Origin of the sequence: Streptomyces sp. NPDC007863 (genome assembly GCF_040633895.1) — a bacterium.
In the GTDB taxonomy this organism is placed as follows: Bacteria; Actinomycetota; Actinomycetes; order Streptomycetales; family Streptomycetaceae; genus Streptomyces.
Genome location: NZ_JBEYEI010000006.1, coordinates 229,663 through 285,135, shown reverse-complemented (window position 1 = coordinate 285,135; position 55,473 = coordinate 229,663). Strand labels below are relative to the sequence as shown.

The following is a 55,473-nucleotide window of genomic DNA, read 5'->3' as shown; positions in this document are numbered from 1 at the left end:
CGGTCGAGGTCTACCTCGGCCTGGTGGATCGCGGCGATGGCTTGCCTCCTTTGGCCGTTCACCGCTAGCGCCCGTGCCCGCACGATGCCGACGAGAGACCGCTCACGCGAGCTCGCGTGGGTGTACCTCTCCCGTTCCACTGAGCTAGTGGCGAGTTCCAGTCCTGCCTTGGAGTGCCCCAGGTCTATGGCCTGGTGCGCCATCGCCCGCAGGATGTGACCGGTGAGAGCGGTGTCGTCGGCCTCTGCGGCGAGCTTGAGCGAGAGACTGAAATAGCGGCGCGCGAGTTCGTGCTGGGAAGCATCGAAACTCATCCAGCCGGCCACGTAGACGGCTTCGGACGCGGCCGAGTACAGCGACTGACGGGTTCGTTCGCTGCCAAAGGAGCCTCCGACGTACCGGGCCACGTCGTCGACGATGTACTGGCAGAGGGCTGTTCGTCCGTCGACACCGCCGTGCCGCTGGTCGCGTCGGGCGAAGAACTCGGTCATCTCGCGAACGGCCCGCACCTCGGTCTCACCGACCGCGTGGGTGGCTCCCGTTGAGCGGGCGCGAGCCCGCTGAGGAGCCCCGTCCCACCAGGAATCCTGAGGGAGGGCCAGGCCTCCGACAGAGTAGGCGGCGCCCGCGAGGAGTCGGCGACGTCCGCGGTCCATGTTGTCCCTCCCCAAATCGACCAGATTCGTCAGAGTGTCCGTGTCCCACTCGGCGCCGGTGGCCAGGTCAGGGGACGTACCTCCCAGACCGAGTTCCGCGAGGGTCACAGGGCGCCCCAACCGCCGTGACAGCGTTTCACGCAGGATCGCCGCGGCCTGACCGCGAGGACGAGTGCCAGCCACCCACATGGCGATGTGTGACCGCTTGACGGTGAAGACCTCCTCGGCCCCGGTCTCCGCTGCCACACGGACCATCGCGGCGGCCACCGCCGTCTGTGACCAGCCTGTTTCTGCGATCGTCGCAGCCAGCTCGACATTCCTGTGCGCCATGCTGCGCCCCTCTTCGCAAGAGAACAATCTTTGACGGGTTTGACGGCATCGAGGCCCGGGCGGGGATATCCGCTCGTCGCGAATCACGGTTCGCTGAGGGAACACGAAACCACCAACGGGCGGAGAGGGAAGGGTTACGGGTGACTTTCAGCCACGTGAGTGAAGGGGACGGGCAAGCTGTCTCGGTATCACGCCTGACGTCCACGTCTGAGCCGGGTGAACGGAGGGAGGTGTGCGTTCCGTGTGCCGCGTCTTCAAAATCTGCTGCCTCCATCCGTTCGACCGATGAGGGCTTTTTGGTGAGGGAGACAGTCCCACCCGTCTTGAGGGATCTGGTGATCGAACCAGCGGCTTCTCGATCTACGGGGCGCCCCGCTTACTCTCAGACCCTCCCGCGTGAGCCGCGCAGTGCGGTGGTGGCGCGGCGATTGGTCCGCGCGGGGTTGACTCTGTGGGGCTTGGAATCCCTGATCGATGACGCGACGCTCATCATCACCGAGTTGATTGGTCACGCGATCGACCACGGCCGACTCGTGTCGATCCGTGTGGTCGTTTGCAGACCCTCCGAGAAGGTGGTTCGGGTGGGAGTGGTCGACCGTTCAAAGGCCGTTCCGAAGCTCAAGGCGGATCCTGACGGCGACCATCCCCGAGGGCTGGGACTGCTTCTCGTGGACGCTCTGGCGGACCGATGGGGAACCGAGCCGTATCGATGGGGCAAGCAGGTCTGGGCTGAGTTGCGGGAGGGGGAAACCCCGTGAGGGAGGGGGATTGCATGGTGCGTGAACCGTGGGAGCTCCTCTTCCTGGCGGAACCACGGGAGATCGCCGGACTTCGCCGAGTCGTGCGGCTTCATCTGAAGCTGTGGGGGCTTTCTCGGCAGCGCGAGGCGGTTCAGCTCTGCGTGAGCGAGCTGGTCACTCAAGTGATCCGACACGCGGGGGCGGGGACGCCCACCACGCTCCGTCTGGCGATGAAGGGCACGTGCGTGCGGGTCGAGGTGGCCTCACCGGAAAGTCGCGTGCCGCCGACACGCCCCACCGGCGTGCCGGAGGAGGAGGGGGAGAGGTCCTTGGCCGTGCTCGGTGGGATGGCCGAGCGGCACGGTGTCCTGGTTGATGCCGGCCGAGAGATCAGATGGTGTGAGGTCGCCACCGACCTCGCAACGCCCCACGGCCATAGTGGCGGGTCGCGCGTCACGAGGGCGGAAACCTTGATCGTGCTCTACGGCGCCGTCGCCCTTCCGCATGCCGTCAACGCGAGTCGCCTCACCGTCGTCAAGGTCAAGGGCGCGGTGATCGAGGCGATGGTGGACCTCATGCGATGGGCGGACGCCCACGGGTACGACGCGGACGACATCCTCGACGTGGCCCAAGCGCGGTTTGAGGCAGGGCTATGACGTCCCGCCAGGCAAGGTGACAAGAGGTTGGCTGGTCCGTATCCATGCTGGAGTGCCGTGATCTAGATTCTGGTCATGGGGATTCGAGACTTGCTCGCCGAGGTCGCGAGCACTTATGACCGAGCGGCTGGTTCCACGCGCGAGGTCAAGGGTCAGCAGGTGCTGCGGGGGGTCGCGAGCCGTACTGACCTTGTTCTGCCACCTGGTTTTAGGGCCGAGGGGCATGGAGGGCAGACTACTCCGGCGGCGACGCCCTGGATCGGGGTGTTCGATAAAGAGGGAATGCAAGACCCCAAGAAGGGGCTGTATTTGGCCTATATCTTCAGTGCTGACCTGAAGAACGTGACCCTGACTTTGCAGCAGGGCATTACCTGGCTGGAAGAGCCCCTGGGGAAGGGGCGCGCTCGTGAGGAGCACCTTCGCCACCATGCGGCGAGACTTCGGCGGGCTGTGAAGCGCCAGGAGAATGTTGGCTGGGTTGATGAGCCGGACCTGAGGGATTCGGCGACCAGGCCAAGGGCGTACGAGGCTGCTAGCGTGATCGCCAAGATATACGACACGGATAAGCTGCCTGGTGACATCGCGCTATTGGAGGACCTTTATCTTGGGGTCCAGTCCCTGCGCAGGGCTGAGGAGTTCGATCGCGTCTGGTGGGCTAGCGGCGAGAATGACGCCTTTCAGTTGGCCTATGCCCTCAAATCGCATGCGTCGCAGGGTGACGCTTCTCCTCGCGACTTCGATCCGCTCGCTGACTTCCGCCCGAAGGACAGCGGTGATTACACGGCGGAGATCAAAGCTCGACAGCAGGTCAAGCAACGGTCTCATGAGAAGCTCGTTGACGACTTCGGAAGATATGTCGCGGGGCGAGGGTACACCCCGATAACACTGCGGCAGCATCCGAAGGACCTGATCCTGAGGCAACAGGAGCCGTCCGAAGGGCAGGCGGATGAGTGGCTCGTCGAAGCGAAGATCGTTCGCCATGGGAATCCGACGGTGGCCGTACGCGAAGCCCTCGGTCAGCTCTTCGAGTACCGGCACTTCCTCTACCTGAAGCAGTCAGCCCCCTTTCTCCTGGGCCTCTTCTCCGAGGAAATCGGTGTCTACGCCTCATACCTGGAGGAGCACGGAGTCGCCTCGGTTTGGCGGTCCGATGACGGGTGGGACGGGTCCGCCCGGGCGCGGGGTTGGGGAATGACGACGAGCTAGCGCCGCTTCGGACCACGTCACTCCGCCCCGTGGCACTCCCCGTAAGCCCGGTCCGCGCCGCACCAGCAAGCCTGTGTGCGCAGTGGCGGCCAGGGGGTGGCTCGGGAGCGGGCGGCGAGGGTGGTGGCGTATTGGGGGAGGAGGGCGGGCTGGGAGGGGTGGGTGGCTTCGGAGGCGGCGAAGGCTTCGTAGGAGGGGACGGTGGCGCGGACGATGCCGAGGTTGGGGGTGCCGGCCGTGGCCAGTTCGCGGAGGGAGGCCTCGATGTCCGTCAGGTGGGCGCGGTAGGTGGGGTATTCCGTTTCGAGCTCCGGGTAGGCCGTGAGGAGTTCCGTGAGCTCCTGGGCCGGCCAGTGGAGGACCGCTACCGGGAAGGGGCGGGAGAGTGCCGTGCGGTAGGTGCCCAGTTCGGAGCGGAGGCGGGCGATCTCGGCCTGGAGTTCGGTGGGGTCGGAGGAGCCCAGGGACCAGAGGCGCTTCGGGTCGTGGAGTTCGTCCAGGGGGATCCTCCCCTGGTGGAGGCGGTCCGCGCGGGTGTCCCAGTCGTCGTGGGGGCGGGCCAGCATGCGGCGGATGCGGTGGCGGGTGGTGAGGAGGGAGTGGGTGGGGTGCGGGAGTTCCGCCTCCCCGGGGGCGGCCAGCAGGGTCGCCGCTTCCGTGAGGGTCTCCTCCGCCGCCTCCAGCTCGTCGTGGGCCTCCAGGGTCTCCGCCGCGATCTCCCAGGGGGGTGCGTCCGTCGGGCGGGCGCGGCGTACGCCTTCGATGATCGCGCGCGCTTCGGCTTCGTGGCCGTACTCCCACAGGTTCGACGCCTTCAGGGCGCGGATCAGGTGGGGGTCCGCCGGGCTGCCGGACAGGAGGGCGTCGTAGAGGGCGGTCGCGCCCGGACGGTCGTCCGCGAGCTCCAGGTGGGCGGCGGCCCGGAGCAGAAGCGGTTCACGGTCGCCGGGGTACTGCTCGGCGGTGCGCAGCAGACGCTCGGCTTCGGCGGTGTGGGCGGCAGGCGTGTCGGGGCGCATGACGTCCACCGTACTGCTGTACGGCTCTGGAGAGTTGGTGCCGCAGCCCTTATCGTGCCCGGCGTGCGGGACAGGGGAGGCAGGGGACGGGAGCGGGTGCCGGTCGTCGTCCAGGCGCGGTCCGGGCGCTCGGGGCTGGCCCGTGTGCTCTGGTGCGGGGCCGAGACCGTCGTCACCTGCGGTGTTCTTATTCTGCTGCTCGTCGTGCACCAGTTGTGGTGGACCAATCAGCAGGCGCGCGCCGAGGCCGGTGAGCAGGTGGCCGTGCTGGAGCGGGAGTGGGACATCTCTCCTCCGGAGGGCGCTTCCTCCGCTTCCGCGCCTTCTCCTTCCGGGGCGGGGGGCGGGGGTGGTGGGTCGTCCGCCTCTCCGTCGGCTTCTCCCTCGCGTGCTCCCTCGCCCTCCGGTGGGACCGTCGGGGCCTCGCGTCCTGGACCTTCGCCCGCCCGTACGCCCTCCGGTTCCGCCTTCGCCGTGCTGCGGATTCCGCGGATCGGGCTGACCGTGCCCGTCGCCCACGGGATCTCCAAGAGCAAGGTGCTCGACAAGGGGTACGTGGGGCACTATCCGGGCACCGCCGCGCCCGGGGAGGCCGGGAACGTGGCGCTGGCCGGGCACCGGAACACGCACGGCGAGCCGTTCCGGTACGTGAACCGGCTGCGCAAGGGGGACGAGATCACGCTGCGGACGCGGGAGGGGACGTACACCTATCTCGTCGACCGGATCCTGCCGGTGACCTCGCCGCGCGACACCGGCGTCATCCAGCCGGTGCCGCGGTCGATCGTCAAGCCCTCGTACGGGTACGCGAAGGCCGGCTCCTACCTCACCCTCACCACCTGCACGCCCGAGTTCACCTCCCGCTACCGGCTCATCGTCTGGGCGACCCTGCGACGATGAGCGCGGCGCCGGCCAGGGCCAGGACCGCCGAGGCCACGAGGGCCGCGTCCGGGGTGGCCGCCGAGAGGGCCATCATCAGCGACACGCCGGCCGCGGAGCCGATGTAGCGGGCGGTGTTGTTCGCGCCCGAGCCCATCGCCGCCCGCTCCGGCGGGACGGAGTCGACGGCGAGGCGGGGGAGCGCGGCGTTCAGGAGGCCGCTGCCCGCGCCCGCCACCACCAGGCCGGCGACCAGGCGCGGCCAGGGCAGGACCGGGGACTCCGTGGTGCCGAGGAGGAGCAGGACGCCCGCCGCCGAAAGCCCGAAGCCGAAGGCCAGTTGGTACGGGGCCGAGAGCCGGCCCGCGAGCCGGCGGGCCTGCAGCGCGACCACGAACGCCGAACCCGACCAGAGGGCGAAGAGGGCCGCCGCCGTCAGCGCCGACAGACCGGCCCCGCGCTGGAACAGCGCCGGCATCACGCTGAACATGCCGATCACCGCCAGGCCGGTGAAGAGCGCCCCCACCGTCGACGCCCGGAACGCCGGCCTCCGCCACATCCCCGGGTCGATCATCGGGGCCGTCACGCGCCGCTCCACCAGCAGGAACAGCGCCGTCAGCGCCACCGCCGCCAGGAGCAGCAGGCCGGGGGCCGGGCGCAGCCAGCCGTCCCGGCCCAGCGTCAGGGCCGTCAGCAGGGTGCCGAGCGCCAGCGCCAGGGTCGTCGCGCCCACCAGGTCCGGGCGGCGGCGGTTTCCCTGGGGGCCGCTCGCCGCGGGCGCCGTGAGGGCACGGGCGCCGAGCGCCGCCGTCGCCAGGGCCGCCGCGCCGAGCACCGCGTACGCCGACCGCCAGTCCACCAGGGCGAGCGCCCCCGCGAGCAGCGGGCCGAGCGCGATCCCGCCGCTCACCGACGCGCCCCAGACGCCGGTGGCCCGGATCCGGTCGCGGCCCGAGGGATACGCGTCTGCCAGCAGGCCCAGGCTGCCCGCCAGGACCGCCGCGCTCGCCGCGCCCTGCGCGATCCGCGCCGCCGTGAAGAGCACCGTCGAGCCCGCCAAGGCGCCGAGCGCCGTCGTCACGCCCAGCGCCAGGGTCCCGAGCAGGAACACCCGCCGCCTGCCGTGCGCGTCGGCCAGCGCGCCCGCGACCAGGAGCAGGACGGCGAGGCCGAGCGGGGTGCCGTTGAGCAGCCACGCCTGCGCCGAGGCCGGCGTCCCGAACGCCTCCGCCATCTCCGGGAGCGTCGCCATCGGCGCCGTGTAGTTCATGAGCGCGACGCCGGTGGCGAGGGCGGTGACGGCGAGCGTGGCGGGGGAGGGGGCGGGGGAGGGGGCGGTGGGTGGTGTGGTGGTGGGGGTCGTGGGCGTGGTGCGTGAGTCGGCTGTACTCATGGGGCCTCCGCCCGGTCGTCGTGCGCTTCGGTCGGCTAGGGGGAACATGTCAGTTCAGTCATTGAACTCAGACCATACTCCGGTCGGTTCGTTCAATGAACCCCCTTTGTTACGCTGGTTCCCATGGCCCTCGGCAAGGACTACGCCCAGCAGCAGTGCTCCATCGCCCGCGCCCTGGAGATCGTCGGCGAGCGCTGGACGCTCCTCATCGTGCGCGACGCCTTCTACGGTGTCCGCCGTTACAGCGATTTCCTCGCCCACCTCGGCGCCCCCCGCGCCGTCCTCGCCGCCCGGCTCCAGGCGCTCGTCGAAGCCGGCGTCCTCGACCGCCGCCGCTACCAGGAGTCCCCGCCCCGCGACGAGTACGTCCTCACCGGGCGCGGCCTCGCCCTCTGGCCCGTCCTGTGGGCCCTCGGCGCCTGGGGGAGGGCGGAGGTGCCCGGCACCCTGCCCATGCGCGACTTCCACCACGCCGACTGCGGTACGGAACTGGGCGCGTCCGGCGAGTGCCCCGCCTGCCGCGTCCCGGTCGCGCCCGCCGACGTGGAGATGCGGCCCGGTGCCGGGCTCGACCCCGACCCCGCCGAGCCCGTCGCCCGGGCGCTCCTCGCGCCGCGCCGGCTGCTCACGCCGCTGGAGCCGGCGGCACATCAGGAACGCCGGGAACCTTCCCGTACGACCGTTCGTCCTACGTGACGGACAGTGAAGTTCAGGGAACGGGGGGCGTGATGAGCGGGAGTCTGGTCCTGCGGCGAGTCGCGCCCCTCGTCCTGCTCCCGATCCTGCTCGTGATCTCCTTCGCGGGGCTCGTCCTCGCGGACGGCTCCGTCGGCTCCGCCGTCGTCCTCGCCGTCTCCGCCGTCGCCTGCGCCTTCCTCGGAGTCCGTACGGCTCCGGCCGTGCCGCCCACGCGCATACGCACCGCGCTGCGCGACCGGGCCCGCCGTACGGCCTTCCTCCCGCAGCGCGACCCCGACGCCGCGGGCCGCCGCCGGCCCCGGGCGCCGGGGCTCCCCCTCCCGACGACCGCGTAGGCGCTCCCGCACCCCATCCGTACAGGCACGTACGCCGTACCCGTACGCGGCTCCCGCACGCCGTAGCCGTACCCGTACCCGTACCCGTACCCGTGCGCCGGACCGCTGCGCCGCACCCGTGCGCCGTAGCCGCGTCCACCCCCGCGAGACGCCTTCGCGCGGTCCGTCATGCCGAGAAGCACCACTCCGTCCCCGGCACGACGAACCCCGGAGGGTTCCCTTGTCCTTCTTCCCGTCCCCGCTCCTCGACGCCTTCTCCGCGCTCGTCGACCGGCTCGCCGCGCTGCTCCAGCCGTTCGCCGCGGACGCCTCGACCGCCCTCGCCGTCGTCCTCTTCACCGTGCTCGTCCGGCTCGCCGTCCACCCCCTCTCCCGCGCCGCCGTGCGGGGGCAGCAGGCCCGGGTGCGGCTCGCGCCCCGGATCGCCGCGCTCCAGGAGAAGCACAAGCGCCGGCCGGAGCGGCTCCAGCGGGCGATCCTGGACCTGCACGCCGAGGAGAAGGTCTCGCCGTTCGCGGGGATCCTGCCGAGCCTGCTCCAGGCGCCCGCCTTCCTCCTCCTGTACGCGCTCTTCTCCTCCGGCGACCGGATGGGCGGGCACGGGCTCTTCGCCGCGCCGCTCGACGGCCGCTGGACCGGGGCCCTCGGCGACGGCGGACCCTTCGGGCCGGCCGGGCTCGTCTACCTCGCCCTCTTCGCGGTGGCCCTCGCCGTCGCCGCGTACCAGTACCTCAGGACCCGCCGGGAGGCGCGGCAGGCCCGGGCCCTGGCCCGGTCCACGGCCCCGGCGCAGGGGCCCGCGGCGGCCGTGGGGCGGATCCTGCCGCTGCTCTCCTTCGGGACGGTCGTGACCGTCGCGTTCGTGCCGCTCGCCGTCGCGCTCTACCTCGTCACCAGCACCACCTGGGCCGTCGTCGAGCGCGCGCTACTCATGCGTAAGGGTCCGCAGGCTGAACGGGGTCTTGCGGGCTGAACGCGAGTCTTGGAGGATCGGACGATCCTCCGATGGCCGCACTCCATCGGCCGGGGCACCGAAGGGCCTCCCCCCGGGCCCACCTCGACCACAGGGAGAAGACCATGAAGCTGCTGCGAGTCGGCCCGCCGGGCGCCGAGCGTCCCGCCCTCCTCGACGGGGACGGGACCCTCCGTGACCTGTCCGCCTTCACCGAAGACGTCGACGGCAGTCTGCTCTCCGACACCGCCACGCTCGACCGGATCCGCGCCGCCGCCGAGGCCGGCGTGCTGCCCGCCTTCGGCGGCTCCGGCGACTCCACCGGGCTGCGCGTCGGCCCGCCGGTCGGCCGGATCGGCAAGGTCGTGTGCATCGGGCTGAACTACCACGGCCACGCCGCCGAGACCGGCCAGGCCACCCCGGCCGAGCCGGTCGTCTTCCTCAAGGCCGCCGACACCGTCGTCGGCCCGGACGACACCGTGCTCGTGCCGCGCGGCTCGGTGAAGACCGACTGGGAGGTCGAGCTGGCGATCGTCATCGGCCGGACCGCCCGCTACCTGGAGACCGACGAGGAGGCCCTGGCGCACGTCGCCGGGTACGCGCTCGCGCACGACGTCTCCGAGCGCGAGTTCCAGATCGAGCGCGGCGGCACGTGGGACAAGGGCAAGAACTGCGAGACCTTCAACCCGCTCGGGCCCTGGCTGGTCACCGCCGACGAGGTGCCCGACCCGCAGGACCTCACCCTGCGCCTCTGGGTCAACGGCGAGCTGAAGCAGGACGGCCACACCTCGGACCAGATCTTCCCGGTCGCAGAGGTCGTGCGGTACGTGAGCCGGTTCATGACCCTCTACCCCGGTGACGTCATCAACACCGGCACGCCCGCCGGTGTCGCCATGGGGCAGCCGGAGCCCAAGCCGTACCTCCGTCCCGGCGACGTCGTCGAGCTGGAGATCGAGGGCCTGGGCCGCCAGCGGCAGGAACTGAAGAGCGCCTGACGGGCCGCGCTTCCCGACGGTCCGTCACGCAGCCGGCGCCGTCGGGCCGCGCGGTCGGCGATTCTGGCGGAACCCCGCGTGGGATGCCGCCATTTTCGTCTCTTTTTATGCATATTGCCGCGTATGGAACCCGTGAAGACCGACCGCGTCCCTCGCCGCAGAGCCCGTCTCGCCCTCTCCGCCGCGACGGCGGTCCTCGCCGCCGGCGCCCTCGTCGGCGGGCTCGCCGTCACCGGCGTCGCCGATCCGCTCCCCGGCGGCCTCGGCCCCTGCAAGCCCGGTAAGTGCCCGCCCACGTACCCCGACATCAACAACGGCGACGTCGTGTGGCGCGACAACGCCATCAACGTCTACGTCGGCGGCGACTTCCTCGTCCGGGAGGCCGCCGCAGAGGCCGAGGGCAAGGTCGTCGTCCTCGGCAACGTCGACCAGGCCAAGCGCGCGGACGTCTCCCAGGTCTACAACGTCGGCATCGCGGGCGTCGGCTCGCGCGTCGTGCCCGACGACGACGAACCCTTCCTCAACGTCGGCGGGAACATCACCGTCGCCGGCGGCCAGCGCCTCCTCACCGAGGAGGGCACGATCAGCGGCGAGACGCTGTACGCGGGCACCGTCACCGGCACCGTGGTCCCGACGCCCGTCAAGAGCGCCTCCGCCGTCACCCCGTACCTCGCGCTGCGCGACCAGCTGACCGACGCCAGCCAGTGCTACGCGTACGTCGACGGGGCCTCCCGCACCGCCACCGGAACGGCCGTCAACAACGGCTCCGAGACCGTCTTCACCGGCGACGGCACCTCCGCGCTCCAGGTCTTCACCGTCGACTTCGACCTGGAGACGGCGGGTGGAGGGCAGCAGGGCATCGTCTTCGCGAACATCCCCGCGAACGCGACGGTCCTCGTCAACGTCCTCGGCGACGACCGCACCATCGACACCTACATCAACGGCCTGCCGGGGCTCCGCGACCGGCTGCTGTGGAACTTCCCCGACGCGACCCGGGTGAAGTTCGAGGGCACCGCGCAGTTCGCGGGAAGCGTCCTCGTCGGCAACCAGGCCAGCACGGCGACGATCACCATGCCGGGCATGAACGGCCGGTTCTTCACGACCGGCAACCTGACCCACGCCTCCGAACCGGGCGGGGGCGGCGGCCAGGAGATCCACAACTACCCGTTCGACGGCGACCTGCCGTCCTGCGACGAGGACCCCACGCCCACCGAGCCGACCCCGACGGAGCCGACCCCCACGGAGACCACGCCCACGCCGACCGAGCCCACCCCGACCGAGCCCACCCCGACCGAGCCGACGCCCACGGAGCCGACGCCGACCGAGCCGACCCCGACGGAACCCACTCCCACCGAGCCCACGCCCACCGAGCCCACGCCCACCGACCCCACGCCCACCGAGCCCACGCCCAGCCCGACCGACTCCGCCGACGGCGGCACGACGGACGGCGGAACGACGGACGGCGGCGGGTCCGACGGTGGCTACGGTGACGACACCGGCGGCCACCACGGCTCCGGCCCCGGCGGCGGCGGGGAACTCCCCGAGACCGGAGCCGGCACCGGGAAGGTCGTCATGGGGGTGACGGCGGCCGGCCTCGCCCTCGGCGGCGGCCTCCTCGTCGCCGTCAGCCGCCGGCGCCGTCGGTCGAACGGCGCAGCCTGACGGTGACGCCCTCGCGGGCCGACCGCCGCGCCGCCTCCAGGACGTCCAGGGCGTCGGCGGCCTCGTGCGCGGTGACCGGGTTCGGCCCGGTGCCGCGTACGGCGGCGGCGACGGCCGCGTAGTACGCCGGGTAGTCCCCCGGCACCGACTCGACCGGCGTCCCGCCGCCGGTCAGCGGGGACTCCCCGGAGCCGATCCGGCCCCACAGCGCCTCGGGCTCCTCGCCCCAGCCGGTGCCGGGGCCGGGCCGCAGCCCCTCGCGCAGCGCCGCCTCCTGCGGGTCGAGGCCGTACGTCACGAAGCCGGCGCGCTGCCCGAGCACCCGGAAGCGCGGGCCGAGCTGGGCGGTGGTGGCGCTCACGTACAGGTGGGAGCGGACGCCGTTCGCGTGGGTGAGCGCGAGGAAGGTGTCGTCGTCGGCCTCGGCGCCCGGGCGGCGCACGTCCGCCTCCGCGTACACGGAGACGGCCGGGCCGAAGAGGACCAGGGCCTGGTCGACGACGTGGCTGCCGAGGTCGTAGAGCAGACCGCCGACCTCCTCCGGGGCGCCGGACTCGCGCCAGCCGCCCTTGAGGCGCGGCCGCCACCGCTCGAAGCGGGACTCGAAGCGCTGGACCTCGCCGAGCTCGCCCTCGTCCAGGAGACGGCGGAGGGTGAGGAAGTCGCTGTCCCAGCGCCGGTTCTGGAAGACGGAGAGCAGCAGGCCGCGCTCCTCGGCGAGCGCGGCGAGGGCGCGGGCCTCGGCGGCGGTCGGGGCGAGCGGCTTGTCGACGACGACGGGCAGGCCGGCCCTCAGGGCGGCCTCGGCGAGCGGGACGTGGGTCTTGTTGGGGGAGGCGACCACGACGAGGTCCAGCTCGGGGGCCCCGTCCGCCCAGAGCTCCTCGGGCCGGGCGAGCACCTCGACGCCGGGGTACGCGGCCCGCGCCTCGGCGGCGCGCCCGGGGTCGCCGGTGGTGACGGCGGCGAGGGTCAGGCCGGGGGTGGCGGCGACGAGCGGGGCGTGGAAGACGGAGCCCGCGACGCCGTAGCCGACGAGGCCGACGCGGAGGGGGAGGGGGGTGGTCGTCATGGTCGCCACTTAAGCAACACTGTTGCCGAAGTGCAAACAGGGGGGAGAATGGGCGGGTGACGGTGATGAGGACGGACCCCGGCGGCGGCGCCAACCTGACGGCGCTGCGCGGCCACAACGCGGCGCTCGTCCTGGACCTGCTGCGGACGGCGGGGGAGGAGGGCATCAGCCGCCTGGAACTGGCCGCCCGCACCGGCCTCACCCCGCAGGCCGTCAGCAAGATCACCGCCCGGCTGCGCGCGGAGGGTCTGGCGGCGGAGGCCGGCCACCGTGCCTCGACCGGCGGCAAGCCCCGTACGGTCCTCCGCCTGGTCCCCGGGGCCGCGCACGCGATCGGCGTCCACCTCGACCGCGACGAACTGACCGTCGTCCTCACGGACCTCACCGGCACCCCGCTCGCCGTCCGCCGCCACCCGGTCACCCTGTCCGACGGCCCGCCCCGGGTCCTGGAGACCCTGGTCCAGGCCGTGCGAGCCCTCCTGGCGGAGGTGGCCCCACCGGTGCCGGAGGCGGCTCCGCCCATACCGGAAGCGGCCCCCCCCGTACCGGAGGCGGCCCCGCCCCTACCGGGCGCGGCTCCGCCCCGGCTCCGTGTGCTCGGGCTCGGGGTGGCGATGCCCGGGCCGTTGGAGCACCGGAGCGGGGTGGCGGGGCGGGTCACCGGGGCGGCGGTGTGGGACGGGTCCCCGGTGCGGGAGGCGCTGGAGGGGCGGCTCGGCCTGCCGGTCGTGCTCGACAAGGACACGAACGCCGCCGCCCTCGACCTCGCCGTCCGGCCCGGCGCGCCGCGCTCGTTCGCGTACGTCCACCTCGGTACGGGGCTCGGCGCCGGGCTCGTCGTGGGCGGGGTGCCGCTGCGGGGCGAGCGGACCGGGGCGGGCGAGCTCGGGCACCAGACCGTCCAGCTCGACGGGCCCCGCTGCGACTGCGGGGCGCACGGCTGCCTGGAGGTGCTGTGCCTGGCGGCGGTGGCGCGGGGCGAGCTGCCCGAGGCCGCCCGGATCCTCGGCGCCGGCGCGGCCAACCTGGTCCGGCTCCTCGACATCGACCGGGTCCTGCTCGGCGGCCGGGTGGTGCTCGGGGCGCCGGACGTCTTCGCGGACGGCGTCGCCGCCGTCCTCGCCGACCGGCGGCTCCCGACCCCGGTCGAGGTGACGGCCGTCCCGCACGCCGTGGCGCGCGGCGCCGCCCAGCTGGTCCTCGCCCCCGTCTTCGGCCTGGCCCCGCCGGCGCACCCGCGGTCCTACTCGTCGGAAGAGCGGACCATACGCTGATCGGGCGGATCCGGAACTCCCCGGCGGTGTCGCCGGGGAGTTCCGGGCCCGCCCTGTGGCAGCGTCGCGGGCGAGACGTACGTCCGCGAGCAGCAAAGGCAACCGCACATGGCATCCGCCCCCCGGCCCCTGCGCAGCGCCCGTGCCCTCGCCGCCGCGGCCGTCGCGCTGACGGGCACCCTGCTCCCCGCCCCCGCCGCCCCCGCCGCCTCCGCGGCCCCCGCTCCCGCGCCCGTCTGCGGCGCCGACTCCGGTTCCGGCTTCCCGCTCGAAACCCGGATCCAGGACGACGGCTCCGCCGACTACCCCGCCGGCGGGGCCTTCCGGAGCTGGGAACTGGAGGTGCGCAACACCACCGGGCGGGCCTGCACGCAGGTCCATCCGGTGCTCGTCCTCACCGACGAGAAGCGGGTGCTGCGGCCCGAGCAGATCCGGCTGGAGTTCTACGACGCGGACGGCGCCCGCTGGCGGCCCGTCGCCTTCGAGGCGACCGAGGAGGCGGAGAGCGTCGGCGCGTTCACCGGGGCCGAGGGCGCCGACAGCCCCGCCGGCACCGGAAACCCCACTCCCGCCGGTACCGGAACCCCCACTCCCACCGGCACCGGCACCGGAACCCCCGCCCCCGCCTCCGACTTCGACGGATTCGCCGTCCCCGCCCGCCGTACCGTCACCGTCCCCGTCCGGCTCGCCTTCCGCGCGGACGCCGTGCCCGACGAGGTCGTCGTCAACGCCGCGCTCGTCCAGCGCCGGGGCGCCGACGGCGACTGGGTCGGACGCTCCGACGACTACCGCCTCACGATCGGGCCGCCCGTCCCCGGCACCGCCCCCACCCCCGGCGTGCCGACCGGGCCCGCCGAGCCCCCGGCGTCCCCGTCCGCCGCCCCCACCCCCGTACCCGACCGGTCCCCCCTCCCGCCGCCGTCCTCCACCGACGCGGCCCCCGTCTCGCCGTCCCGGCCCGAACTCGCCCGCACGGGACGGGAGGAGGCCGCCCGCCTGGCTCCCTGGGCGGCGGCCCTCGCCCTCGCCGGCGCCCTCCTCGTCCGCGCCGGGCGCCGCCTGAGCGGCCGCTGACGCGCCGAACCGGCAGGTCACCCTCCGTACACCTTCCCGTTCACCCCCGTCTGCGACGATCGCCGGATGAACCACCACCACGCCCCCAGCGCCCCCGGCGCCCCCGTCCGTTCCGGTGTCCCGGAGCACGGCCGGGTGCCCAAGTACTACGCCGTGAAGGCGCGACTCGCCCTGCTCGTCGACGAGTTGGGGGAGGGGGGCGCGCTGCCGACCGAGCGCGACCTCGCCGTGCGCTACGAGGTGTCCCGGGAGACCGTCCGGCAGGCCCTGCGCGAGCTGCTCCTGGAGGGCAGGCTGCGCCGGCGGGGGCGGGGCACGGTCGTCGCCGGGCCCAAGCTCGAACAGCCGCTCTCCCTCGCGAGTTACACCGAGGGCGTCCGCCGCCAGGGCCGCCGCCCGGGCCGCAGCATCGTCTCCCTCGACCGCTTCCCCTGCACCGAGGCGCTCGCCCCCGAGGTCGGCGTGGCGCCCGGCGAGCCCGTCTGGCACATGGAGCGGGTGCTGCTCGCCGACGACGAGCGGGTCGGCCTGGAGAGCACGTACGTCTCCGAGGCCCGCGTCCCCGGCCTCGACACCGACTTCGACCCGGACTCCTCCTTCTACGGCTACCTCCGCGACCGGCTCGGCATCTCCTTCGGCGACGCCGACGAGCGGATCGAGACCGTGCTCGCCACCCCGCGCGAGGCCCTCCTCATCGGCACCCCGCCCGCCCTCCCGATGCTGCTCCTGCACCGCCTCTCCCGCGACGAGGACGGCCGCCCCCTGGAGCGGGTCCGCACCCTCTACCGGGGCGACCGCTTCAGCTTCACCACCCACCTCGGCCGCCAGGACTGAACGGACGGCACCCGATCTCCACCCCCTTCTGCATCACGAGAAGGTAACGGGTCTAGTCCAAGCTTGTCGGGCCGTTCACCGTCCCGTCGCCCACGCGACCGGCGCGGGCCACCCGCCGCCCCGACCGTGGACGGCATGAAGGTGATCGTCGTAGGAGCAGGCGTCGTGGGCACCATGCACGCCTGGCAGGCAGTGGAACGCGGCCACGAGGTCGTACACATCGAGCGCGAGGCCGAGGCGCGCGGAGCCTCCCTGAGGAACTTCGGCCAGATCTGGGTCAGCGGACGGGCGGGCGGCGAGGAGCTCGACACCGCCCTGCGCGCCCGCGAGCTGTGGGAGGGGATCGGCGCCCGCGTCCCCGGCCTCGGCTTCCGGGCCATCGGCTCCCTCACCCCCGTCCGGGGCGAGCTCGAACTGGCCGTCGCCGAGGCGGCCGTGGCCCGCCCGGACGCCCCCGCCCGCGGCTACAAGCTGCTCACCCCCGAGGAGGCGCGGGCGGTCAACCCGGCCCTGCGCGGCGCCTTCGACGCCGCCCTGTGGTGCGAGCGGGACGCCGCCGTCGAACCGCGCACCGCGCAGCTCGCCCTCCGCGAGGCCCTCCTCGCCACCGGCCGCTACACCTTCCTCCCGAACCGCGAGGTCCGCGAGGTCGTCGGCGAGCACGCCGTCCGCGACGACCACGGCGACCTGCACAGCGGCGACGCCGTCGTCCTGTGCACCGGCGCCTGGCTCTCCGGCCTCGTCCGCGAGGTCGCGGGGCCGGTACCCGTCCGCCGCGTCCGCCTCCAGATGATGCAGACCGCCCCCCTCGGCGAGCCGCTGACCACCTCCGTCGCCGACGCGGACTCCTTCCGCTACTACCCGGCCTACGCCTCCGAGGCCCTCGACGCGCTGGGCGCCGGCCAGGCACAGGACCCGACCGCCGCCGCCCACAAGATGCAGCTGCTCATGGTGCAGCGCCTCGACGGCGGGCTGACCATCGGCGACACCCACGAGTACGAGCACCCCTTCGCCTTCGACACCGTCGAGGACCCCTACGAGCACCTCGTCCGCGTCGTCGAGTCCCTGCTCGGCCGCCCGCTGCCGGCGATCCGCCGCCGCTGGGCCGGGGTGTACGCGCAGTGCGTGGACACCACCCGGGTCGTCCACCGCCAGCGGGTACGGGACGGGGTCTGGCTCGTGACCGGACCCGGCGGCCGCGGCATGACCTGCTCGCCCGCCATCGCCGAGACGACCGCGAACGAACTGGGCTGGTGACACACATGACCACGCAGAACACCCTCGACCTGATCGTCCTCGACATGGCCGGCACCACCGTCGCCGACGACGGCCTCGTCGAGCGCGCCTTCACGGCCGCCGCCGAACGCCTCGGCGAGGACCCGGCCACGATGATCGACCACGTCCGCGCCACCATGGGCGAGTCCAAGATCTCCGTCTTCCGCCACCTCCTCGGCGGCGACGAGACCCGCGCCCGGCAGGCCAACGCGGCCTTCGAGGAGGCGTACGGGGAGCTGGTCTCCGAGGGCCTGATCGCCCCGGTCCCCGGCGCCGCCGAGACCGTCGCGGAACTCCGCGGGCAGGGCCGTACCGTCGTCCTCACCACCGGCTTCGCCCGCGTCACCCAGGACGCCATCCTCGACGCGCTCGGCTGGCGGGACCTCGCCGACCTCACCCTCTGCCCGGCCGACGCCGGCGGCCGCGGCCGCCCGTACCCGGACATGGTCCTCGCCGCCTTCCTCCGCACCGGAGCCGTCGACGACGTGCGCCGGACCGTGGTCGCCGGCGACACCTCGTACGACATGCTCACCGGCGCCCGCTCCGGCGCCGGGATCGTCGCCGGCGTCCTCACCGGCGCCCACGGCGAGCCCGCCCTCACGGAGCACGGCGCCACCCACGTCCTCGCCTCCGTCGCCGATCTCCCCGCCGCGATACGGGAGTACGAGTCGTGACCAGCGGCATCCGCTTCGACGGCGTCTCCGTCGCCTACGGGGACACCACCGTCCTCGACGCGCTCACCCTCACCGTCGAACCCGGCGAGGTGATGGCCCTCCTCGGCCCCTCCGGCTCCGGCAAGACCACCGCCCTGCGGACCGTCGCCGGCTTCGTCCAGCCCTCCGCCGGCCGCGTGTACATCGGCGACCGGGACGTCACCGGCCTGCCGCCGTACAAGCGGGGCATCGGGATGGTCGTCCAGCAGTACGCCCTCTTCCCGCACCTGCGCGTCGACGAGAACGTCGCCTTCGGGCTCAAGGCCCGCAAGCACCCCAAGGCCGAGATCCCCGGCCGGGTCGCCGAGGCCCTGGAGATGACCGGGATGGGCGCCTACGCCAAGCGCCACCCCCGCGAGCTCTCCGGCGGACAGCAGCAGCGCGTCGCCATCGCCCGCGCCCTCGCCATCCGCCCCGACGTCCTCCTCCTCGACGAGCCGCTCTCCGCGCTCGACGCGCAGCTCCGCTCCGGGATGCTCGCCGAGCTGGCCCGGCTCCACCGCGAACTCCCCGACGTCTCCATCCTGTACGTCACCCACGACCAGGTCGAGGCGCTCACCCTCGCCGACCGGATCGCCGTCATGGACAAGGCACGGCTCCAGGACTGCGGCACCCCGCAGGAGCTGTACCGGCGGCCCCGCACCGCGTTCACCGCCTCCTTCGTCGGCAACGCCAACCTGCTGCCGGTCCGGGTCGGCTCCGACGGCGTCGAGTTCGCCGGCGCCGCCCTGAAGGTCCCGGTCGGCGACGCGGCCCCCGGCGCCTCCGCCACCCTCTGCGTCCGCCCCCACCTCATCGGCCTCGGCGAGGGCCCCAACGCCCTGCGCGGCCGGATCGCCGAGGTCCAGTGGCGGGGCGCCACCCACCGGCTGTACGTCGACGTCGACGGGCACCGCGTGAAGGCCGACGTGCGGGAGCTGCGGGACACGCCGCCGCTGGGCCAGGAGATCACCCTGCACTTCGCGCCGGAGGACGCGGTGCTGCTGGCGGCCGGGGTGAACGATGGCTAGCGCCTCGACCGCCCCGGCCTCCGCGCCGCCCGCCGTCGCGGAGGCCCGCCGCCCCCGGAGCCGTACCGTCCCCACCTGGGTCTGGGCCCTGCCGCCCATCGCCGTCCTCGGGGTGGTCTTCCTCTACCCGCTGGGGCTCGTCGTCCAGGAGTCGCTCGCGCCCGGCGCGTACGCCGACGTCTTCGCCTCCGCCTCGTTCCGGGACGCGCTGGTCACCACCGTGTGGCTCGCGGTCGGCGCCACCGTCGGCTGCCTCGTCCTCGGCTTCGTCCTCGCGCTGATCGTCGCCTTCGTGCCCTTCCCCGGGGCGAAGGCGGTCTCCCGCTTCATCGACGTCTTCCTCTCCTTCCCCTCCTTCCTCATCACCCTCGCCCTGCTCTTCGTGTACGGCACGGTCGGCATGGCCAACGGACTGTGGACGGGCGCCACGGGAGCCGCCGAGGGGCCGTTCCACTTCCTCACCACGCCGTGGGGCGTGCTCCTCGCCGAGATCACGTACTTCACGCCCTTCGTGATGCGGCCGCTGCTCGCCGCCTTCTCCCAGCTGGACACCGCCCAGCTGGAGGTGGCGTCCTCGCTCGGCGCCCGGCCCGCGCGGATCGTGCGGAAGGTGATCCTCCCCGAGGCGCTGCCCGCGCTCGCGGCCGGCGGCAGCCTCGTCCTCGTCATGTGCCTCAACGAGTTCGGCATCGTCCTCTTCACCGGCGCCAAGGGCGTCACGACCCTCCCGATGCTCGTCTACTCCAAGGCCATCCTCGAATCCGACTACGCCGCCGCCTGCGTCGTCGCCGTCGTCAACGTCGCGATCTCCGTCGGCCTCTACGCCGTCTACCGGGTGGTGAGCAAGCGTGCTGGTGCATAGCCGTACCGGACGGTGGGCGTCCTGGCTCGCCTTCGCGGTCCTCTTCGTACCGCTCTTCGCCGTCCCCCTCCTCGTCATCGTCGCCGCCTCCCTCTCCACCCACTGGTCCGGCGCCTTCCCCTCCGGGCCGACCACCGAGCACTACGCGGCCGCCGTCCGCGGCGAGTCCCTCCAGGCCCTGACGACCAGCCTCGTCACCGCCGTCGCCGCGAGCCTCCTCGCCCTCGCCCTCGGCACCTGGGCCGCGCTCACCGCCGCCGCCCTGCGCGGCAGGGGCCGCCGGATCCTCGACGCGCTGTTCGTGCTGCCGCTCGCCGTGCCGTCGGTGGTGGTCGGCCTCGCCGTCCTGGTGGCCTTCTCCCGGCCGCCGCTGCTCCTCAACGGCACCCGCTGGATCGTGATCCTGGCCCACACGGTCCTGGTCACGGCCTTCGCCCACCAGTCGGTCTCGGCGGCCATCCGCCGCCTCGACCCCCTGTACGAGCAGGCGGCGGCCGGACTCGGCGCCCGCCCCTCGTACGTCCTGTTCCGGGTCAAGCTGCCCCTGCTGCTGCCCTCGCTGAGCGCCGCCGCCGGGCTCTGCTTCGCCCTGTCCATGGGAGAGCTGAGCGCCACGATGATGCTCTACCCGCCGGACTGGATGCCGCTGCCGGTGCTGGTCTTCACCGCCACCGACCGCGGGTCCCTCTTCACCGGATCGGCGCTGGCCGTGGTCCTCATGGCCACGACCCTGCTGGTCCTGCTCGCCGTCTCCCGTATCCGCACCAGAGCGTCCTACCGATAACCCTCACGCAGGAGAAGAACGACGTTATGCGCATGTACGCCAAGCCGGTCGCCGCCGTCACCGGAGCCCTCGCCCTCGCCGCCTCCCTCACCGCCTGCGGCGGCTCCTCCGCCGCCTCCGACGAGAAGGTCGTCACCGTCTACAGCGCCGACGGCCTCAAGGGCGAGAAGGGCGACGGCTGGTACGACAAGGTCTTCGCCGACTTCGAGAAGGAGACCGGCATCAAGGTGAAGTACGTCGAGGGCGGCTCCGGGGAGATGGTCCAGCGGGCCCTCCGCGAGAAGTCCAACACGCAGGCCGACGTCATCGTCACCCTCCCGCCCTTCATCCAGCAGGCCGGCTCCAAGGGCCTCCTGCAGAAGTACACGCCGAAGGGCGCCGATCAGGTCGACGGCGCCGACAAGGCCGCCGACGGCTCCTGGACCTCCGTCGTCAACAACTACTTCGGCTTCATCCACAACAAGAAGGAGCTGCCCGAGGCCCCCGGCACCTGGGAGGCCCTCCTCGACGGGAAGTTCAGGAACAAGCTCCAGTACTCCACCCCCGGCGTCGCCGGCGACGGCACCGCCGTCCTCATCAAGGCCATGCACGACTTCGGCGGCCAGGCGCCCGCCATGGAGTACCTGAAGAAGCTCCAGGCCAACAACGTCGGCCCGTCCTCCTCCACCTCCAAGCTCGCCCCCAAGGTCGACAAGGGCGAACTCCTCGTCGCCAACGGCGACGTGCAGATGAACTTCGCCCAGGCCAAGTCCATGCCGAACCTCGCCATCTGGTTCCCGGCCAAGGAGGGCGGCAAGCCCACCACCTTCGCCCTGCCCTACGCCGCCGGACTCGTCGACAGGGCCCCGCACACCGAGAACGGCAAGAAGCTCCTCGACTTCATGCTGGGCGAGGGCGCCCAGCGCGAGGTCAGCGCCGTCGGCGGCGGCTTCCCCGCCCGCAAGGACATCAAGGCCACCGACGCCAACGCCATCGAGCTGGCGAAGCTGATCGAGGGCGTCGAGATCTTCGAGCCGGACTGGGCCGACATCGACACGAACCTGTCGTCCTACGTGGACGCGTGGAAGTCCGCGACCGGCAGCTGAGAGTTCACCGCACGTCCCCTCGACCCCCTCCGCAGATAGCGGAAAGATAACGGGTACGGACCAACGCCCCTGAGAAGTCAGGGGCGTTGGTGTGCGTATCCACCCCTTTCCCCCTCTCGTGGAGGACACCGACATGCCGCTCCCCGGCATCTCCCGCCGTACCGTGCTCGCCGCCGGCGCCGCCGGTACGGCCCTCGCCGCCACCGGCCTCGCCACCGCCCCCGCCGCCCAGGCGGCCGCCGCCCCGACGCTCCCGAACGGCACGAGCCCCGACAAGGTCCTCGTCGTCGGCATGGACGGCCTGCGGTACGACCGCATCGACGCCGCGAACGCCCCCGCCCTCAAGTCCCTGATGGCGAACGGCACCTACGGCCGCTCCCTGCTCTACGCCAACCCGATGGCCGCGACCTCCTCCGGCCCCGGCTGGTCGACCATCTCCACCGGCGTCTGGCCCGACAAGCACGGCGTCAGGGACAACACCTTCACCGGCAAGAACTACGCCAAGTACCCCGGATTCCTGGCCCGGTTGAACCAGGTCCGCCCCGGCCTCTCGCTCTTCGCCGCCGTCGACTGGCCCGAGCTCGACACCCACGGCACGGTCACCCCCGGCGCCGACGCCAAGCTCGTCTACAACAACAACTACGTCGTCAACGACGCCGTCATCACCGACCTCACCGAGCAGGTCCTGCGTGACCAGAACCCGGACGTCCTCTTCGTCTACTTCGGCGAGACCGACGAGATCGGCCACAACCACGGCGCCGCCAGCCAGAAGTACCTCGACGCCATCGCCGTCCAGGACGGCTACCTCGGCCGCCTCCTCACCGCGATCAAGGCCCGTCCCACGTACGCCTCCGAGCGCTGGACCGTGATCGTCACCACCGACCACGGCCACACCGACGCCGGCGGCCACGGCGGCTCCGCCATCGAGGAGCGCCGCACCTTCGTCCTCGCGCAGGGCCCCGGCATCGCCGCCGGCGCCCGCCCGATCGACACCCGGCTCGTCGACGTCGCCGCCACCGTCTTCCGCCAGCTCGGCATCGTCCCCGACCCGTCCTGGGGCCTCGACGGCAAGCCGATCCAGGACCGCTCCACCGACCCCTTCGACGCCCTGTACGGCTCGCTGGGCGGCCGGGTCGACGAGACCGGCATCCCCGCCGGAGTCCTCGGCTTCACCCACACCCCGCCCGCCGGCTGGTCCGTCATCAACGGCGCCATGGGCACCGGCGGCGTGACCGAGTGGCGCGGCTGGTCCTTCGCCACCGACGAGTTCTGGTCCCGCGCCCAGCGCGACCAGTCCCGCGAGCTCAACGTCCGCGCCCGCGGCGTCTTCGCCGTCGCCGACTCCGACGAGTGGGCGGACAAGTCCTTCTCCGGCGCGTACGACACGACCCTGGTCACCCCGGCGTACGCGGTCACCGGCGCCGCCCGCGTCACCCTCGGCTTCACCACCCTCTACCGCCAGGAGGGCTCCCAGGTCGCCCAGGTGCTCGCCTCCTTCAACGGCGGCACCCCGACCCTCGTCAAGAGCTACACCTCCGACGTGATCTCCCAGCCCCAGTCCCTCTCCGTCCCGGTCCCCGCCGGCGCCTCGAACGTCAGCTTCCGCTTCCGCTACACCGGCTCCAACAACTGGTACTGGACGCTCGACGGGGTCACCGTGACCACTTCCTGACCTACGCTGGGGGCGTCGCCACAGCGCAGTCGCGTCGCCCCCAGCACACGCACGACTTGTACGGCAGGAGTCCCGCACCCATGGCAGAGCGCAAGCCGATCGAATCCTGGCTCACCGACATGGACGGCGTCCTCATCCACGAGGGCGTTCCGATCCCCGGCGCCGAGGCGTTCATCAGGAAGCTGCGGGAGACCGGGAAGCCGTTCCTGGTCCTCACCAACAACTCGATCTACACCGCCCGCGACCTGCACGCCCGGCTGCTCCGCATGGGCCTCGACGTCCCCGTCGAGAACATCTGGACCTCGGCGCTCGCCACCGCCAAGTTCCTCGACGACCAGCGCCCCGGCGGCACCGCGTACGTCATCGGCGAGGCCGGCCTCACCACCGCCCTCCACGACATCGGCTACGTCCTCACCGACCACGACCCCGACTACGTGGTCCTCGGCGAGACCCGCACGTACTCCTTCGAGGCCATGACCAAGGCCGTCCGCCTCATCAACGCCGGCGCCCGCTTCATCTGCACCAACCCCGACGAGACCGGCCCCTCCCTGGAGGGCCCGCTCCCCGCCACCGGCTCCGTCGCCGCCCTCATCAGCAAGGCCACCGGCAAGCAGCCGTACTTCGCCGGCAAGCCCAACCCGCTGATGATGCGCACCGGGCTCAACGCGATCGGCGCCCACTCCGAGACCAGCGCCATGATCGGCGACCGGATGGACACCGACATCCTGGCGGGCCTGGAAGCGGGCATGCAGACCTTCCTCGTCCTCACCGGCCTCACCTCGGAGGCCGAGATCGACCGCTTCCCCTTCCGCCCCTCCAAGGTCGTGAAGTCGATCGCGGACCTCGTCGACCGCGTGTAGTCCGCGACCGCGTGCAGTCCGCACGCTCCGCCGCCCCTGCGGATGCGAAACGCGCCGAACCGGGTGACCCTGCCAGTACCAGGAGGTCACAATGCGTTCAGGTCCCCTCGCTCTCCGTGCCGCAGGGGCGGCACTGGCTCTGGTGCTCGTTCCCGGCGCCGCCACCGCCCTCGCCCACGACGGCGTCCAGGTCACCGTCACCCCGTCCACCGCCGCACCCGGAGCCGACGTCGACGTCCGCGCCCAGGGGTGCAAGGGCACCACCGGCGCCGCCAAGTCCCCGGCGTTCGTCGCGGACGCCGAGCTCACCGGCCGGGACGGCGGCGCCTACGCCCTCTTCGGCGGCGCCACCGTCCGCACGGGCCTTCAGGACGGCACGTACAAGGTCACCGTCACCTGCGACGGCCACGACCACCCCGACGTCGGCACTTTCACCGTCCGCCACCACCAGGACCGGCCGAGCCACCGCCCGGACCCGGCGGTCCCGGTCGCCCCGGTCCGCGCGGGCGGCGGCGGCACCGCGGCCTTCGCGGCCCCCGCCGCGCCCGGCGTCGCCCAGACGGCGAGCGAGGACGGCCTCGGCACCCCGTACACCCTGCTCGGCCTCGGCATGGCCGCCGTCGCCGCCGTCGCGGTCGCCTTCCGGAGCTCCCGCCGCCGGCGTACGGAATAGGCGTGGCCGCGTCGAGCCGCCCGGTCACCGGCGTGGCCTGGGCGGTCCTGCTCCTCGGCCTCTGGCTCTGGGGCCAGGACACCGTCCGCGGCCCGGGCGGCAGCTCGGCCCCCACCCACGGCGACATAGCCGCCGTCGGCCGCCCGCTCGGCGTGCCCCTGCCCCCGTCCCGCCCGCCGATGTCCGGGGCCGCGGAGCCCCGCCGCGTCGAGCTCCCCGCCCTCGGCATCGACGCCCCCGTCGTCCCCCGGGGCCTCGACGCCACCGGGGCGGTCGACCCGCCGCCGTACGAGCTGCCGCACACCGTCGGCTGGTACGGCCCCGGCACCACGCCCGGCGCGGCGGGCCCCGCGCTCCTCGTCGGCCACGTCGACACCGAGACCCGGCCCGCCGTCTTCTACGGCCTCAGCGCCACCCGCCCCGGCGAGACCGTCCGCGTCACCCGGACGGACGGTTCCGTCGCGGTCTTCACCGTCGACGACGTCTCCGTCGTCCCCCGCGACGCCTTCGACGCCGGCAAGGTCTACGGCCCGCACGACCCCACCCGCTCCGAACTCCGCCTCATCACCTGCGGCGGCACCTTCGACCACACCACCGGCACCTACACGGCCAACGTGGTCGTCTCGGCCTACCTGACGGCCACGGAGTAGCGCCCCGCCGCCGCTCCGTTGTGGGCCCCGGTTCCGCCAGGGCGTTGCCCACCCGTCGCCGCCGTTCCGTTGTGGGCAATCGTTCCGCTGGGGCGATGGGGGTCCCCCTGCTCGAGCGAAGCCGAGAGCTCGGGGGAGGGTGGGCACAACGGAACGGCGCCCTTTGCGGGTGCCTCCGCACCTGCGCCTGAACCCGCACCCGCACCGCGCCGTACAGCAGGTGCGGCTTCAGGCGCGTAAAGCCGAGGCGCGGCAGACGGGCGCGTTTGGGTGCAGGGACGGCGGCGACCGCGGAGGGCCCTGCCTCGCGTGGGTTCGGGGAGCCGCGTGCCACGATGGGCGCGACTCCGTCACCCCGAACGCGCCCCGAGGCCCGCATGCCCGCACGCCGAGCCCCCGCCGCCGCCCTCGCCCTCCTCGCCGCGGCGGCCTGCGCACGCGCGAGCGCCGCCCCCGCCCCGCCCCCGGCGGCAGACGCCCCCTACTGGGTGAACCCCGACGGGAAGGCCGCCCGGGCCGCCGCCGCCCACCGCGCCGCCGGCCGCGCCGCCGAGGCCGCGCTGCTCGACCGGATCGCGACCCGCCCCGCAGCGGAGTGGATCGGCACCGACCGCCCCGAGGCGGAGGCCCGGACCCTCACCGAGGCCGCGACGAAGGCCGGCCGGGCCTCACTGCTCGTCCTCTACGACATCCCGCACCGCGACTGCGGCCTGCACTCGGCCGGCGGCGCGCCCGACCGGAAGGCGTACCTCGCCTGGGTGGACGCCGTCGCCCGGGGGATCGGCCCGCGCCGGGCGACGGTGGTCCTGGAGCCGGACGCGGTGATGCACATGATCGACGGCTGCGCCCCCGCCGAGCACCACGCCGAGCGGTACGCCCTGCTCAAGGCCGCCGTCGAGCGCCTCCAGCGGCAGCCGGGGACCACCGTCCACCTGGACGCGGGCAACGCCGGCTGGGCCGCGCCGGAGAAGCTGGCCGACCCCCTCCGGCGGGCCGGCATCGCATCCGCCGACGGCTTCGCGGTGAACGTCTCGAACTACCGCACGACCAAGGAGAGCGTGGCGTACGGTCGCACGCTCTCCGCCCTGGTCGGCGGCAAGCCCTTCGTCGTCGACACCAGCCGCAACGGAAACGGCCCCTACACGGCGGGCGACCCGGCGGAGAACTGGTGCAACCCGCCGGGCCGCGCCCTCGGCGAGCCGCCGACCCTGCGCACGGGCGACCCGCTGGTCCGCGCCTATCTGTGGATCAAGCGGCCGGGAGAGTCGGACGGGGAGTGCCGGGGCGGCCCGCGCGCGGGGGAGTGGTTCGACTCCTACGCCCTGGAACTGGCCCGCAACGCACGGTAGTTGAGCCACGACAACAAGAAGGCCCCTCGCTTTCGCGAGGGGCCTTCTCTGTCGGTGCGCCGCCAGGGACTCGAACCCCGGACCCGCTGATTAAGAGTCAGCTGCTCTAACCAACTGAGCTAGCGGCGCCTGCTGACAGAGATAACTCTACCCGACCTCCAGGGGTGCTCCCGACCAACAGTCGCCCCTTCCGTCCCGCCCTCCGGCCTGTCGGATGGTCGTATCAGGCCGTTGATCCGTCAAAATGCGATTTGTCCAGACAGTTGAGAAACTGGCGCCCGAAACGAGGCCCAAAGGGATCTTGACGAGTGTGGAGGGGATCACATGAGCAGCGTGCCGGCCTTCGAGGAATTCGAACCCGCGCCCGACTGCGGCTGCCCGGGCTGCGCCCGGCACCGCCGCGACCTCGCCCTGGGGCTGCCGGTCCGCGCGGGCGGTCACCCGGCGGCCCACGGCGCCCGCCGGGCCCTGGTCCTGGTGACGGCGGCGGGCGCGGTGCTGGGCGGGGGAGGGGCGAGCGGCATCGCCACCGCCCTCGTGCCCGTGGCCCCGTCCGACGCGGCGGGCACGGCGGACGCGGCGGACGCCGCCCTGGGCGCCGACACCCCGCAGGGCGGCCGCGCCCCGCTGCACGGCCCGCCCGCCGCGCAGGCCGACGGCGGACCGACCCCGGGCGCCGTCCCGACGACCAGTCAGATCTCGACGGAGACGCTGCGGAAGACGACCCGCACGGAGATCATCAACCGGGCCAAGACCTGGGTCACGGCCCAGGTGCCGTACTCGATGGAGAAGTACTGGTCGGACGGGTACCGCCAGGACTGCTCCGGCTACATCTCCATGGCCTGGAACCTGCGCAGCAACGAGTGGACCGGCAGCCTCGACCGCTTCGCCGTCCGCATCGACCGGACCCAGCTCCAGCCCGGCGACATCCTGCTCTTCCACAACCCGGCCAACCCGACCCGCGGCTCGCACGTGACGATCTTCGGCGGCTGGACGGACTACACCCACACGTCGTACATCGCGTACGAGCAGACCAAGCCGCGCACCCGGAAGCAGGCCACGCCCATGGCGTACTGGGAGAACTCCTCCCGGTACGTGGCGTACCGCTACAAGGGCCTGGCCGGCGGCGGCACCGGCGCGGGCGGCGGGGCGACGGCACCGCCGACGGGCACGGTGGCGTACCCCGGCGGTGCGAAGTTCGGGCCCGGCGCGAACAACGCGCACGTGACGCGGCTCGGACAGATGCTGATCCAGCGCGGCGCCCAGCGCTTCTACGCGGCCGGGGCCGGTCCGAAGTGGAGCGAGGCCGACCGCAGGGCGACCCAGGCGTTCCAGCGCGCCCAGGGCTGGAAGGGCACGGAGGCGGACGGCCTGCCGGGCCCGCACACCTGGGCGCTGCTCGTCTCGGGGAAGGGCAAGGACATCGGCGGTTCGAGTGGTTCGAGCGGTCCGAGCACAGATGCGAACGGGTTCCCCGGGCGTGGCTCCTTCCGTCCGGGCCAATCCAACGCATATGTGGAGAAGCTGGGCAAACAACTGGTGAAGCGGGGCTTCGGCAAGCACTACCTGTCGGGACCCGGTCCGCGCTGGACGGAGGCGGACCGCCGCAACGTCGAGGCGTTCCAGCGGGCACAGGGCTGGCGCGGCGCAGCGGCCGACGGCTACCCGGGCCCGGAGACCTGGCGGCGTTTGTTCCGATGACCCCGAGAGCATGAGGTGGACCCCGAATGACGGCAGCACCCCCCAACGACTCCGGCGCGGCGGCCTCCCGCGACGCCGCGCGCACGGCCCGCCGCCTCACCGACGGCACCCTCCCCCGCCGCCCTCCCACCGAGGCTTCCGCGGACCCCGCACCGGCCGCGGCGGAGCCCCCCACACCCACCGTCCACCCACCGTCCCCCCCGACCCCGACACCCACCGCCCCACCGGGACACCCCCAGGCCACCCCGCCGCCCACACCGACACCCGTCACCCCCGCGCCGGCCACCCCGGCGCCCACGGGGCCCACGCCGACCATGCCGACACCCGCCGGGCCCGCGCCGGTCACCCCGGCGCCCGTCGGCCCCGCGCCGGTCACCCCGGCGCCCGTGGGGCCCGCGCCGGCCACCCCGGCGACCGGCGCGGGCCCTGCGGCCGCGCCCGCGCCCGCGGGCCCCGCGCCGGTCGCGCCCGTGGCCCCGCCGGGGAATCCCGGCGTGGCGGGCCCGACGCCCGCCGCCCGCGAGGCGGGTGGCGCGGTGTCGCCTACGGTCGCGGCCGCGGTCGAGGTCGCGCCGGGCCAGGCCACGCCCCCGGCGCCCGTCGGCACAGCCGGTGCCCCGGAGGGCTCGGCCCGCGTGGAGACCCTGGCCGGTCCGGCCCCGGCGCAGGGCTCCGGTTCGCCGGCCGGTTCGCACGCGGCGGCGGAGCCTGCGGCCCCTGCCCGGCCGGGCGATCCCGTCGCCGCGGCGGCCCTGGAGCCGGCCGCCCGTGAGGCGGGTGCGGTGTCGCGTTCGGCGGCCGTCGCGCCGGGCCGGACCAAGGCCCCGGTGCCGGACGGTCCTCGGGCGACCCCGGCTCCCGCGGGCGCGGGGCCCGCCTCGGCTTCGGCGGGCGTCGTTCCCGCTCGGGCGGCCGCCGCCGCGGCCGCGGCCCGTGTCGCGGAGGGCTCGGCGGGGGCGGCTTCGGCGGGTTCCGGTTCCGGGGCCGCGTCGGGGCGGACCCGGGGCGGTGAGGGGGTCGGTGTGTTCAAGGAGGAGCGGGAGTTGCTCGACTTCGGGCGGATCACCGGGATGCGGGTCGCGTCGGTCGCGGTACCGGTCGCGGGAGTGGGGCGGTTGCCGCGCCGGAAGAACCTCATCGGGGCGGAGACGACCGGGTCGATCCCGGTCCATCTGCTCTTCCGTGCCGGTGCCGGTGCCGGTGCCGCCGCCGTCGCCGACGACGGCGGCCCCGACACCGTCGCCATGGCGCCGCCCGCCGCGCGGAAGGCGAAGCAGACCGTCATCCCGAGGCCCACGACCAAGCACGCCCGCCCCGGCCCCGCGCGCCCCGCGCCGACGGCCGATCCGGCGCTGGTGGAGCGGCCGGCGGCGGTGCTGCCGGGCTGGGTCGGCATCGTCGGCGGGCTGCTCGCGCTGGTGGGGTGCGCGGCCGTCGTGTGGTGGGCGGGCGCCGTCCCCGCCGAGCTCGCGCGCATGCTGGGCCTGCCCCCGCGCCCGTACCACGGCATCCACCTCGCCCAGTGGGCGCTGCTGGCGCTCGGCGTGCTGGTGCTGCTGTTCGCGGTGGGCGGCCTCGGCCGGGGCCGGGTCGGGTACGCCTGGGTGCTGACGCTGTTCGGCGAGTACCGCGGCACCGTCCGCCGTACCGGACTGGTGTGGGCGAGCCCGCTGCTGCTGCGCCGCCGGGTGGACGTCCGGCTCCGCCACTGGCGCAGCGAGCCGCTGCCGGCGGTGGACGCGAAGGGCACCGCCCTGGACGTGACGGTCCTCGTGGTGTGGCGGGTCAGGGACACCGTCCGCGCGGCGCTCGGGGTCGACGGCCACGAGGACTACCTGCGCGAGCAGGTGGAGGCGGCGATGGCCCGGGTGCTGTCGCAGCTGCCGGCCGACGCGTTCCACGAGGACGCGCCGACGCTCCGGGACGCGGAGGCGGTCGGCGAGGCGCTGACCCGGATGCTGTCGGCGGAGTGCGCCCCGGTCGGCCTGGACGTGTTCTCGGCGCAGCCGACGAGGATCGAGTACGCCCCCGAGGTCGCGGAGGCGATGCGCCGCCGCCGGATCGCGGCGATCGACGCGAAGCACCGGGACAGCGTCCTGACGTCGGTGGTGGACGCGGTGGACGACGTGGTCCACCGGCTGACCAGTCGTGGTCTGGTCGAGCTGGACGACTACGAGCGGAAGGCGCTGGTGAAGGACCTGACGGTGGCGTTCTACACGGGCCGCGGCGGCCCGGGGGAGGGTGCCTGACGGCCGGTTCGGGTCTCCGTCACGAGGGCGGTCGGGTCTTCCCGGCCGCCCTCGCCGTTGGTATGGACATGTTCAACTTCCGTCCCTACCTTGGTACTTGGTCTAGACCTAAACCGTTCCCTCGGCATAATCCGGATGATCCGGCGCCACCCGCATCACCCCGTACCACCCCGCACCACCGGCACCACCCCGCACGCGTGCAGCACGGCCCACGGGCATCACAGAACTCCCCCACGTTCTCCCTGGAGCGACAGCATGCGCAAAAAGACAGGGCTGGCCGCCGTGGCGCTCGGCGTCACGGCCGCCTCCCTCTTCGCCACCAGCACCGCGAACAGCCACGGCTACACCGACTCCCCGATCAGCCGCCAGAAGCTCTGCGCCAACGGCACCGTGACGAACTGCGGCTCCATCCAGTGGGAGCCGCAGTCGGTCGAGGGGCTCAAGGGCTTCCCGGCCGCCGGTCCCGCCGACGGCACCATCTGCGCCGGCGGGAACTCCCGCTTCGCGCAGCTGGACGACCCGCGCGGCGGCGCCTGGCCGGCGACCAGGGTCACCGCGGGCCAGAGCTACAGCTTCCGCTGGCAGTTCACGGCCCGTCACGCGACCACGGACTTCCGGTACTACATCACCAAGAACGGCTGGAACCCGAACAGCAAGCTCACCCGGGCCCAGCTCGACTCCCAGCCGTTCCTCACCGTCCCGTACAACAACCAGCAGCCGCCGTCGACGCTCTCGCACTCCGGGACCATCCCGGCGGGCAAGACGGGGCGCCACCTGATCCTGGCGGTGTGGACGATCGCGGACACCGCGAACGCCTTCTACGCCTGCTCGGACGTTCAGTTCTGACGTAGCGTCAGTTACAGTCCGGGCCATGACGGCCAGGAAGGTCAGCACGGTCACGACACGGGCGGGCGCGGACACCGTCGCGGAGCTCATACGGCGCCGCTGGGGCGACCACCGGACCGGGCTGCGGGACGAGCACCACACCCTCAGCCACCACCGGGCCGCCGCCGGCGCCGCCGCGCGGGCCGCCCTGCTCGTGGACCTGATGCCACCCCGGCCGGGGGGCGAGCCGCACCTCGGCCTGCTGCTCGACAACACGCCGGAGTACCCGCTCTGGCTCGGCGCGGCGGCCCTCGCGGGGGCCGCCGTCGCCGGTCTCAACCCCACCCGCCGCGGCGCCGAACTGGCCCGCGACATCACCCACACCGCCTGCCGGGTCCTCGTCACCCAGCGCGCCCACCTGCCGCTCCTCGACGGCCTGCCGCTGCCGGGCGTACGCGTCCTGGTCACCGACACCGAGGCGTACGGCGAGCTCCTCGCGCCCTACGCGGACGCCCGCCCCGGCGACGCCGTCCTCGGCCCGGTGACCCCCGCCACCCGCTACCTCCTCACCTTCACCTCCGGCTCGACCGGCGCCCCGAAGGCCGCGCTCCGCAGCCAGGGCGCGGTGGCGTCGGCCGGCACCTCGCTCGCCCGCGCGTTCTCCGTCACGCCCGACGACACCCACTACGTCTGCATGCCGATGTTCCACGGCAACGCCGTCATCGCGGACTGGGCCCCGGCCCTCGCCGCCGGCGCCGGGATCGCCCTCCGCGCCCGCTTCTCCGCCTCCCGCTTCCTCCCGGACGTCCGCTGCTTCGACGCCACGTACTTCACCTACGTGGGCCGCGCCATCCAGTACGTCCTCGCCACGGCCCCCGGCCCCCACGACCGCGACCACCGGCTCCGCCTCGGCTTCGGCACCGAGGCCGGCCCGGCCGACGCGGCCCGCTTCCGCGAACGCTTCGGGGTGCCACTGGTCGAGGGATACGGCTCCTCCGAGGGCGGCGCGTCGATCCAGCGCACCCCCGACACCCCGCCCGGCGCGATCGGCCGCGCCGCGCCCGGCGACGACCTGGCCGTCGTCGACCCCGAGACCCTCCGCGAATGCCCGCCGTCCCGCTTCTCGCCCACCGGCCGCCTCCTCAACGCCGACGCGGCCATCGGCGAACTCGTCAACCGCGGCGGCACCGGCACCTTCGAGGGCTACTGGCGCAACCCCGCCGCCGAGGCCGCCCGCCGCCGCGCCGGCTGGTACTGGACCGGCGACCTCTTCCACCGCGACGACGCCGGCTACCTCTACTTCGCGGGCCGCACCGACGACCGGCTCCGCGTCGACGGCGAGAACCTCGCCGCCGCCATGATCGAGGCGATCCTCTCCCGCTGGCGGCGAGCGGCGGGCGTCGCCGTCTACGCCGTCCCCGACCCGGTCTCCGGCGACCAGGTCATGGCGGCCCTCGCCCTCCACCCCGGCGCCGCCTTCGACCCGGCGGACTTCGCCGCCTTCCTCGCCGCACAGCCCGACCTCGGCACGAAGATGCCCCCGCGCTTCGTCCGCGTCGCCCCCGCCCTCCCCCTCACGGCCACCAACAAGATCCACCGCGTGGCGCTGCGCCGCGCGTCCTTCCTCTGCGCGGACCCGGTCTGGTGGCGCCCGACGCCCGCCTCCCCGTACGAACCCCTCACCGCCGCCGCGCTCGCGGACCTGCGCGCGCAGTACCGCCGCCACGGCCGCGAACTGGCGTGACCCCCGGCCCCGCCGGGGGTAGGCCCAGCCCCACCCCCGCCGCACCCCCCACCCCCATGGCCCGCCCCGGCGGCCCCGCCTACGGTGGGCGGTCATGGAAGAAGTACGTGACGTGCGGCGGGCGCTCGCGCCGCGGCCCCCGCGGTTTCCGTTCGGGGCCCGGCCGTGGCGGGCCGCCGGCTATCTCGTCACCGGGGTCGTCGGCGGGGTGCTCGTCTGCGCCGTCCTCCTCGTCCTGCTGCTCGCCTCCCTCCTGCTCGTCGGGATCCCGCTGCTGCTGTTCGGCGGGGTGGCGCTCGGCGGGGCCGAGCGGCTGCGGCTGCGGCTCGTGGACCGGCGGCCGGTGCCCGACCCGCACCGGGTGCCCGCCGCGCCCGGGCTCGGGGCCTGGGTGCGGACGCGGGCGGGGGAGCGGGCGACCTGGCGGGAGCTCGCGTACGGGCTGCTGCTCGGCACCGTCCTGTGGCCGCTCGACGCCCTCGTCCTCGCCGTCGCCCTCGGCGCGCCCGCCACGCTGCTCGCCGCGCCGGTGCTGCTCGCCGTCGACGGGGAGGAGACCAAGCTGCTCAAGAGCGTGCTGGTGACCTCGTATCCCGGGGCCTTCGCCGGCGCCCTCGTCGGCGCGCTCGCGCTGCTCGTGCTCTCGTACCCCCTCGGTCTGTACGCCGCCGGGCGCGGCGCGCTCGCCCGGCGGCTGCTCGGGGCGCGGCCCCGGGACGGGCTCGGGGAGGTCATCGCCTCGCGGGCCCGGCTCGTCGACGCCTTCGAGGCCGAGCGGCGGCGGATCGAGCGGGATCTGCACGACGGCGCCCAGCACCGGCTCGTCGCGCTCAGCATGACCCTCGGGCTCGCCCGGCTCGACGCGCCGCCGGGCGGGCCGCTGGCCGAGCGGCTCGCGCAGGCGCAGGAGGAGGCGGGGCAGGTCCTGGCCGAGCTGCGGGAGCTGATCCACGGGATCCATCCGCAGGTCCTCGCCGACTACGGGCTCGGGCCGGCGCTCGCGGACGCGGCCGACCGGACCGCCGTCCCCGTCGACTGCGCGCTCGGCTCCCTGCCCCGGCTGCCCGTCGCCGTCGAGAGCGCCGCGTACTTCACCGGCCGGGAGGCGCTCGCCAACGTCGACCGGCACAGCGGTGCCTCCCGCGCCCGCCTCACCGGCCGGCACGACGGCCGCGTCCTCGTCCTCACCGTCGAGGACGACGGGCACGGCGGCGCCGACCCGGCCCGCGGCTCCGGGCTCACCGGACTCGCCGACCGGCTCGCCGTCCTCGATGGCACACTGACGATCACCAGCCCGCCGGGCGGGCCGACGGTCCTACGAGTGGAGATCCCGTGCCGCGTCAGCTCCGCGTCGTCCTCGCCGAGGACGGTGTCCTCCTCCGCGAGGGACTGATCGGGCTCCTGGCCCGTTTCGGCCACGAGGTGGTCGCCGCGGTCGGGGACGCGGAGGCGCTGCGCGCGGCGGTCGCCGCCCACGACCCGGACGTCGTCCTCACCGACGTGCGGATGCCGCCCGGCTTCCAGGACGAGGGGCTGCGGGCCGCCGTCGCCCTGCGCGCCGAGCGCCCCGGCCTGCCGGTCCTCGTCCTCAGCCAGTACGTGCAGCGGGACTACGCCGCCGATCTCCTCGACTCGGGCGACGGCACCGGCGTCGGCTATCTGCTCAAGGACCGGGTGGGGCAGGTGGAGGAGTTCGTGGACGCCCTGGACCGGGTCGCCGCGGGCGGCACGGTCGTCGACCCGGAGGTCGTACGGCAGCTGCTGCGCCGCCGCCGGGACCCGCTCGCCGCGCTGACCCCGCGCGAGCGGGAGGTCCTGGCGCTGGTCGCGGAGGGGCACTCCAACGGCGAGGTGGCCCGCCGGCTCGTCGTCACCGAGGCCGCCGTCGGCAAGCACATCGGCAACATCCTGGCCAAGCTCGACCTGCCGCCGGCCGAGGACACCCACCGCCGGGTCCTCGCCGTCCTCGCCTACCTCCAGGCGTGACGGACCCGGCGGGGCACGCAGAAGAGGCCCCCCGCTTTCGCGAGGAGCCTCTTCCTGTCGGTGCGCCGCCAGGGACTCGAACCCCGGACCCGCTGATTAAGAGTCAGCTGCTCTAACCAACTGAGCTAGCGGCGCCTGCTGACAGAGAAAATACTACCTGGTCCCGACGGGTGCTCGTGACCACCCCGCCGGGGCCACCCCGGCGGGACCTCGCTCCGGGCGCCTCAGATCGCCAGCGACAGCACCACCGGGGCCGCCCGCCGGTTCAGCGTGTCGGCGGCCGAGCGCAGCCGGTGGGCGTGCTCGATCGGGAGCGAGAGCGCCAGGCAGCCGACGGCGGAGCCGGCCGTGAGCGGCACCGCGGCGCAGACCGTGCCGACCGCGTACTCCTGGAGGTCGAGGACCGGGACGGTCGGCGGCTGGCTGTCCAGCTTGGAGAAGAGCACCTTCTCGTTGGTGATCGTCCGCGAGGTGAGGCGGGCGATCTTGTGCCGGGAGAGGTGGTCGCGCCGGCCGTTGAGGTCGAGCTGGGTGAGCAGGCACTTGCCGACCGCGCTGGCGTGGGCGGCCGAGCGGAAGTCCACCCACTCGTTGACCTTGGGCGTGCGCGGCCCGTCGGCGAACTGGGTGATCTTCACCTCGCCGTCGATGTACCGGCTGATGTAGACGGCGGCGCCGACGGAGTCGCGCAGCTCGGTGAGGGTCTCCTGGAGCTTGGCCTCCAGGGCCTCGCGGCGGGTCGAGCCGGAGCCGAGGAGGACCAGGGAGTCCCCGATGACGTACGCGCCGTCGGAGACCTGTTCGACGTACCCCTCGCGCCGGAGCATGAGGAGCAGCGACGAGAGGTGGTGGACGGGCAGTCCGGCCTCCCGGGCGATCTGGACGTCCGACACCCCGCCGCCGTGCCGCGAGACCGTCTCGAGGACGCGCAGGGCGTATTGCGCCGAGTGGAACGGCGCGGTGGGCTCGGGCTTCAGCGCCACGGTTTCCCCCTACCAGGTTGTGACCGCAAGCTTCCGTACCACGATAGCCGCCAAGGGCCGTTTACGGGGCGGCTGTTGGCGAGAATCGTGCGGAGGAACCCCGTCCTGTGCAGGGGCGCGCCACTCTGGCATATGACATGGGCATGAGTGACGGAAAGAGAGGGAGGTCAGGGCGGCGCCGAACGTCGCTCGCGCAGGCGTTCGGGCGGCGGGCGGACGAAGATTTTCTGCGGGGAAGCGGACCCGGACGCCGATCCTCCGGTGGCCGGAATGTGACCCCCGCCATCCGGTTCGCGCCCTTCGTCCCGTAATCGGGCGGCATGGAATAAGTGCCACCGCACCCCTGTTGCCGCACGGATGGACGTACTCGATGGAGGAAGGACCGGACGGTGAGCGAGACCGGCACCCAGTCAGCGGCAGGCACGGCGGACGGACCCGTGGGGGACGCCATACGCGGGGAGGCCCTGGGCTTTGCCCCCGTACCCCTCTCCGTCCTCGATCTGGTGACCGTGGGCAGTGGCTCCACCGCGAGCCGGGCGCTCGCCACCAGCGTGGAGCTGAGCCGGCTCGCCGAGCGGCGCGGCTACCACCGGCACTGGGTGGCCGAGCACCACTCGATGCCCGGGGTCGCCTCCTCCTCCCCGGCCGTGATCCTCGCCCACCTCGCCGCCCACACCCGCCGCATCCGGCTCGGCTCCGGCGGCGTGATGCTCCCCAACCACGCCCCGCTGGTGATCGCCGAGCAGTTCGGCACCCTGGAGGCGCTCGCCCCGGGCCGGATCGACCTCGGCCTCGGCCGCGCCCCCGGCACCGACGGCGCCACCGCCGCCGCCCTGCGCCGCACCGACACGCTCAACGAGGGCGCCGACGACTTCCCGGAGCAGCTCGCCGAGCTGACCCGGTTCCTCGACGACGACTTCCCGGACGGGCACCGCTACGCCCGGATCCACGCCGTGCCCGGCCCGGTGCAGGGTCCGAAGGGCCGGCCGCCGGTCTGGCTGCTCGGCTCCTCCGGCTTCAGCGCCCGGCTCGCCGGACTCCTCGGGCTGCCCTTCGCCTTCGCCCACCACTTCTCCGCCCGCCACACGATCCCGGCGCTCGACCTCTACCGGCAGTCCTTCCGGCCCTCCGCCGTGCTCGACGCGCCCTACAGCCTCATCGGCGTCGGCGTCCTCGCCGCCGACGAGGAGCGGGAGGCGCACCGCCAGGTGCTCACCGGCGCGCTGTCGATGCTGCGGCTGCGCACCGGCCGGCCGGGGCTGATCCCGACGCCGGAGGAGGCGGAGGCGTACGGATTCAGCCCGGCGGAGCGGGAGTTCACCGACAGCTGGCTGGCGAACGTCGTGTACGGCACCCCGGACGCGGTCCGCGACGGCCTGGACGAGCTGCGGAAGCGGACCGGCGCCGACGAGCTGATGCTGACGGCCAACGTGCACGGCGCCGAGGCCCGGCTGCGGAGCTACGAACTCGTCGCGGACGCCTACGACCTGCCGCGGCTCGGCTGAATCCCGGGTTCCGAATGGGCGACTGGTTCACCGTCGAACCACCTCACCGGCTTCCCTAAAGAAACCTTAAACCGCTCGTCACACATGGTGGCGAGCGGTTTCGTTTTGTGCTGCACGCCTCTGACGAGGGCTTTCACCCTCGAATTGGTCTAGTCCTCAATCTGGTTCAGACCATTGACGCGCCGTTCATGCGGGGGCTATCACTTCTCCAACTCCTGTACGGCACCACCAGTACCCCCCATCGGAGGACGCTCGTGCACCCCCGTAAGTCATTGATCGCCGCGCTGCTCAGCTCGGCCCTCGCGGCCGGCGCCCTCGCCGCCACCGCGGGCCTCGGCTCCGCCCAGGCCGCCGATGCCTCGACCACCGCCTCCGCCGGCGGGGTGCGCATCGCGTACTACGACCAGTGGAGCGTGTACGGCAACGCGTTCTACCCGAAGCACCTCGACACGCGGGGCATCGCGAGCCAGCTGGACGTCATCAACTACTCGTTCGGCAACATCCACCCGACGAACCTCACGTGTTTCATGGCCAACAAGGCCGCGGGTGACGACAACAACCCGAACGCGGGCGACGGCGCGGGCGACTCCTACGCCGACTACCAGAAGTCCTTCTCCGCGGCCGACTCCGTCGACGGCGTCGCCGACAAGTGGGACCAGCCGATCGTGGGCGTCTTCAACCAGTTCAAGGAGCTGAAGGCGAAGTACCCCCACCTGAAGATCAACATCTCGCTTGGCGGCTGGACCTACTCCAAGTACTTCCACGACGCGGCCAAGACGGACGCGAGCCGCAAGAAGCTCGTCTCCTCCTGCATCGACCAGTACCTCAAGGGCAACCTCCCGGTCGAGGGCGGCTTCGGCGGCGCGGGCACCGCGGCCGGCATCTTCGACGGCATCGACATCGACTGGGAGTACCCCGGCTCCTCCGGCGGCCACCTGGGCAACCACTACGGCCCCGAGGACAAGCAGAACTTCACCCTGCTCCTCGCCGAGTTCCGCAAGCAGCTCGACGAGTACGGCGCGGCCAACGGCGGCAAGAAGTACATGCTGACCGCGGCCCTTCCGGCCGGCCAGGACAAGATCAAGTACATCGAGACGGACAAGATCGGCGCGTACCTCGACTACGCGAACATCATGACGTACGACATGCACGGCGCCTGGGACGGCGACGGGCCGACGTACCACCAGTCCCCGCTGTACTCCGGCTCCAACGACCCGACCGACGTGATCGCGCCGGGCCAGGAGAAGTACTCGATCGACGCCGCCATCGACTCCTGGATCGACGGCAACCCGACCTACGGCATCACCGGCGGCTTCCCCGCCAACAAGCTGACGCTCGGCTACGAGTTCTACTACCGCGGCTGGAAGGGCGTGCCCGCCGGCACCACCAACGGCCTCGCGCAGACCGCCACCGGCGGCTCGAACGCCCGTCCGCTGAGCCAGCAGGCCGGCATCGCCCACTACAAGGAGCTGGGCGGCATCGTCGACAACGCGTCGACCACCTTCTGGGACGACCAGGCCAAGTCCTCGTACTTCTACAAGGACGGCGAGTTCTTCACCGGCCTCAACCAGAAGTCCATCCAGGAGCGCGTGAACTACGGCAAGCAGCGCGGCCTCGGCGGCGCGATGATGTACTCCCTCCTCGGCCTGGACGAGAACGTCACCCTGCTGAAGCAGATCAACACCGCGCTCGGCGGCACCACCGTCCCGCCGACCACGCCGCCCACCACGCCGCCCACGACGGAGCCGACCACGCCTCCGACCACCACCCCGCCGACCACGCCTCCGACCACGGAGCCCCCGGCCGGCTGCGGCTCGGTCCCGGCCTACGTCGCCGGCCAGGTCTACAACGCGGGCAACGAGGTCTCCCACAACGGCCGCAAGTACAAGGCCAAGTGGTGGACCCAGAACGAGACTCCCGGCACCACGGGCGAGTGGGGCGTCTGGCAGGACCTCGGCGCCTGCTGAAGCCCTGACCGCACCACGTAACACCGCATGAACCGCTGCCCCCGCCCGGAATGTCCCTCCGGCCGGGGGCAGTTCCATGCCCGCGCGTCACCCGGCGGCCCTCAGACCCGCAGCGGCGTCGTGCCCTCGATCATCGCGGCGATCCGGTCCGGGGCCACCGCCCGCGAGTAGAGCCAGCCCTGCCCGGTGTCGCAGCCGATCCGCCGCAGCCGCGCCGCCTGTCCGGCGGTCTCCACGCACTCGGCCGTCACCGTCAGGCCCAGCCGGTGGGCGAGCTGCACCAGCGCCTCCACGATCAGCTCGTCCGCCGGGTTGGCGTGCTCCTCGTCCTGGAAGCCGCGCACGAAGGAGCCGTCCAGCTTGAGGACGGAGACCGGCAGCCGGCTCAGATAGGCGAGGTTCGAGTAGCCGGTGCCGAAGTCGTCGATGGCGATCCGCACGCCCATGTCGCTGAGCGCCTGCAGGGCCTGGAGCGGGCGGCCCGCCGACCCCATCACCGCGGACTCGGTCAGCTCCAGCTGGAGCAGGTGCGGGGCGAGGCCGGTCTCGGCGAGGATCCCCGCCACGTCCGCCACCAGGTCGGAGTCCCAGACCTGGCGGACCGCCACGTTCACGCTCACGAAGAGCGGCCGTTCCCGCGGATGGTCCTTCTGCCACTGCCGGGCCTGCGCGCAGGCGGTGCGCAGCACCCACCGCCCGAGCTCCACGATCGAGCCGTCCTCCTCGGCGATCGCGACGAACCGATTCGGCGGCAGCACCCCGAACTGCGGGTGGTTCCACCGCACCAGCGCCTCCACGCCGCGCACCGCCCCGCCGGCCAGGTCGACCAGCGGCTGGTACTCCAGGGCGAACTCCCCGCGCTCCACCGCCGGGCGGAGGGTGGAGGAGAGCGCCTGCCGGGTCATCCGGTGCGCGTTGCGCTCCGGGTCGAAGAGCGTCCAGCGGGCCTTGCCGTCGGCCTTCGCCCAGTACAGCGTGGTGTCGGCGGCCTGCATCAGCCCGGTGGCGGTGGTGCCGAGGGCGGTGCGCTCGACGACGCCGATCGAGGCCGAGACGGAGAGCCGCTGCCCGCCGAGGTCGAAGGGCCGCTCCAGGGCGGCGAGCACCGAGCGCGCCAGGTCGGCGAGTTGTTCCGTCCCGGTGGAGTCCTCGACGAGGACGGCGAACTCGTCGCCGCCGAGCCGGGCCACGAGGTGACCGCCGCTGCGGGTGTAGCCGGCGCTGTCGGCGCACTCGGTGAGCCGCCCGGCGACGGCGGCGAGCAGCCGGTCGCCGACCCGGTGGCCGAGCGTGTCGTTGACCGCCTTGAAACCGTCGAGGTCCAGGTAGCAGAGACCGATCCGCCCTGTTCTGCCATGGCTGTGTGATCGGTACGACCGGTACGTGTGGGGGGAGCCGTACGGCTCCGGGGCGCCGGCCGGCTCGGTCGGTCCGGCCGCGCCGGTGGCCGCCTCGACGCTCTCCGCCGCCGCGCACTCCAGGGCGGCCGAGAGGCGCTCGAAGAAGAGCGCCCGGTTGGGCAGCCGGGTCACCGGGTCGTGCATCTGGAGGTGGCGCAGCCGGGCCTGGAGCTCGCGCCGCTCGCTGATGTCCGCGACGGAGAGCAGTACCCGGCCGGTGTCGGGGACCGGGGCGACGGTGACCTCGGCCCACAGCTTGCGCCCGTCCGGGTGCTTGAGCCGGCGGGTGCAGCGGAAGCGGGAGCGGCGGCCGCGCAGGACCTCGCGGTAGGCGTGCCAGGTGCGTCCGTCGGCGGCGAGGTCCACGAGGTCGGCGGCGGCCTGCTCGCGCAGGGCGGCGCCGTCGGTGCCGAGGAGGGCGCCGAGGGAGTCGTTGGCGGCGACGACCAGGCCGTCCCGGTCCACGAGGGCCATGGCGAGCCGGGAGGCGCGGAAGGCGGCCCGGTAGTCGCGGAGTTCACGCTCCGTGAGTGCCGGGCGGGCCGGCGGGATGCCGGGCGGTTCTGGGTGTGCCGGTCCTTCGGGGGTTCCGCTCACCGCTCGCTCCCGTGGTGCTGGGGGGCCGTTCACATGTGGTCAGGATGGTCGGCCTCCGGACAAGTCTGCCGATCATAGAGCCAGCCCGGGGGGCCGTTCCAGCTCCTGGGCGGGGGAGCGGGGGCGCGGACGGTGTGAGTCCGGACACCGGGAGCCGCCCCTTCGACCGATTCCGCTCGGGTCTGACGCACGGCGTCTCCGAGATGACCGAATGTGACTGTCCGTGAGCTGGACTCCGCCCGTCTCGCGTCCACCGGACGCCACGCTCTCACCCGACCGGGGCAGCGGAAACATGCGAAACACCGCGAACCGTCACAAGGTGGGGGAGGTGTCCCGCACTCGCGAACCGGAGGTCCACGTGGAGGGTCAGCAGCCACCCGGGGGAGTGGAGGGCTCCCGGCTGCGCGCCGGAGCCGCTTCGTTCACGGCGCTCGCCGCGCTCGCCGCCACCGGCCTGGTCGCCGGGCCCGCCGTGGCCGCGCCCTCGGCAGGCCCCTGCGCCCTGCCGCGTACCGCCGCCCACCACTCGCTCGGCGTCGACAGCTGGAACGGCTCCTATCCGCGCCCCGAGCGGGCGCTCGACGCGGTCATGATCTTCCTGTCGTTCCCGGACGCCGCCCCGCTGACCACCCCGGAGGAGCTGACCGCCGACCACTTCCCGGCCACCTCCGAGTTCTTCCAGCGGGCCTCCTACGGCCGGTTCACCCTGCGCCCGCACCCCCGCGCCGTCTGGACGCCGATGCCCCGCCCGTCCACGGAGTACGACATACGGCGTGACTGGGACGCCGGGAAGCGGGCGGAGTACCTGCGGGACGCGGTCGCCGCGGTCGACGACTCCGTGGACTTCTCCCGGTACGACATCGTCTACCTGGTCGCCGACCCGGACGCGCCCGGCGTCGACTCGGACGCCACCAAGGTGGTCAACCTGGAGCGCCCGCTGGAGGTCGACGGCGCGAAGATCCGGCGGGTCGTCACCGTCTTCGAGCGGCACCCGCCGGACCGGAACGTCCTCGCCCACGAGACCGGCCACGTCTTCGACCTGCCCGACCTCTACCGCCGTCCGGCCGACGGCAAGGGCGACTGGGACACCCATGTGGGCGACTGGGACGTCATGGGCAGCCAGTTCGGGCTGGCCCCCGACCCCTTCGGCTGGCACAAGTGGAAGCTCGGCTGGCTGGACCGCTCCCAGGTGACCTGCGTCCAGGGCGGCGAGCCGCGCGTGGTCGGCCTGGAGCCCGTCTCCACCGCCCCCGCGACGCCGGCCGCCCGCTCCACCCGGCTCGCCGTCGTCCGCACCGGCCGGGACAGCGTCCTCGCGATCGAGGCCCGCGCCGCCACCGGCAACGACGCCGACACCTGCACCGAGGGCGTCCTCGTCTACCGGGTCAAGGCCCGCGCGGCCTCCGGCGAGGGTCCGGTCCAGGTCGTCGACGCCCACCCGGGCACCGAGGCCTGCTGGGAGCGCTCGGTCTACCCGCCGCTCGCGGACGCCCCGATGGAGGTCGGCGAGACGCTCACCGTGCCCGGCACGGACGTCCGCGTCGAGGTCTCCGACCGCAGCGAGTCCGGCGTCTGGACGGTGAAGATCACCCCACCGGGCACGGACTGACCACCGGGCACGGACTGACCACCGGGCACGGACTGGCCGCGGTCCGGACAAGCAGAAAGACCCCCTCGCTTCCGCGAGGGGGTCTTTCCTGTCGGTGCGCCGCCAGGGACTCGAACCCCGGACCCGCTGATTAAGAGTCAGCTGCTCTAACCAACTGAGCTAGCGGCGCCTGCTGACGTCGTAGACATTAGCACCCTCACCCGCGGCAGCGAAAATCGATACCCGCACGTCGGCCGCCGAAACCATCCGGGCGGCCCGCACGCAGGCCCAGAGCACCACCTCGGGGCCCGGCAGCCACGGGTTCCGGGTGTCGGGGGCGACCAGCCACCGGGGCCGGGTGGACTCCTCCCCGGCCGGCACCAGCGGCGGCACGGTCACCGCGTCGCCCGTCCCGTGGCAGATCGGCCGCGGCACGGCCTCCCCCCACTCCTCCCAGTCGAGGAGCGCGGGCAGCCGCTGCGCGGTGCCCGGCGCGGCGAAGAGCAGCGTCCGGCCCCGGTGCGTGGCCACCGGGCCCGAGCCCGGGCCCTCCTCCCACAGCCGGTCCAGCATCCGCCGCCCGAAGACGGGGTCCACGTTGACGACGTCGAAGGCCGTCCCGCAGGGCAGCACCGCCGGCGACTCCGGCCGCGCCTCCCAGCGCGCCAGCGCCGCCCCGAGGTCCCCGCCGGCCGCCGACGCCAGCCAGGCGGCGCCGTCCGCCGTCACCCGGGCGGTCTGGTGCCGGTCCTCGTCCCCTGCCCGCAGGAAGCGGAGGACGCCGTACGGGGTGTACGGGGTGGTCTCGTCGCGCAGCCAGGTCGTCGTCATGGAACAGGTCTACCGCCGGTGACGGACCGGATGCCGGGAGTCGCGAAAAGGCGGACAGGGCCGGCCCCCGGGGAGTATCGTGCGCCCCGCATATGGCCTCATGCATATGCCGAACGCCCGTTCTCCCCCTCCGCGGAGGGGCGGTCCGCTCCTCCGGGGAGGCTCAGTCCTCCGCCGGCCGCCCGTCCGCGCGGATCAGGTCCCGCCCGTACTCGATCATCTTCCGCGCGTAGTCCTCGGTCCACGCCGCCCGCTCGGCGACGTCCGCCGCCGTCAGGCGGTCGAACCGCTTCGGGTCGGCGAGCTGCGCCGCCGCCACGGCCTGGAACTCGACCGCCCGGTCCGTCGCCGCCCGGAACGCCAGGGTCAGCTCGGTCGCCCGGGCCAGCAGCTCCTTGGGGTCCTCGATCGACTCCAGGTCGAAGAAGTGCTCGGGATCGGCGGTCGCCTCGGCAGGCTCGAAGATCAGGGGCGCCGGCCGCAACCGCCGCTGTCCGCTCCGCTCCGCGGGTTCCGCCATCGTTCCGCTCCTCCTCGCACACGCGCAGGCCCGGAATGCCGGACCACCCCCCATTCTCCCGCGCCCCGCAAGAGCGCCTCGGGGGGTCAGTCCCCGAGGCCGCGCAGCAGCATCCGGAGCCCGCCGAGGAACTCCTCGTCGGGGCCGACGCCGCCGGCGTCCCGGGCGGTCGCCGTCAGCAGCGGGAACGCGTCGCCGGGCAGTCCGGCGATCGCCTCCGTCCCCGGGCCCGCCAGCGGGCCCCGGTGCTCCAGCTGGATCGCCCCGCTCACGTACGCGTGGAGCGCCCGCAGCGCGACCACCCGCCGGGGGCCGTCGATCCCGGCCTCGGTGAGGATGCCGAGCACCGTCTCCGACCAGCGCAGCCCGCCGGGGGAGCGGTGGCGGTGGGTGAGGGTGAGCGGGACGGCCTCCGGATGGCGGGCGACGGCCTCGCGCAGCCGCCCGGTCATCAGCTCGACCCGTTCGCGCCAGGGCGTGTCGCGGGGCGGCGGGGCCGTGTCGACCGCGCCGAGGATCCGGTCGACGACCAGCCGCTCCAGCTCCTCGCGGTCGGAGACGTACCGGTAGAGCCCCATCGGGCTCATGCCGAGCTCCTTGGCGGCGGTGCGCATGGAGAGGGCCGCGAGGCCGTCGCGGTCGACGACGGCCAGCGCGGCGGCGGCGAGCCGTTCGGGGGTGAGGGAGCGGGGTCGTGGCATGGCGCTTGACAGCGTACGCCCTACGCCTACACCTTTAGGAGTACGTCGTACGCCTACGAGCCCTCCTACGGAAACGGAAGGTGCCCCATGCGCACGCCCCCGTCGACCCCCGCCCCCGCACCGGTCCCCTCCCCGTCCCCCGCCCCCGCTCCCGCCCGGATCCGCCTGAGGCCCGGCGACACCGTCCCCGTCCGCACGCTCGTCCCGGTCTCCGGTCCGCCGCTGGCCGTGCCGGACCCCGGGCGCGTCGTCCACGTGCAGTTCCGGCGCTTCGCCGGCTGCCCCGTCTGCCACCTCCACCTCCGCTCGGTGGCCCGGCGCCACGAGGAGATCGAGCGGGCCGGGATCCGGGAGGTGGTCTTCTTCCACTCACCCGCCGAGGAACTGCGCGAGCACGTCGCCCACCTCCCCTTCGCCGTCGTCGCCGACCCCCGCAAGGAGCTGTACGCGGCCTTCGGCGTCGAGGCGCACCGCCGGTCCCTGCTCGACCCGCGGGGCTGGCCGGGCATCGTCCGGGGCGTCTGCGCGAGCGCCGTGGAGCTGCTCCGGGGCCGCGGGCGGCTCCCGGCCGCCGCCCAGCCCGGCGGCCGGACCGGCCTCCCCGCGGACTTCCTCGTCGCCCCGGACGGGCGGATCGCCGCCGCGAAGTACGGCGAGCACATCGACGACCAGTGGTCGGTCGACGAACTCCTCGCCCTCGCGGCCGGCCCCCGCCTCACCGACGGGTGATCAGCACTTCGCGGACGCCGGCAGGTTCGCGTACTTGTCGCCGGAGAAGTAGATCGCGCTGGAGTAGCCCCAGACGCCGCTGCCGTTCCTGGCGAGGATCCACACGTTGTTGGTGGTGCCCTCGGCGGTCACCGACTCGCCGTACTTCCAGCAGCTCACGGGGTAGGAGACGCCCGCGTAGAGCTTGCCGATGATGCGGCCGTCGCCGCTCGGCAGGAGCCGGTGGTTGACGGTCTTCCACACCTTCCGGCTGCCGAAGACCGGCGGCAGCGTCGGATCCGAGAAGACGGCCCCCGCCGTCCGGCTCGTCCCGTCCGGTGCCGCGGCGGCGGTGCCCGCCGTGCCCAGGACGCCGGCGAGGGCCAGGGCGCCGGTCGCGGCGGCGACGGCCGTACGGGTCGTGAGAGTGCGCATGGTTCTTCCTCCCGTTTCGTGGTTCCCGGCGGCGCGGACACGCCTGCGGTCCTGCGCCGTTGGCCAACCATGACGGATTCCGGCGGACCCCGGCGATGCTGTTGCGGCTGACCGCAAAAGCCGAGCTCATCGGGGGGAACGAGATGCTCCGCATCCACTTGGGGGACGCCGACCTCGCCGCCGTGCGAGTCGCCGCCGCGCCCAACCCGTTCTGGGAGATCGCCACCAGCCTGCACCGCTTCCAGACCCGCGACGGCCGCTGGGCGTACGCGGGCTGGCTCAGGGCCGTACGGCTCCGGCTCCGGGAGAAGGGGCTCGAACGGGCCCTGCGCACCATCCTCCTGCCGCTCTTCCCCCGGGCCGCCTACTTCCCCGACTTCCTCACCCCCGGGCAGGGCGTCGACGGCCTCGCCGCCGGGTGCGACGCGATCCTGGAGACCTCCCCGCGGCGGGTGGCGAAGGAACTGGCCCGGCTCGACCGCACGGTCGGCGCGCCCCCGTGGACCGCGCGGCTCACCGGCCTGGAGGACCGCAGGGAGCTCGTCCGGGTGCTGCGCGCCTACCACGACGCCGTCATCGCCCCGTACGAGGAGACCGTCCGCTCCCGCTTCGACGCCGAACGGGCCGCGCTCGGCCGTGGGTTCCTCGACGGCGGCGTCCACGGACTGCTCGGCGGCGCCGGCCCCACCATCCGCTGGCGGCCGCCGTCCCTCCAGGTGGACTTCCCGCCCGCCGACCGCGAACTGCGCCTGGACGGACGTGGATTGACCCTGCTGCCCGCGTACTTCTGCTGGCGCACCCCGACCAGCCTCGCCGACCCGGCCCTCCCGCCCGTCGTCTGCTACCCGGTCCGCCGGGACGCCACCGCCCCGCCGCCCGGCCACCCCCTCGCCGACACGCCCTCCGCCCCCCTGGCGGCCCTCCTCGGCCGCACCCGCGCGGCGGCCCTGTGCGCCGCCGCCGGCGGCGCGACGACCGGCGAGATCGCCCGCGCGGCGGGCGTCTCCGCGGCCTCCGCCAGCCGCCACGCCACGGCCCTGCGCGACGCCGGCCTCATCACCAGCAGCCGCCACGCCGCGACCGTCCTGCACACCCTGACCCCCGTCGGCGCCTCCGTCCTCCGAGCCGCCGCCCACCGCCCCTGACGGTCAGCCGGCCCAGCGCACCCGCTGCTCGGCCAGGTGTGACAGGACCGCGTGGTTCGCCTCCCAGCCGCCTGGGCTGTGTTTCCTGGCCGCCTGCGGCGGCGCGCCGGACTCCGTCCGGCTGTTCGGGTCCGGCGGGTCAGCCGGCCCAGCGCACCCGGTGCTCGGCCAGGTGCGACAGGACCGCGTGGTTCGCCTCCCAGCCGTCCGGGAACTTGACCGTGACGCCGAGCCGGACCGGTTCCGTGGAGGGGTGTTCGTCGAGGAGGTCCGTCACCCCGGCGCGGCAGACGACCACACAGGCGTGGCGGTGGCGGGAGGCGAGGACGCAGAGACGGCCGGTCTCCAGGTGGAAGGCGGTGGCGTCGGGACGGCCCGACAGCGGGTGCAGGACGACCGTCACGTCGTACTCGCGGCCCTGGAGGCGGTTCGCCGTGTCGACCGTCACCCCCGACACGCCGAGCGCCGCGAGCGCCGCGCGGACCGCCGCCGCCTGGTCCCGGTGGGCGGTGCCCACCGCGACCCGGCCGGCGGTCAGCGGCACCGGCGTGTCGGACCGCTCGCTGACCGCCGCGCCGCCCCGGTCGAGGAGGCGCCGGACCACCAGCGCGACCGCGTGCACGGCCTCCGGGTCGGTGCGCGGCGTGTGCCGGGCGGGCAGTTCGAGCAGACCCCAGCCGGACGCGGCGGCCTCGTCCAGGACCCGGTCGGGCGCCGAGCCGTCCGAGGGCACGCCGAAGGCGAGCAGGCGGTCGCCGGGACCCGTGCCCGAACGGAACGGCGTGTACGGGTAGAAGGCGTCCGACACCAGCGGCGCCGCCGACGCGGGCAGCCGCCAGGACACCGGCAGCCGGTGCTGCGGCAGCTCCGGGTTGTGCGCGAGCAGCGTCGACACGGCGCTCGCCGAGGGGTCGTACGACAGCCCCGCCCACTGGTCCGCGCCCACCACCGAGAACGGGTCCAACTGCCCCGGGTCGCCCACGAACAGGGCCCGCTCGAAGAGCCCCGCCACGGCGAGCAGCGCGTCCGACCGCATCTGGTACGCCTCGTCCACGATCGCGTGCGCCCACGGCTCCACGTTCTTCACGTGCGCCCACTTCGCGGCCGTCGAGACCACCACCGGCAGCCCGGCGAGGTCCCCGGCCTTCGCCGACTTCCGTACCTGTTCCAGCGCGTCGAGCGCCTTGTCGTACGGGTCCGCGTCGCTGGAGTGCAGCCGGCCCACCTCCAGGTCCGGCTCCTTCTCGGCGAGCCGCAGCACCAGATCGTCGACCTGCGCGTTCGTCTGCGCGACCACCATCAGAGGGCGTCCCGCGGCGGCCAGTTCGAGCGCCGCCCGCACCACCAGCGTCGACTTCCCGGCACCGGGCGGCGAGTCGACGACGACGCCCCGGGCGGTGCCGTGCAGCGTGGACTCCAGGATCTCCGCCGTCGCCTTCGCGGCGGCCGCGGCGGGGTCGAGCACGGCGGGGTCGTACACGGTCACAGCAGGTCCTCGGGGGTCACGGAGTCGGGCAGCTCGGCGGTGTCGGCGTGGCGCGGCGGGCCGCCGTGGGTCCACGGCGTCTCCTCCGGGTCGGGCAGCCTCGGCCCCACCCGCGTGTCGTGCTCGAAGAGCGTCCAGGCGATCCGCTCGCCCTTCTCCGGCACCGTGCCCTCCGCGGGCTCCTTCGACCGGCCCATCTTGTCCAGGAGCCGCAGCACCAGCGCACCGTCCTCCTCCCGGCCCACGAACTCCGCCGACTGCGGCTTGCCGTCCAGCGAGCGGTACACCTTCACGCCCGGGTCCAGATGCGGCCGGTCCTCGGTGCGGACCGTCAGCAGCGGGCGCGGCGCGGGCCGCTTCGACTCCGTCCACGCCATCACCACCTCGGCCACCTCGGCGGTGAACGCCTCCCCGGACAGCCGCCGCCCGGCGAACACCAGCGGATCGTCCAGGGACTCCTGGGCGTCCAGCTGCCCCTGCGCCTGCTCGCGCGCCGCGAGCTTCGCGGCGGCGGTCACCGCGTCGTCGCGGCGCGGCTGCGGCGGCTCGCCCGCCGCGATCCGGTCCCGGTGCGCGGTGAACGACCAGCGGTCCCGGGTCCACCGGTCCTCGACCCGCGCCCCCTCGGGCAGCGCCCGCAGCAGCCCCAGCGCCCGCCACGTCGCGTCCCACGTCGGCTCCAGCTGCGAGACGACGAGCCGCCGCACCTCGCGCTCGGCCCGGTGCAGGACGGCGAGCGCCGCCTCGGCCGTCTCGCCGTCCTCGGCGGCGCCGACCGCCTGCCGGGCCCGGTCGTACGCCTCGATGGCCGGCGCGAGGAGATCGTTGTCGAACGCCGGGTCGGTCGCGGGCCCGGCCGGCGGGCACAGCAGCTGCCCCCGCTCGTCCCGCCCCAGCTCGGCCCGGTACGCGGCCCGGTCGCCCCGCAGGCCGTCGGGCGGGTCGATCCAGGCGAGCAGCGCCCCCAGGTGCTGGTCCTCCAGGGAGGACTGGCCGGTGGCCCAGTGCCGGTTGAGCAGATCGGTCGCCGCGAGCAGCAGCGAGGAGCCCGGAACCCGGGCCCGCTCCCCGTAGTGCGTCAGCCAGCGGCCGAGCAGCGGCACGCGCGGCGGCGCCGGATACGGCGTGTCCGGGTCCTGCTCGGCGGTGCGCCGGAACCGCGTCGACCGCCCCAGGAGCCGTACGTACTCGATCCCGGCCCGGCTCGGCACGATCAGCTGCGGCGCGTCCAGGCACAGCTCGACCTGGACCTTCTCCCCGGTGGCGGCGTCCTTCCGCTCCACCGGCTCGACGGCGTCCGCGAACCCGTCGACGTACGGCAGGACCTCCTCGGCCAGCTCGGCCAGGAACGCGAACCGCAGCTCCCGGTCCCGCGGCTGCGGCACCACGAGGAGCCGCGGCTCCTCCGGGTCGGTGCCGACGAGCGCGCCGAGCGGGGCGCCCGCCTCGCCCGCCGTGGTCAGCGGCACGAGGACCAGCGGCCGCCCGGCGAGGTGCCGGTGCCGGACCGTCGCCAGCGGCTGGGCGCGGCCCGCCGCCACGGCCTCCATCCGGGCCAGGTGCGCGATCAGCGACATGCGGCGGCCTCCGCCTCGGCCAGGGCCTCCTGCCGCAGGGCCCACGCCCGGCGCAGCGCGGCCACCGCCGGGTCCTGCGGCCCGCCGTCCCCCGAGCTCCCGGCTTCGCTCGCGCAGGGGGCACCCCCACCGCCGCGCGCCGCGGCCAGGACCGCGCCGATCGTGGTCAGCCCGCCGAGCTCGCCCCGCACCGAACGGCCCAGGGTCTGCACCGCCTCCTCCTCCCGCGCCCGCGACCGGCAGTGGAAGCCCAGCTCGCAGGCGGCCAGGCACTCCGGCGCGTAGGCGTGCGGGACCGCCTCCACGGCCGCCGACAACTCCTCCGCCGAACGGCCCTGGACGTCGAAGCTCAGCCCCTCCGGCAGCGCCTCGGCGATCTCGTCGATCCGGGTCAGCCGCTCCAGCTGCCGCCGGGTCACCGCCCGCTGCTTGCGCACGTCGACCGCGGAGGCCGTCGGCAGGTTCGAGAAGTCCTTCGGGCAGACGAGCAGCACCGAATGCCGCACCTCGGCCCCCTCGGTGAGCGCCGCCACCCGTTCGAGCGCCAGCACGTACACCGCCGCCTGCCGGGCCGCCGCGCCGACCTTCGCCGCGTCCGCCGACCCGTCGATCATCGGGAACGACTTGATCTCCACGACCGTCCACCGCCCGGCCGGATCCACCACCACCGCGTCCGGCTCCAGGTGCACGGGCGAGCCCGCCACCTCCAGGGTCAGCAGCGGATGGTCGAGCAGCGTCCACCCGTCGCCCGCGGTCGCCTCGCGCAGCGCGAGCGCCGTCCGCGCGGTCCGCCCCTCGGGCCCGGACGCCGACAGATCGGGCACGGAGACGGCCCCCGGGTCCTCGACGCCCAGGAGCCGCAGCAGCTCGCGCCCGCCGTCCGCCTTCACCTTCGCCTCGAAGCTGTTGCCCCGCACGATCGCGAACTGCGACTGCCCGAACGGCGCGGGCGAACCCAGCCGCGACGCCAGCGCCCCCTTGTCGACCCCCGCGCCGTCGAGCAGCGCGCGGCGCCTGCACCCCGGGTTCGCCGCCAGCGCGGCCAGCGCCCGGGCGTCCAGCGGGCGCGGCGGGACCGCCGGTCCGCGCAGCTCGGCGAGTCTCTCCCGCGTCCTGCGCCGGCTCGCCGGGGTCGGCACGGGGCCGGTCGTCTGCGGCGGCCGTGACCCGCCGTCGTCCAGGGATGCGCTCACCCGCGGAAGTCTCCCATCCGGCACTGACAACGCGGGCGGGTTCCGCCCCGGAGACACCGGGAGTTCGCGCCGGGGCCACCTGCGGGATGATGGAGGGACCCTCCGGGGCGCCCGACGGCGCGCGCCCGTACCTCCCGCATCCGCGCAATCTCTGGAGAGTCCCGCCCATGGCACCGCGCATCCTGCTCGCCCGACACGGCCAGACCGAGTGGTCGCTCCTCGGCCGGCACACCGGCAGGACCGACATCCCGCTGCTCGACGAGGGGCGACGCGGCGCCAAGCTGCTCGGCGAGCGCCTCCACCGCGGCCCCTGGCAGGGCCTGCCCGGCGTCGAGATCCGCACCAGCCCCCTGGTCCGCGCGAGCGAGACCTGCGCCCTGGCCGGCTTCGGCGACCGCGCCGAACCCTGGGACACCCTGATGGAGTGGGACTACGGCGCCTACGAGGGCCTCACCCCGGCCCAGATCCAGGAACTCCGCCCCGGCTGGCTGATCTGGCGCGACGCCGTCCCGGAGGGCGAGTCCCTCGACCAGCTGTCGGCCCGCGCCGACGAGGTCGTGGAGTGGGCCCGCTCGGCCGACCGCGACGTCCTCGTCTTCGCCCACGGCCACATCCTCCGCTCCATCGGCGCCCGCTGGCTCGGCGAGCACGTCTCCTTCGCCTCCCGCATCCGCCTCGACCCGACGAGCCTCTCGGTCCTGGGCTGGGCGTACGGCGCGCCGGCGATCGAGCGCTGGAACGACGCGGGGCACTTGGAGGGCTGAGCGCGGGCTCGGATCCAACCTCCCGGATTTCGGATCCAACCTCCCGGATCCAACCCTCCGGGATTTCGGATCCAACCTCTCGGATATTGGATCCGACCTTCCGGATCCCATGTCCGACCTCCGGGCTATCGGATATTGGATCCGACAGCCCCGCCCTCACCCACCCGTAAGGATGAGCCGCGTTTCGGCCAGCAGCCCCCTGATCCGCGCCGACGCGATCCCGTCCAGCGAATCCGCCACCCGCCGCGCCTCCGCCTCCGCCTCGTCGCGACGGCCGGCGCGGGCGAGGTGGCCGGCGAGCTGGGCGCGGTAGAGGGCGAGGTTGCGGGCGAAGCGGGGGTGCTGGAGGACGGTGGCGCGGTACGAGTGGCGGGCGGCGCGGCTCCAGTCGCCGAGGGCGGCCCAGCAGTGGGCTTCGAGGGCTTCCAGTTCGGGTTCGCCGAAGAAGGACATCCACTCGGGGTCCTGGTCGGCGTGGCCGCGGCCGAAGTGGTCGTGGGCGCGGCCGAGGCACTCCTCGGCGGCCGAGCGGTCGCCGAGTCCGGCCCAGGCGGCGGCCTCGCGCAGGGAGAGCAGGGCGAGCAGCCGGGGGGAGTCGAGCGGGCACGCGGCGCGCAGTCCGGCCTGGGCGGCGCGGACGGCCTCGCGGTAGCGGCCGGTGTCGCGGGCGAGGAAGGAGGTGTTGCAGAAGGCGTGCGCCTCCAGGGCCGCGTCCCCGGAGACCCGGGCGGTGGCCAGGGCCTCGGCGTAGTGGGAGCGGGCGTCCTCGTGGCGGCCCGAGTCGTGGGCGAGCCAGCCGACGGAGAGGGACAGTTCGCCCGCGCCGGCGAGGAGCCGGTCCTCGGTGGCGCGGCGGGCGGCGCTGCCCTGGTCGAGCAGGCGGTAGGCGCTGCGGAGCGGCTGGGCGGCGACCTTGTAGAGGCCGTCGGCGCCGTGCCGGTCGTCCAGCAGGCGGATCTGCCGCACGGCGTCCTCGACGGCGCGGACCTCGGCCTCGCCGATGCGGTGGGTGCCGCGGGGGCTGGGGATCGCGGCGGCGGTGGTGGAGCCGAGTCCCCAGGAGGCGGCCGCCAGGGTGGCGGTGCCGCTCGTCATGAATGCGCGACGCAGCACGTCGCTCTCCTCATCGTTCCGGGTCGGGAGGGCGGGGGGCCCCGAGGCCCCGGCCGGGGCGGCCTGCCGTCGGCCGCGTACCGCCTCCCGCGCAGAGAATCCCAGGTCGGCGAGGGTGAGGCCGGGGAACATGTGCAGGAAGACCCGCTCGTACGCGTAGTTCGGGCAGCGGATCTCGCCCGCCTCCACGCGCCCGATGTAGCGGGCGTCGCACGCGACCTGTTCGCCGATCTCCCGTGCCGCCCGGCGGACCGTGGCGGCGAACTCCGCCGGGGAGTGCTGCCCGCGGAGCCGTCGGAAGGCGAGATTGGGAACTGCCCGTGACATGGCCATGGCCGAGCCCTCTCCTGGTGCTGCCGGGTGTTCCGGCGGCATGAACGTACCTGCTGTGACCGGATGCGTACGCTGAGTTTGGCTACAAATCGGATATCTCGCCTGCGATCTGCCATGAACTGCCATCCTTTGCGGCGGCGTGCCGCCGTAGCCGTTGACGCGCACGGGCGTTGAACCGTATGGGAGAGACGGAACGTGTCTCCTCTGGGAAGCGAGGAGGGGTCCATGTCCGAGAACGCCGCGCCTTTCGAGACGACCACGACCACGGCCGGGACCACGACGGTGGCGCCCGCGGCGCCCGCCGCGACCACGACCGGCACCGGCGCCGTCGAGCCCTGCGACCTGGTGACCGTGCCCGCCCGGCAGGGCCTGGAGGCCGTCGACATCCTCCGCCGCCGGGGCGTCCCCGCCGTCGGGCCGGTCCTCCACGACGGCGCCTGCGACACCCTCGGCTTCCTCGTCCCGCCCGGTACCGCCGCCGCCTGGGACCTCCCCGGCAGCGCCTGCACCCGCACCTCCGGACGCGGCCTGCGCCTCCCCGAGCTCCCCGAACTGCCCGAGCCCGCCGGCGACGCGCCCCGCCCGGCCGGCTGGCTGCTGCCCCCCGGCGACACCGGACCCGTCACCGACCCCGCCGTGCTGCGCCGCGCCCTGGGCGAGGCGGCCCGCCTCATCGAGGCGGCCGACGGCTGTCACTGAACGCCGCGCCCCGGACCCGCCGATAATGGACGGATGGCCAGGAAGAAGCAGAGCGAACGGCCGGCGGCCGGCACCGTCTCCGAGACCGTCGACGGCGGGCTCGCCGAACTGATACCCGACCGCGACCGCCCCCGCGCCTGGACACTGCTCCTCGACGGCGCCCCCCAGTCCCACGTGGACCTCGACGACCCCGCCGCGCTCACCTTCGAGTACCAGCGGCGGCTCGGCCACGTCGCCGACCTCGCCGCCCCGCCCGGCCGTCCCCTCCAGGCCGTCCACCTCGGCGGCGGCGCCTTCACCCTCGCCCGGTACGTCGCCGCGACCCGGCCCCGCTCCACCCAGCAGGTCGTCGAGCTCGACGAACCCCTCGTCCGCTTCGTCCGCCGCGAACTGCCGCTCGACCCCGGCGCCCGCATCCGGGTCCGCGCCGTCGACGCCCGCGCCGGACTCGCCAAGGTCCCGGACGGCTGGGCCGACCTGATCATCGCGGACGTCTTCCGCGGCGCCCGCACCCCCGCACACCTCACCAGCACCGAGTTCCTCGACGAGGTGCGGCGCGCGCTGCGGCCCGGAGGCACGTACGCCGCCAACCTCGCCGACGGTCCGCCGCTCGCCCATCTCCGCGGCCAGGTCGCCACCGCCGCCGGGGTCTTCCCCGAGCTCGCCCTGATCGCCGATCCGACCGTGCTGCGCGGCCGCCGCTTCGGCAACGCGGTC

51 protein-coding genes and 3 tRNA genes (2 of these 54 cut by a window edge) are annotated in these 55,473 nt (G+C 74.0%); 37 read left to right on the top strand and 17 right to left on the bottom strand.

Annotated elements, in window-relative coordinates; genetic code table 11:
- Nucleotides 1–986 carry the 5' portion of a Tat pathway signal protein gene (locus ABZ621_RS12345; RefSeq protein WP_360603431.1) on the bottom strand. 400 nt of this gene lie to the left of the window's left edge, so the window shows 986 of its 1,386 coding nt (coding positions 1–986); the start codon lies at nt 984–986; its stop codon lies beyond the left edge, outside the window.
- Nucleotides 987–1,321: 335 nt separating this feature from the next.
- Here ABZ621_RS12345 and ABZ621_RS12340 point away from each other — a divergent pair, with 335 nt between their 5' ends.
- From ABZ621_RS12340 to ABZ621_RS12330, 3 genes are all read left to right on the top strand, one after another.
- On the top strand, nt 1,322–1,744 hold the full coding sequence (locus ABZ621_RS12340) for an ATP-binding protein (protein WP_360603429.1): 423 nt from the start codon (nt 1,322–1,324) through the stop codon (nt 1,742–1,744).
- Between the two features lie 14 nt (nt 1,745–1,758).
- Nucleotides 1,759–2,382 (top strand): ATP-binding protein, encoded by a 624-nt coding sequence (locus tag ABZ621_RS12335; RefSeq protein WP_360603427.1) that lies wholly within the window; start codon nt 1,759–1,761, stop codon nt 2,380–2,382.
- Between the two features lie 75 nt (nt 2,383–2,457).
- Nucleotides 2,458–3,588 carry a DUF3578 domain-containing protein gene (locus ABZ621_RS12330; protein ID WP_360603425.1) on the top strand — a complete coding sequence of 377 codons (1,131 nt, stop codon included), beginning with the start codon at nt 2,458–2,460 and terminating at the stop codon, nt 3,586–3,588.
- A 17-nt stretch (nt 3,589–3,605) separates the two neighbouring features.
- Here the strand turns inward: ABZ621_RS12330 and ABZ621_RS12325 are convergent, their stop codons facing one another.
- Nucleotides 3,606–4,607, bottom strand: coding sequence for an SEC-C domain-containing protein (locus tag ABZ621_RS12325; protein WP_360603423.1), 1,002 nt, complete (start codon nt 4,605–4,607; stop codon nt 3,606–3,608).
- On the opposite strand from ABZ621_RS12325, the gene ABZ621_RS12320 reads away from it, so the two are divergent.
- Nucleotides 4,497–5,504 carry a class E sortase gene (locus ABZ621_RS12320; protein ID WP_360603421.1) on the top strand — a complete coding sequence of 336 codons (1,008 nt, stop codon included), beginning with the start codon at nt 4,497–4,499 and terminating at the stop codon, nt 5,502–5,504. The two genes, ABZ621_RS12325 and ABZ621_RS12320, sit on opposite strands and share 111 nt — an antisense overlap.
- On the opposite strand, the gene ABZ621_RS12315 is transcribed toward ABZ621_RS12320, so the two are convergent.
- Nucleotides 5,476–6,876 carry an MFS transporter gene (locus tag ABZ621_RS12315; protein ID WP_360603419.1) on the bottom strand — a complete coding sequence of 467 codons (1,401 nt, stop codon included), beginning with the start codon at nt 6,874–6,876 and terminating at the stop codon, nt 5,476–5,478. The genes ABZ621_RS12320 and ABZ621_RS12315 overlap by 29 nt on opposite strands.
- 123 nt (nt 6,877–6,999) lie before the next feature.
- Here ABZ621_RS12315 and ABZ621_RS12310 point away from each other — a divergent pair, with 123 nt between their 5' ends.
- The 5 genes from ABZ621_RS12310 (at nt 7,000) to ABZ621_RS12290 (ending at nt 11,519) form a co-directional block, all read left to right on the top strand.
- Nucleotides 7,000–7,572 (top strand): helix-turn-helix domain-containing protein, encoded by a 573-nt coding sequence (locus tag ABZ621_RS12310; RefSeq protein ID WP_360603417.1) that lies wholly within the window; start codon nt 7,000–7,002, stop codon nt 7,570–7,572.
- Between the two features lie 32 nt (nt 7,573–7,604).
- Entirely contained in the window at nt 7,605–7,910 is a 306-nt protein-coding gene (locus tag ABZ621_RS12305; RefSeq protein WP_360603415.1) for a DUF6412 domain-containing protein, read from the top strand.
- A 220-nt stretch (nt 7,911–8,130) separates the two neighbouring features.
- Nucleotides 8,131–8,883, top strand: a complete 753-nt coding sequence (locus ABZ621_RS12300; RefSeq protein ID WP_360603413.1) for a YidC/Oxa1 family membrane protein insertase — start codon at nt 8,131–8,133, stop codon at nt 8,881–8,883.
- A 104-nt stretch (nt 8,884–8,987) separates the two neighbouring features.
- Nucleotides 8,988–9,857, top strand: a complete 870-nt coding sequence (locus ABZ621_RS12295; RefSeq protein ID WP_360603411.1) for a fumarylacetoacetate hydrolase family protein — start codon at nt 8,988–8,990, stop codon at nt 9,855–9,857.
- 123 nt (nt 9,858–9,980) lie between these two features.
- Complete coding sequence (locus ABZ621_RS12290; protein WP_360603409.1) at nt 9,981–11,519, top strand: choice-of-anchor A family protein; 1,539 nt, start codon at nt 9,981–9,983, stop codon at nt 11,517–11,519.
- Here the strand turns inward: ABZ621_RS12290 and ABZ621_RS12285 are convergent.
- Nucleotides 11,482–12,591: a Gfo/Idh/MocA family oxidoreductase gene (locus ABZ621_RS12285; protein WP_360603407.1), complete on the bottom strand. Its 1,110-nt coding sequence runs from the start codon at nt 12,589–12,591 to the stop codon at nt 11,482–11,484. The two genes, ABZ621_RS12290 and ABZ621_RS12285, sit on opposite strands and share 38 nt — an antisense overlap.
- Nucleotides 12,592–12,656: 65 nt before the next feature.
- Here ABZ621_RS12285 and ABZ621_RS12280 point away from each other — a divergent pair, with 65 nt between their 5' ends.
- From ABZ621_RS12280 to ABZ621_RS12215, 14 genes are all read left to right on the top strand, one after another.
- Entirely contained in the window at nt 12,657–13,865 is a 1,209-nt protein-coding gene (locus ABZ621_RS12280) for an ROK family transcriptional regulator (RefSeq protein ID WP_360603563.1), read from the top strand.
- 108 nt (nt 13,866–13,973) lie between these two features.
- Nucleotides 13,974–14,939, top strand: a complete 966-nt coding sequence (locus tag ABZ621_RS12275; RefSeq protein ID WP_360603405.1) for a hypothetical protein — start codon at nt 13,974–13,976, stop codon at nt 14,937–14,939.
- A 66-nt stretch (nt 14,940–15,005) separates the two neighbouring features.
- Entirely contained in the window at nt 15,006–15,773 is a 768-nt protein-coding gene (locus ABZ621_RS12270) for a GntR family transcriptional regulator (protein ID WP_360603404.1), read from the top strand.
- Nucleotides 15,774–15,908: 135 nt separating this feature from the next.
- Nucleotides 15,909–17,030, top strand: a complete 1,122-nt coding sequence (locus ABZ621_RS12265) for a TIGR03364 family FAD-dependent oxidoreductase (protein ID WP_360603402.1) — start codon at nt 15,909–15,911, stop codon at nt 17,028–17,030.
- 5 nt (nt 17,031–17,035) lie between these two features.
- The gene (locus ABZ621_RS12260) at nt 17,036–17,722 is read left to right on the top strand and encodes a phosphonatase-like hydrolase (RefSeq protein WP_360603400.1); all 687 of its coding nucleotides are present in this window, start codon (nt 17,036–17,038) and stop codon (nt 17,720–17,722) included.
- On the top strand, nt 17,719–18,771 hold the full coding sequence (locus ABZ621_RS12255) for an ABC transporter ATP-binding protein (RefSeq protein WP_360603398.1): 1,053 nt from the start codon (nt 17,719–17,721) through the stop codon (nt 18,769–18,771). Before ABZ621_RS12260 ends, ABZ621_RS12255 begins: the two co-directional genes overlap by 4 nt.
- Nucleotides 18,764–19,633, top strand: a complete 870-nt coding sequence (locus ABZ621_RS12250) for a 2-aminoethylphosphonate ABC transporter permease subunit (RefSeq protein ID WP_360603396.1) — start codon at nt 18,764–18,766, stop codon at nt 19,631–19,633. The genes ABZ621_RS12255 and ABZ621_RS12250 overlap by 8 nt, the downstream gene beginning before the upstream one ends.
- The gene (locus ABZ621_RS12245) at nt 19,620–20,417 is read left to right on the top strand and encodes an ABC transporter permease subunit (RefSeq protein ID WP_360603394.1); all 798 of its coding nucleotides are present in this window, start codon (nt 19,620–19,622) and stop codon (nt 20,415–20,417) included. Before ABZ621_RS12250 ends, ABZ621_RS12245 begins: the two co-directional genes overlap by 14 nt.
- Before the next feature lie 26 nt (nt 20,418–20,443).
- Nucleotides 20,444–21,502, top strand: a complete 1,059-nt coding sequence (locus tag ABZ621_RS12240) for a 2-aminoethylphosphonate ABC transporter substrate-binding protein (protein WP_360603392.1) — start codon at nt 20,444–20,446, stop codon at nt 21,500–21,502.
- Nucleotides 21,503–21,635: 133 nt separating this feature from the next.
- Nucleotides 21,636–23,174 (top strand): alkaline phosphatase family protein, encoded by a 1,539-nt coding sequence (locus ABZ621_RS12235; protein WP_360603390.1) that lies wholly within the window; start codon nt 21,636–21,638, stop codon nt 23,172–23,174.
- Nucleotides 23,175–23,254: 80 nt separating this feature from the next.
- Complete coding sequence (locus ABZ621_RS12230; protein ID WP_360603388.1) at nt 23,255–24,034, top strand: HAD-IIA family hydrolase; 780 nt, start codon at nt 23,255–23,257, stop codon at nt 24,032–24,034.
- 91 nt (nt 24,035–24,125) lie between these two features.
- Nucleotides 24,126–24,707, top strand: coding sequence for a hypothetical protein (locus ABZ621_RS12225; protein ID WP_360603386.1), 582 nt, complete (start codon nt 24,126–24,128; stop codon nt 24,705–24,707).
- Between the two features lie 2 nt (nt 24,708–24,709).
- Nucleotides 24,710–25,357: a class F sortase gene (locus ABZ621_RS12220; RefSeq protein ID WP_360603384.1), complete on the top strand. Its 648-nt coding sequence runs from the start codon at nt 24,710–24,712 to the stop codon at nt 25,355–25,357.
- A gap of 377 nt (nt 25,358–25,734) precedes the next feature.
- The gene (locus ABZ621_RS12215; protein ID WP_360603382.1) at nt 25,735–26,706 is read left to right on the top strand and encodes a glycoside hydrolase family 6 protein; all 972 of its coding nucleotides are present in this window, start codon (nt 25,735–25,737) and stop codon (nt 26,704–26,706) included.
- A gap of 55 nt (nt 26,707–26,761) precedes the next feature.
- Here the strand turns inward: ABZ621_RS12215 and ABZ621_RS12210 are convergent.
- Nucleotides 26,762–26,835: transfer RNA gene (locus ABZ621_RS12210), tRNA-Lys, on the bottom strand.
- A 195-nt stretch (nt 26,836–27,030) separates the two neighbouring features.
- Between ABZ621_RS12210 and ABZ621_RS12205 the strand changes: the two genes are divergently transcribed.
- The 6 genes from ABZ621_RS12205 (at nt 27,031) to ABZ621_RS12180 (ending at nt 35,211) form a co-directional block, all read left to right on the top strand.
- The gene (locus tag ABZ621_RS12205; protein ID WP_360603380.1) at nt 27,031–28,407 is read left to right on the top strand and encodes a peptidoglycan-binding protein; all 1,377 of its coding nucleotides are present in this window, start codon (nt 27,031–27,033) and stop codon (nt 28,405–28,407) included.
- Nucleotides 28,408–28,433: 26 nt separating this feature from the next.
- A complete protein-coding gene (locus ABZ621_RS12200; protein ID WP_360603378.1) occupies nt 28,434–30,656 on the top strand; it encodes an SPFH domain-containing protein in 2,223 nt (740 codons plus the stop codon).
- A gap of 255 nt (nt 30,657–30,911) precedes the next feature.
- Complete coding sequence (locus tag ABZ621_RS12195; protein WP_360603376.1) at nt 30,912–31,502, top strand: lytic polysaccharide monooxygenase; 591 nt, start codon at nt 30,912–30,914, stop codon at nt 31,500–31,502.
- A gap of 25 nt (nt 31,503–31,527) precedes the next feature.
- Nucleotides 31,528–33,225, top strand: coding sequence for an AMP-binding protein (locus ABZ621_RS12190; protein ID WP_360603374.1), 1,698 nt, complete (start codon nt 31,528–31,530; stop codon nt 33,223–33,225).
- 94 nt (nt 33,226–33,319) lie between these two features.
- Nucleotides 33,320–34,618, top strand: a complete 1,299-nt coding sequence (locus tag ABZ621_RS12185; protein WP_360603372.1) for a sensor domain-containing protein — start codon at nt 33,320–33,322, stop codon at nt 34,616–34,618.
- On the top strand, nt 34,558–35,211 hold the full coding sequence (locus ABZ621_RS12180; RefSeq protein WP_359523836.1) for a response regulator transcription factor: 654 nt from the start codon (nt 34,558–34,560) through the stop codon (nt 35,209–35,211). The genes ABZ621_RS12185 and ABZ621_RS12180 overlap by 61 nt, the downstream gene beginning before the upstream one ends.
- A gap of 61 nt (nt 35,212–35,272) precedes the next feature.
- Here the strand turns inward: ABZ621_RS12180 and ABZ621_RS12175 are convergent.
- Together ABZ621_RS12175 and ABZ621_RS12170 are read right to left on the bottom strand one after the other, a co-directional pair.
- Nucleotides 35,273–35,346, bottom strand: a tRNA-Lys gene (locus tag ABZ621_RS12175).
- A gap of 89 nt (nt 35,347–35,435) precedes the next feature.
- Complete coding sequence (locus tag ABZ621_RS12170) at nt 35,436–36,194, bottom strand: IclR family transcriptional regulator C-terminal domain-containing protein (protein WP_360603370.1); 759 nt, start codon at nt 36,192–36,194, stop codon at nt 35,436–35,438.
- Nucleotides 36,195–36,631: 437 nt separating this feature from the next.
- Here ABZ621_RS12170 and ABZ621_RS12165 point away from each other — a divergent pair, with 437 nt between their 5' ends.
- A complete protein-coding gene (locus tag ABZ621_RS12165) occupies nt 36,632–37,699 on the top strand; it encodes an LLM class flavin-dependent oxidoreductase (protein ID WP_360603561.1) in 1,068 nt (355 codons plus the stop codon).
- A gap of 254 nt (nt 37,700–37,953) precedes the next feature.
- Nucleotides 37,954–39,666, top strand: coding sequence for a glycosyl hydrolase family 18 protein (locus ABZ621_RS12160; protein WP_360603368.1), 1,713 nt, complete (start codon nt 37,954–37,956; stop codon nt 39,664–39,666).
- A gap of 101 nt (nt 39,667–39,767) precedes the next feature.
- Here the strand turns inward: ABZ621_RS12160 and ABZ621_RS12155 are convergent, their stop codons facing one another.
- Nucleotides 39,768–41,618 (bottom strand): EAL domain-containing protein, encoded by a 1,851-nt coding sequence (locus ABZ621_RS12155; RefSeq protein ID WP_360603559.1) that lies wholly within the window; start codon nt 41,616–41,618, stop codon nt 39,768–39,770.
- A 403-nt stretch (nt 41,619–42,021) separates the two neighbouring features.
- Here ABZ621_RS12155 and ABZ621_RS12150 point away from each other — a divergent pair, with 403 nt between their 5' ends.
- The gene (locus ABZ621_RS12150; protein ID WP_360603557.1) at nt 42,022–43,272 is read left to right on the top strand and encodes a M6 family metalloprotease domain-containing protein; all 1,251 of its coding nucleotides are present in this window, start codon (nt 42,022–42,024) and stop codon (nt 43,270–43,272) included.
- 95 nt (nt 43,273–43,367) lie between these two features.
- Here ABZ621_RS12150 and ABZ621_RS12145 read toward each other — a convergent pair.
- The 4 genes from ABZ621_RS12145 to ABZ621_RS12130 all read right to left on the bottom strand — a co-directional run bounded on the left by ABZ621_RS12145 (nt 43,368) and on the right by ABZ621_RS12130 (nt 45,303).
- Nucleotides 43,368–43,441, bottom strand: a tRNA-Lys gene (locus ABZ621_RS12145).
- Nucleotides 43,432–44,082: a hypothetical protein gene (locus ABZ621_RS12140; RefSeq protein WP_360603366.1), complete on the bottom strand. Its 651-nt coding sequence runs from the start codon at nt 44,080–44,082 to the stop codon at nt 43,432–43,434. Before ABZ621_RS12140 ends, ABZ621_RS12145 begins: the two co-directional genes overlap by 10 nt.
- 163 nt (nt 44,083–44,245) lie before the next feature.
- Nucleotides 44,246–44,602, bottom strand: a complete 357-nt coding sequence (locus ABZ621_RS12135) for a hypothetical protein (protein WP_360603364.1) — start codon at nt 44,600–44,602, stop codon at nt 44,246–44,248.
- 86 nt (nt 44,603–44,688) lie between these two features.
- Nucleotides 44,689–45,303, bottom strand: a complete 615-nt coding sequence (locus ABZ621_RS12130; protein ID WP_360603362.1) for a TetR/AcrR family transcriptional regulator C-terminal domain-containing protein — start codon at nt 45,301–45,303, stop codon at nt 44,689–44,691.
- An 87-nt stretch (nt 45,304–45,390) separates the two neighbouring features.
- Here ABZ621_RS12130 and ABZ621_RS12125 point away from each other — a divergent pair, with 87 nt between their 5' ends.
- The gene (locus tag ABZ621_RS12125; protein WP_360603360.1) at nt 45,391–46,032 is read left to right on the top strand and encodes a peroxiredoxin-like family protein; all 642 of its coding nucleotides are present in this window, start codon (nt 45,391–45,393) and stop codon (nt 46,030–46,032) included.
- On the opposite strand, the gene ABZ621_RS12120 is transcribed toward ABZ621_RS12125, so the two are convergent.
- A complete protein-coding gene (locus ABZ621_RS12120) occupies nt 46,033–46,446 on the bottom strand; it encodes an SH3 domain-containing protein (protein ID WP_360603358.1) in 414 nt (137 codons plus the stop codon). It abuts the gene before it with no gap.
- Nucleotides 46,447–46,589: 143 nt separating this feature from the next.
- Between ABZ621_RS12120 and ABZ621_RS12115 the strand changes: the two genes are divergently transcribed.
- Nucleotides 46,590–47,591 (top strand): helix-turn-helix domain-containing protein, encoded by a 1,002-nt coding sequence (locus ABZ621_RS12115; RefSeq protein WP_360603555.1) that lies wholly within the window; start codon nt 46,590–46,592, stop codon nt 47,589–47,591.
- A 139-nt stretch (nt 47,592–47,730) separates the two neighbouring features.
- On the opposite strand, the gene ABZ621_RS12110 is transcribed toward ABZ621_RS12115, so the two are convergent.
- From ABZ621_RS12110 to ABZ621_RS12100, 3 genes are read right to left on the bottom strand one after another with little or no spacing between them, the layout of a single operon-like run.
- On the bottom strand, nt 47,731–49,077 hold the full coding sequence (locus ABZ621_RS12110) for an AAA domain-containing protein (protein WP_360603356.1): 1,347 nt from the start codon (nt 49,075–49,077) through the stop codon (nt 47,731–47,733).
- A complete protein-coding gene (locus tag ABZ621_RS12105; RefSeq protein WP_360603354.1) occupies nt 49,074–50,654 on the bottom strand; it encodes a hypothetical protein in 1,581 nt (526 codons plus the stop codon). The genes ABZ621_RS12110 and ABZ621_RS12105 overlap by 4 nt, the downstream gene beginning before the upstream one ends.
- Nucleotides 50,645–51,793, bottom strand: a complete 1,149-nt coding sequence (locus tag ABZ621_RS12100; RefSeq protein WP_360603553.1) for a hypothetical protein — start codon at nt 51,791–51,793, stop codon at nt 50,645–50,647. Before ABZ621_RS12100 ends, ABZ621_RS12105 begins: the two co-directional genes overlap by 10 nt.
- Before the next feature lie 221 nt (nt 51,794–52,014).
- On the opposite strand from ABZ621_RS12100, the gene ABZ621_RS12095 reads away from it, so the two are divergent.
- Nucleotides 52,015–52,611: a histidine phosphatase family protein gene (locus ABZ621_RS12095; RefSeq protein WP_360603352.1), complete on the top strand. Its 597-nt coding sequence runs from the start codon at nt 52,015–52,017 to the stop codon at nt 52,609–52,611.
- A 156-nt stretch (nt 52,612–52,767) separates the two neighbouring features.
- On the opposite strand, the gene ABZ621_RS12090 is transcribed toward ABZ621_RS12095, so the two are convergent.
- On the bottom strand, nt 52,768–54,057 hold the full coding sequence (locus ABZ621_RS12090; RefSeq protein ID WP_360603350.1) for a tetratricopeptide repeat protein: 1,290 nt from the start codon (nt 54,055–54,057) through the stop codon (nt 52,768–52,770).
- A 225-nt stretch (nt 54,058–54,282) separates the two neighbouring features.
- Between ABZ621_RS12090 and ABZ621_RS12085 the strand changes: the two genes are divergently transcribed.
- Both ABZ621_RS12085 and ABZ621_RS12080 read left to right on the top strand, forming a co-directional pair.
- The gene (locus tag ABZ621_RS12085; RefSeq protein WP_360603348.1) at nt 54,283–54,756 is read left to right on the top strand and encodes a hypothetical protein; all 474 of its coding nucleotides are present in this window, start codon (nt 54,283–54,285) and stop codon (nt 54,754–54,756) included.
- Between the two features lie 33 nt (nt 54,757–54,789).
- Nucleotides 54,790–55,473, top strand: the 5' portion of a protein-coding gene (locus tag ABZ621_RS12080; protein WP_360603346.1) for a fused MFS/spermidine synthase. 180 nt of this gene lie beyond the right edge of the window; only the first 684 of its 864 coding nucleotides appear in the window; its start codon is at nt 54,790–54,792; the stop codon falls past the right edge of the window.

Excerpts from the sequence above, each read along its gene's own strand:
- ABZ621_RS12240 (WP_360603392.1), top strand. The coding sequence starts at position 20,444 with ATGCGCATGTACGCCAAGCCGGTCGCCGCCGTCACCGGAGCCCTCGCC.
- ABZ621_RS12305 (WP_360603415.1), top strand. The coding sequence starts at position 7,605 with ATGAGCGGGAGTCTGGTCCTGCGGCGAGTCGCGCCCCTCGTCCTGCTC.
- ABZ621_RS12270 (WP_360603404.1), top strand. The coding sequence starts at position 15,006 with ATGAACCACCACCACGCCCCCAGCGCCCCCGGCGCCCCCGTCCGTTCC.
- ABZ621_RS12225 (WP_360603386.1), top strand. The coding sequence starts at position 24,126 with ATGCGTTCAGGTCCCCTCGCTCTCCGTGCCGCAGGGGCGGCACTGGCT.
- ABZ621_RS12105 (WP_360603354.1), bottom strand. The coding sequence starts at position 50,654 with ATGTCGCTGATCGCGCACCTGGCCCGGATGGAGGCCGTGGCGGCGGGC.
- ABZ621_RS12140 (WP_360603366.1), bottom strand. The coding sequence starts at position 44,082 with ATGACGACGACCTGGCTGCGCGACGAGACCACCCCGTACACCCCGTAC.
- ABZ621_RS12090 (WP_360603350.1), bottom strand. The coding sequence starts at position 54,057 with ATGGCCATGTCACGGGCAGTTCCCAATCTCGCCTTCCGACGGCTCCGC.
- ABZ621_RS12295 (WP_360603411.1), top strand. The coding sequence starts at position 8,988 with ATGAAGCTGCTGCGAGTCGGCCCGCCGGGCGCCGAGCGTCCCGCCCTC.
- ABZ621_RS12120 (WP_360603358.1), bottom strand. The coding sequence starts at position 46,446 with ATGCGCACTCTCACGACCCGTACGGCCGTCGCCGCCGCGACCGGCGCC.
- ABZ621_RS12135 (WP_360603364.1), bottom strand. The coding sequence starts at position 44,602 with ATGGCGGAACCCGCGGAGCGGAGCGGACAGCGGCGGTTGCGGCCGGCG.
- ABZ621_RS12330 (WP_360603425.1), top strand. The coding sequence starts at position 2,458 with ATGGGGATTCGAGACTTGCTCGCCGAGGTCGCGAGCACTTATGACCGA.
- ABZ621_RS12265 (WP_360603402.1), top strand. The coding sequence starts at position 15,909 with ATGAAGGTGATCGTCGTAGGAGCAGGCGTCGTGGGCACCATGCACGCC.
- ABZ621_RS12260 (WP_360603400.1), top strand. The coding sequence starts at position 17,036 with ATGACCACGCAGAACACCCTCGACCTGATCGTCCTCGACATGGCCGGC.
- ABZ621_RS12125 (WP_360603360.1), top strand. The coding sequence starts at position 45,391 with ATGCGCACGCCCCCGTCGACCCCCGCCCCCGCACCGGTCCCCTCCCCG.
- ABZ621_RS12230 (WP_360603388.1), top strand. The coding sequence starts at position 23,255 with ATGGCAGAGCGCAAGCCGATCGAATCCTGGCTCACCGACATGGACGGC.
- ABZ621_RS12130 (WP_360603362.1), bottom strand. The coding sequence starts at position 45,303 with ATGCCACGACCCCGCTCCCTCACCCCCGAACGGCTCGCCGCCGCCGCG.
- ABZ621_RS12290 (WP_360603409.1), top strand. The coding sequence starts at position 9,981 with ATGGAACCCGTGAAGACCGACCGCGTCCCTCGCCGCAGAGCCCGTCTC.
- ABZ621_RS12280 (WP_360603563.1), top strand. The coding sequence starts at position 12,657 with ATGAGGACGGACCCCGGCGGCGGCGCCAACCTGACGGCGCTGCGCGGC.
- ABZ621_RS12200 (WP_360603378.1), top strand. The coding sequence starts at position 28,434 with ATGACGGCAGCACCCCCCAACGACTCCGGCGCGGCGGCCTCCCGCGAC.
- ABZ621_RS12235 (WP_360603390.1), top strand. The coding sequence starts at position 21,636 with ATGCCGCTCCCCGGCATCTCCCGCCGTACCGTGCTCGCCGCCGGCGCC.
- ABZ621_RS12185 (WP_360603372.1), top strand. The coding sequence starts at position 33,320 with ATGGAAGAAGTACGTGACGTGCGGCGGGCGCTCGCGCCGCGGCCCCCG.
- ABZ621_RS12285 (WP_360603407.1), bottom strand. The coding sequence starts at position 12,591 with ATGACGACCACCCCCCTCCCCCTCCGCGTCGGCCTCGTCGGCTACGGC.
- ABZ621_RS12195 (WP_360603376.1), top strand. The coding sequence starts at position 30,912 with ATGCGCAAAAAGACAGGGCTGGCCGCCGTGGCGCTCGGCGTCACGGCC.
- ABZ621_RS12205 (WP_360603380.1), top strand. The coding sequence starts at position 27,031 with ATGAGCAGCGTGCCGGCCTTCGAGGAATTCGAACCCGCGCCCGACTGC.
- ABZ621_RS12315 (WP_360603419.1), bottom strand. The coding sequence starts at position 6,876 with ATGAGTACAGCCGACTCACGCACCACGCCCACGACCCCCACCACCACA.
- ABZ621_RS12190 (WP_360603374.1), top strand. The coding sequence starts at position 31,528 with ATGACGGCCAGGAAGGTCAGCACGGTCACGACACGGGCGGGCGCGGAC.
- ABZ621_RS12085 (WP_360603348.1), top strand. The coding sequence starts at position 54,283 with ATGTCCGAGAACGCCGCGCCTTTCGAGACGACCACGACCACGGCCGGG.
- ABZ621_RS12250 (WP_360603396.1), top strand. The coding sequence starts at position 18,764 with ATGGCTAGCGCCTCGACCGCCCCGGCCTCCGCGCCGCCCGCCGTCGCG.
- ABZ621_RS12095 (WP_360603352.1), top strand. The coding sequence starts at position 52,015 with ATGGCACCGCGCATCCTGCTCGCCCGACACGGCCAGACCGAGTGGTCG.
- ABZ621_RS12310 (WP_360603417.1), top strand. The coding sequence starts at position 7,000 with ATGGCCCTCGGCAAGGACTACGCCCAGCAGCAGTGCTCCATCGCCCGC.
- ABZ621_RS12275 (WP_360603405.1), top strand. The coding sequence starts at position 13,974 with ATGGCATCCGCCCCCCGGCCCCTGCGCAGCGCCCGTGCCCTCGCCGCC.
- ABZ621_RS12335 (WP_360603427.1), top strand. The coding sequence starts at position 1,759 with ATGGTGCGTGAACCGTGGGAGCTCCTCTTCCTGGCGGAACCACGGGAG.
- ABZ621_RS12325 (WP_360603423.1), bottom strand. The coding sequence starts at position 4,607 with ATGCGCCCCGACACGCCTGCCGCCCACACCGCCGAAGCCGAGCGTCTG.
- ABZ621_RS12215 (WP_360603382.1), top strand. The coding sequence starts at position 25,735 with ATGCCCGCACGCCGAGCCCCCGCCGCCGCCCTCGCCCTCCTCGCCGCG.
- ABZ621_RS12115 (WP_360603555.1), top strand. The coding sequence starts at position 46,590 with ATGCTCCGCATCCACTTGGGGGACGCCGACCTCGCCGCCGTGCGAGTC.